Raw genomic sequence first — 55,649 nt, 5'->3', positions numbered from 1 at the left:
TCCGGCGACCACGCACTGGACCAGCGCCGACCACTTCCAGCGGCTCTTCCCGCAGGTCAGGGTCGACCCCGACGTGCTGTACGTGGACGACGGGGACGTGCTGACCTCGGCGGGGGTGGCCGCGGGTATCGACCTGTGCCTGCACATCGTGCGCCGGGACTGCGGGACGGCGGTCGCGAACTCGGTGTCCCGCCGCACCGTGGTGCCGCCGCACCGCGAGGGCGGTCAGGCGCAGTACATCCGCCGGCCGCTCCCCGAGCCGCAGCTGGCCAGCACCGAGCGGGCCAGGGCATGGGCGCTCGACCGGCTGGACCAGCCGCTCACACTGCGGCAGTTGGCCGAGCGGGAGTCGATGAGCGTACGCACCTTCACCCGGCGCTTCCGGGAGGAGGTCGGGATGAGCGCGGGCCGCTGGCTGACGCAGCAGCGGGTCGAACTGGCCAGGCAGCTGCTGGAGTCGACCGACCTGAGCGTGGACCGGGTCGCCAGGAAGGCCGGTTTCGGCACCGGAGCCTCGATGCGGCAGCATCTCCAGGTGACACTCGGGGTGTCACCGACCGCCTACCGGCGGACCTTCCAGCCGTCCGGGCGCGAGTAAAGGCGCACGCATCGACCAGGTGGTCAGGCCGGACTCCGGTCGCGGGCGATCGAGGTCAGCGCAGGGCGGCGGCGCGGTCGACCTCGCACCAGATCTGCTTCCCCGCGCCCTCGGGCTGCCATCCCCAACGGTCGGCGAGGCCGTCGACGAGTTCGAGCCCGCGCCCGCCGGTCTCGTCGCGCTGGGCGTGCCGCGGGGCCGGCGGGTTCATGCTGGTGTCGGCGACCTCGACGCGTACCGGTGCGGCGGGAGCGGCGGGGAAGAGCATCCGCAGCACCGCCGGGCAGCCGGTGTGCACCACCGCGTTGGTGACCAGTTCCGAGATGAGCAGGATCAGAGTCTCGGCGACCGGCTCGTCGGCACCTATTCCGGATCCGACCAGCCGGGACCTCGCCCAGCGGCGCGCCCGCCCCACTTCCGCGGGGTCCACGCCGACCTCCAGTTGCACCTGCAGCATCTGCACTGATCACACCATCCGAACCGGCGGACACAAGGCCTCACGCCTGCCCGGGATCACCGAGCGTGATCCCGACTTCACACAGCATGATCGACCGGCGGTCACCGGAACAAGCGCTTCCGTCATATTCCAGCGCGATCGACAGCGGGTGCTGCATACTGTGCGGCGCGTCGGGCGGGACACGGAACGCCCAGGCCTGGGTACCACCCGGCTGTACCGGGCGGTGCTTCCGAGCGGCCTTGAACGTACGCGCACCCGATGGAGCGTACCCGAGGTGGACTCCGACTCCGCCGCGCGACAAGTCACGCATCGGACACAACTCCGTGTGGACGCTCCGTAATCGGACGACGCCGACGGGCCGCTGCGGCCGGTCAGGCGCTCAACGGCTGGGCGGTCTCGTCGGTGGCCGCGGTCAGGTCGGGGAAGACCTCGAACAGCCGGCGTACCCCGAGCGCGGCGAGCACCCGGTTGACGTGTGCGGCGTCGCCGGCGGCCGCGCCCTCCTCGGGCAGCACGATCCGCAGCCGTCCGGCGCAGGACCGCATCAGCCGGCGGGCGCCGATCAGCACGCCCACCCCGCTGGAGTCGCAGAAGCGCACATCTGCCAGGTCGAGCACGAGGCTGCGCCGCCCGTCAGCGACCGCGTCATGGACCTTCTGCCGTACCGCGGGCGATGAGATCAGGTCCATCTCGCCCGCGACCGTCACCACCGCCCAGCCGTCTCGCTCGGCCCGGGTCACCAGCACGGGACCGCACCTCGCCTCGCTGTCGGGTTCAGGTTCGTCATCACGACGAGCCTATGCCCGTTCTCAGCCGTAACTCTGCAATCTCCCGGTCACACCCGGATAACAGACCGACAGAAGCGTTCACATGAGGGGCCAGGTTGGTGCAAAGGGGCGCACGCCCCGGCGGGCGGCGGGTACGGTCGAAGGGCAGCGGCCGGCTGGCCGGTGAGGCGGCCGACGGACAAAGGGGCGGCAGATGGCGACACCCGCACCGCCGCGCTGGGACCGCAAGATGCAGCAGCGGCTCGCACGCGGCGAGGAGGCCGCACTCGGCGAGCTGTACGACCGCTACGCCTCACTCGTGCACAACCTGGCCCACCGGGTGCTCGATGACGACGAGGCGGCCGACCTGATCACCCGCGAGGTCTTCGGCTACATCTGGGAGAATCCGGACGACTACGACCCCAAGCGCGGTTCGCTGCGGTCCTGGATCGCCGCCCTCACCCAGAGCCAGGCCGTGCACCGGCTGCGGCAGTACGAGAGCCGCGGGCACTCCACCCCCAGCCAGGTCGAGGCCAGAGTCCGCGAGGCCAACACCGCTGCCCGCGCCGACTTCATCGTCACCTCGATGCCCGCGCCGCTGCGCGACGCGCTCGAACTGGCCTACCGCGAGCGCCTCGACTACCGCGACGCCGCCGCCGGCCTCGGGGTGAGCGCCGACGAGTCGCGGCGCCGGCTGCGGCTCGGCCTGCAACTGCTGTCCACGGCGATGGACCCCGCCGGCAGCCGGGAGATCCGCCCGCTGGAGCGCGGCGACGCGGCCGATCCGTTCGAGGCCCGCGGCCAGGGCCGCCGGGGCCGGCCGTGAGCGGCCCCGCCTACCGCAACGGTGGCCCGCTGGGCGACGGCGACGGCTTCCCCCGGGTGCCCAGCCAGCGCGACCAGTCCGGCAGTCCCCGCCCGCTGCCCGCGCCGGACGCGCCGGCCGTGACGCCGCCGGCTGCGCCCGTTCCGGTGCCGGAGGCGACGCGGCCCCGGTTGCCGCAGTACGACCACGCCACCTTGAAGTCGCTGCTCGGCGCCTGGGCGCTGGCGGTGTGCTCGCGCGACGAGTCGCTGGCCGTCGAGGTGCACCTCACCGACTGCGCCGCCTGCGCCGACGAGGCGCTGCGACTGCGCGACGCGGTGGGCCTGCTGCACCGCGAGGAGAGCCTCGACCTCGACCCGCTGCTGCGGGCCCGGGTGCTCGAAGGATGCCTGGGACGCCGCCCGGCCCGCATCCCCGTGCCGGAGTGGGCGGGGCCCTACGACGCGGAGGCCGCCAGGCTGGACGCGCTGCTGCGCGACCTCGGCGACGGCTACTGGCAGGAGCAGGTCGAACTGCGGTGGTACGACGGGGCCCTGGTGGCGAGGAAGGTCACCATCGGCCAGGTCATCGCCCATCTCACCACGGTGGACGGCCTGGTCGCGGTGGCCCTGGACATGCCGGACGCGGAAGGCAGGCCCGGCCTGGACCTGCCGCTCGACCCCGTGCGGCGAACCGAGGCGATGTGGGCGGCGCAGCGTACTGGCGACGGCAAGGACGAGGGCTCGGGTTCGGGCTTGGGCTCGGGCTCGGGCTCGGCAATTGGCGCGGGATTCCGCGACGTCTGGCGCGGGCAGAGCCACAACCTGCTGCGTACGGTGTCCTTCGCGGGCGCAGGTGCCGCCGGAATCGGCGTCGACTACGGGTCGTTCAGGCTGCCGCTACGGGACGCCTTCGTGGATCGCGCCTTCGAGTGCTGGATCCACGCGTGGGACATTGCCGAGGCCGTGGCCTATCCCTACGGGCCGCCGGCGCCGCGCAATTTGAACCGGATGATCGACCTGGCGGCCAGGATGCTGCCCGCCGCGCTCGCCGACCGGCGCCGGGACGGTCTCGCCGACTCCGCGGGGCGGCTCGCGGACGCGGGGGCGCCGGGGCGTTCGCTGTTGCTGGAGATCGAGGGAGCGGGCGGCGGCAAGTGGTACCTGCCGCTCGACTCACCGGGTGCGGTCGCCTCGAAGGAGCACGCGGTGGCCCATGTGGTGCTGGACGGCGTGGAATTCTGCCAGCTCGCCGCGGGCCATCTGGAGCCGGAGCGGATCGCCTTCGGCCAGCAGGGCGACCGCGACGTCATCAGGGACGTGCTCTATGCCACCGCGTCGCTGTCCCGCCTCTGAGACCGAGCGCGACGCGGTCCCCGCCCCTGAGGGCGGCATAGGCGGGCCTGCGGGACCGTGGAGGGACGTGAGGCGGCCCTGCCTGGCTCAGGCGAAGACGACCGTACGGCGGCCGTTGAGCAGCACCCGGTGCTCGCTGTGCCACTTCACCGCGCGGGCCAGTGCCTGGCACTCCACGTCGCGCCCGATGGCGACCAGGTGCTCGGGGGTGACCTCGTGGCCGACCCGCTCGACCTCCTGCTCGATGATCGGCCCCTCGTCGAGGTCCGCCGTCACATAGTGCGCGGTCGCGCCGATCAGCTTCACGCCCCTGTCGTGCGCCTGGTGGTACGGCTTGGCGCCCTTGAAGCTCGGCAGGAAGGAGTGGTGGATGTTGATGATCTTCCCCGACAGTTCCCGGCACAGGTTGTCGGACAGCACCTGCATATAGCGGGCGAGCACCACCAATTCCACGCCTTCGGCGCGCACCAGGTCGAGCAGCTGCGCCTCGGCCTCGGCCTTGGTGTCGCGGGTGACCGGGATGTGGTGGAAGGGGACGCCGTAGGACCCGACCAGCTCGCGGAAGTCGGTGTGGTTGGACACCACCGCGGCGATCTCCACCGGCAGCGCACCGATGCTGGTGCGGAAGAGCAGGTCGTTGAGGCAGTGCCCGAACTTGCTGACCATGAGGACGATGCGCATGCGCTCGGCGGACGGGTGGATCCGCCAGTCCATGTGGTAGGCGTCGGCGACCGCGGCGAAGCTGGCGCGCAGCTTGTCCACGTCGACGGGGGGTTCGGCGGCGAAGTGCACCCGCATGAAGAACAGCCCGGTGTCGCGGTCGCCGAACTGCTGGCTGTCCACGATGTTGCAGCCGGTCATGAACAGGTAACTCGACACCGCGTGCACGATGCCCTGCTTGTCGGGGCAGGACAGGGTCAGGACGTACTGCGGCTCGACGGGCGGCTGCGACGGCTGTTCGTTCACCCCGCCAGCGTCGCACACACAGCCGCGCGCGTGCCGGGGTGTCCGTCAAGCGGAACGCGTGTAGATCGCCAGTACCTCCAGCGAGCGCGGCGGGCTGTCCGGGTCCTCGCCGTCCGCGCCGGCCATCAGGACGTGCGCCTCGCGCGCGGCGCTGACCGCGTCCGGCCAGCCGGGGTGCTCCAGATACGCCGAGGCGGGCGCGTCGGCACCCACCTGGTGCAGGATCTTCAGCACCCGCAGCACCGCGACGTCGACGAGCGCCGCCTCCTGCGCGTCCCGGAATATGGTGCCGACGTATTTGTCCGCCGACCAGTTGTCGAGCCAGGTGTCCTCGACGAGGCGGTAGACGGCGTCCGTGACGTCGCCGTAGCCCGCGCGCCCGGTCTGCCAGACCTCGCGCTGGAAGACCGGGTCGCTGATCATGTGGAGCGCCGAGCGCACATTGCTGCGCCAGCGCCACCACGGCATGTCGTTGAGGGGCATGCCCCCCATCGTGGAGGAGACACGGCCGCGACGGGAAGACTTCTCCGAACCTTGCACGACGGGCAATCGTACGCATTCGAACGTCGACACCTGTAATTCACCTGAAAGTGACCGCTCGTTCCCGTCAGGTCACCCCCGCGTTGGGCCCGGACCGGAATCTTCCGTAGCTATGACTGAACGGCGCATGTGCAGGGCTCGCCAGGCTGTCGTCCCACTGCTGGCCGCAGGTGCGCTACTCAGTGGCTGTGGCGTGCTCCCGGGCAGTGCGGGGGGCTCCCCGGGACCCATCGTGGTGATGACCTGGGCGCCCGAGAACACCAGGTCGACCAATATGCCGGGAATGCTCGCCATGGCGCAGGCCTTCGAGCACTACGTCAACGACACCGGCGGGCTGAACGGCCGCAAGCTCAAGGTGCTGACCTGCAACGAGCGCAACGACTCGGTCGCGGTGTCGGGGTGCGCCCAGCAGGCCGCCGACGCGCACGCCGTCGCCGTCGTGGGCTCGTACAGCCAGCAGGGCGGTTCCTTCACCACGGCGCTCGAATCAAACAACATCGCCTATGTCGGCGGTTACGGCATCACGCAGGACGAATTCCAGAGCCCGCTGTCGTACCCGGTCAACGGCGGGCTGCCGGCGCTTCTCGCGGGCAGCGGCACCCAGTTGTCGCGGCTGTGCAAGAAGGTGGCGCTGGTGCGGCCGGACACCATCACCGGCGACCAGTTCCCGATCTTCCTCGACCAGGGCCTCACGGCGGGCGGCCGCTCCTCCGCACGCGACCTGCCCGCCCAGGACGACGCCTCGGACTACACCGACGTGGCACAGCGCGCGGTCGGCGACAACAAGTCGACCAGCTGCGTGTCCGCGGTGCTCGGCGACCACACCAGCACCTTCTTCGACTCGCTGCGCAGGCTCGGCGACAAGGCGCCGAAGGTCAGGCTCTCCTCGGTGATAGGCAGCGTCCAGCAGTCGCTGGTGGACGCCACCGGCGGCCCGAACAGCCCGCTGGAGAACGCCGTGGTCACCGGCTGGTACCCGCCGGCGTCCGACCCCAAATGGGACAGGATGAAGGCGGTCGTCAGCAAATACGCCTTCTCCGACGACCGTATCGACGTCGCCGACCCCGGGGTGCAGACGACCTGGATCGCCTACACCGTCTTCGCCGAGGTGATCAAGGCCATGAAGCCGGGCGCGGAGATCGACGCCGACTCGGTGCAGAAGGCGCTCGACCACACCACGAAGCTGTCCACCGGCGGGCTCACCCCCGACCTGGGCTGGGCCGACACCGACCTGCTCGACATCCCCGACCACGCCAGGCTCGTCGACTCCAAGGTCACCTACCAGGTGGTCAGGGGCGGCAAGCTGGAGCAGGAGGGATCGGGCTTCGTGGACGTGGCGGCGACGCTCAAGAGGGCTACGAGCGCCGGCTGACGCGGCGGCTCACAGCTGGCTGTACTGCCGCTGGGTGAGGCCGTACTTGGAGGCGATGGCATTCCACAGCTTCACCGCGGCCTTCTTCTGGCTGGTCGCCGTGGCGCTCTCGCTGTTGCCGGCCTGCGACTCCTGAGTGCCGCGGGCATGGCCGCCCTTGCAGACCTTGCCCCCGTGCGCGGCCTGGTCGGCCCACGCCGCGTAGTGGCCGTCGGCGGCGGAGGACGCCTGCCAGGCCTTGGTGAGCGCCGTGGTCAATTCCCCGTGGTTGGGCAGCTTGTCGACGGCCAGGCCGCTGAGCTGGGTGACCAGGCCGGTCCGCTGCGTCGAGGCCGCCCGCAGGTCGGAGGCGGCACCCGGCAGGTTCTTGCAGTCCCTGATGGACTCGACCGCGTTGACCACCGAACTGCGGCTCGCCCCGCTGGTCTTGAGCAGCGAGTCCAGCGCCTTGGCCTGCGCCTCGGCCTCGCCGCCCGCCGCGGCCTCGGGGCTGTCCGAGGCGGAACCGGTCGTCTTGCCCGAGGCGGTCGCGCTCGGCTTGCCCCCGTCGGCCTTGGACTTGCCACCGCTGTTCATCAGTCCGCCGACCACCAGGCCGGCCACCACGCAGCCGGCCACCACGATCCCGATCAGCACCTTGGGCGACATCCGGCGGCGGTCGTCGCCGTCGTCGTAGCCGTCCTGGTCGTAGCCGTTCTGCTCGTAACCGGGCTCCCACGGCGGCCTGCCGTACGCCTGCTGCGGTGCCTGCTGCTGGGCGGAGGGCGGCTGGATGATGCGCTGGCGCAGCGGCTCGGGGCCGGGGACGTCGGACCTGAACAGGTGGTCGTAGTCGCTGTCGTGCTGCGGGCCGGGCTGCTGCCCTTGCTGCTGGTAGCCATTCTGCGGCGGGAACTGCTGCCCGCCGCCGTACGACTGCGGGTCGGCGTACTGCTGCGGGTCGGCGTACTGCTGCGGCTCGGCGTACTGCTGCTGGCCTGCATATTGCTGCGGCTCGGCATATTGCTGGGCGCCGGGGAAATCCTGCCCGGCGTAACCTTGCGGCGGCTGTTGCTGCTGCCCGTAGGCGTCGTAAGGCTGCTGGTCCTGCTCGTGGAAGATCGACAGCGGCAGCGCCTGGGTGGCGTCGGCGGGAGCGGGCTCCGGCGGGACGTTGCCCGGGTAGGGGGGCAGCATCTGCGTGGCGTCGGCGACCGGTGCGGCGGGCTGCGGCGGCGCCGCGGGTATGGGCGCCTGCGCGGGTGCGGGACCGCCGGCGGGATACGGCGGCAGCATCTGGGTGGCGTCCGCGGGCTCGGCAGCCTGCGGCGGGTACGGCGGCGGCGCCTGCGGCGGTACGGGCGGCTGGCCGGGGTGCTGTGCCTGCTCGCCCCAGGGGGTGCCGCCGGCCGGCTGGACGTGGTCGCCGTGGGCCGGGGGCTGCTGCCCGGCCGGGAGGACGACGCCCCGGTACGGTTCGGGTGTTTCCTCGCCGCGTCCGTTGCTGTGCATCGCCGTTGACTCCCGCCTTCACCCAGTGTCGGACGTCTGCACACGCTACCGGGTGAACGGGGAGAGGGGCCACGAACCCTGAGGGGTGAGCGTCCGGACACCTGGTTGACGTGCGGCCCGCGGCGCCGCGGGAGGCGGCGCCGCGGGGTTTCGCCAGCAATTTGCGGCGCTCCGCTCGAACGGTGTCGGTAAGGTAACGATTCGGTCTGTACTTGCCCGTTGGGCGGTTACGCGGCGTCCTGCGCCTCAAGGCGTGCGCCGAACTCCCTTACCGACGGCTCGGCCGAGAACGGGTCGAGCCGGCGGCGGAAGTCCTCCAGATATTCCGCGCCGCGGTCCGAGCGCAGCCCCGACAGCAGCGCGACGGCCTGGGTGCCGGTGTGGCAGGCCTGTTCGATCTCGCGCTGCTGCACCTGGGCGTCGGCGAGCAGCAGCATGTCGATCGCCCGGCGCCTGGCACGGGTGGCGGGGTGCGCGGCGAGCGCCTCCTCCGCGCGCCGGGCGGCCGGAACCGCCTGACCCAGGTCGCGGTGACAGTGCGCCAGTTCGTCGGCGAGATAGGCGTGGTCGAAGTGCGCGATCCAGGGTGGGTCCTGATCGGGCTCGGAGCGCTCCATGGCGCCGACGGCGAGCCCGGCGACGGTGGCGAACGTGCGGGCGTCACCGAGCAGTGCGTGGCCGCGCGCCTCTGCCGCGAAGAACATCGCCTCGGCCGTATGCCCGACCTGGCCCCTGGCGCCTTCCTGTGCCGCGCGGGCGAGTTGGGCGATCTCCCGCGGATTGCCGAGGGCGGCCGCCAGATGGCTCATGCTCGCGGCCAGGATGTAGCCGCCGTAACCGCGGTCGCCCGCCGCCTGGGCGAGCCGCAGGGCCTGGATGTAGTAGCGCTGCGCCAGGCCCGGCTGGCCGGTGTCCACCGCCATATACCCCGCCAGTTCGGTCAGCCGGGCCACGGCGGAGAACAACTCGCGCCCCACCGACTCGCGGTAACTGCCCGCCAGCAGGCCCGACACCACGCTGTTCAGGTAGTGCACGACGACCGGTCTGACATGGCCGCTGCCGAACCGGTGGTCCAGGTCGGTCAGCGCCTGGGTGGTGGCCTTGACCGCCTCGACGTCGGAAGCGCCCACCCGGGCACCGCCGTTGCGCGCCACCCCCTGGTCGGGACGGGTGATCAGCCAGTCCCTGCTCGGCTCGACAAGGGCCGAGGCCGCGACGGTTGAACCGGTCAGGAAGTCGCGCCTGCCGACGTCGCTGCGCCACAGCTCGCAGACCTGCTCGATCGCGCCCAGCACGGTCGGTGCGAAATGCAGGCCGATGCCGGTGGCCAGGTTCTTGCCGTCGGCCATGCCGATCTCGTCTATGGACACCGCGCGGCCGAGCTTGCGCCCCAACGCCTCGGCCACGATGCCGGGCGCCCGGCCCCGCGGCTGCTGGCCGCGCAGCCAGCGGGCCACCGACGTCTTGTCGTAGCGCAGGTCGAGGCCGTGCTCCGCCCCGCACATGTTGACCCTGCGGGCGAGCCCGGCATTGGAGCAGCCGGCCTCCTGGATCAGCGACTGGAGCCGCTCGTTCGGCTGCCGCGCCACAAGTGGTCGTGCGGCCATGGTGTCCCCCTCGTCCTCGTCAACCCCGTCCTGGTGACTGACGTCGTTACGGCCCTGCGTTCATAGCGTTCGTACGGCTCTTCGGCGGCTGCGGCTGCGGCTGCGGCTGGGCGGCCCTGCAGCCGTATCGGTGGTGCGGCTCTCCCTGCGCGGATGCTTCCCATCCTCCGGGCGGAAAATGCCCCGCTTTGCCGTGTTCCAACGGAGCCGCCCGGTGGGCCGCCCTCCACTGACTACCCGCCCGGGACACCGGTTGCCCGTACGCGCCCCCGGCAGTGCATCCGTGCGCCCGCCATGAGCCGCGGCATCGCCCCGTAACCCGCGATCACGGGGGCAGTTGTGCAGCGCGTGGAAGACAGCATCGGAGTCCCGCGCCAGTTCACCGGTCGACTCCTCGACGCGGCGGTCCGCTACGCGGAGGAACGGCACTGGGACGTGCTGCCGGGCACCTGGCTGGAGATCGATGCCTCCGGTGCGCCCCGCTGCTCCTGCGGCTCCGCCGGCTGCACCGCGCTCGGCGCACACCCCGCCCGGCCGGACTGGACGGCCAGGGGCAGCGGCAGCGCGCCCGCGGTGCGCCGGATGTGGCAGAAGCAGCCGGAAGCGTCGGTCCTGCTGCCCACTGGCCGCACTTTCGACGTCGTCGACGTCTCCGAGGACGCCGGCTGCCTGGCGCTGGCCCGGATGGAGCGGATGAACCTGCCGCTCGGCCCGGTGCTCGGCACCCCGGGCCGCCGCCTGCGCTTCCTCGTCCTGCCGGGCGCGGGCTCGAAAATCCCCGAACTGCTGCGCGGCTTCGGCTGGCTGCCCGAGTCGCTGGACCTGGCGGTGCTCGGCGAGGGCGGCTGGGTCGTCGCGCCGCCGACCAGGACGGTGCCGGGCGGCTGCGCCCAGTGGGCCCGCCGGCCGACCCCCGCCAACCGCTGGCTGCCCGATGCGGAGGAGCTGCTGAGCCCGCTGGCGTACGCGTGCGGCCGGGAGGCGGCCACGGCCCGCGCCCGCTGAGCCGCCGGCCGTCACCGACCGCACTCGCTGCCACGGATCAGTCACTGTCAGTGGTCCCCCGTAGGGTGGTGGCACGCGTGGGACCAGCGCGAGTACGGGCACGGGGAGGGGTCACGACATGGCGCAGGAGTCGGAAAGCACACCGGCACGGGCGGATCGAGGGGCGCCCCTGCCGTATTACGGGGCGGCCGGTGGCACCGGGCAGGCGCAGGGGGGCGCGACAGCCGCGGGTCCCGTTCCCGCGGTGCGGATTCGCGGACTGTGGAAGCGCTTCGGCGAGCAGGCGGCCGTCGCGGGCATCGAGCTGGACCTGCCCGCGGGCCGTTTCATCGGCTTGGTGGGGCCGAACGGCGCGGGGAAGACCACCACACTGTCCATGGTCACCGGTCTGCTGCGGCCCGACGACGGGTTGGTGCAGGTCAACGGCCATGACGTGTGGTCCGACCCGGTCGCGGTGAAGTCCAGGATCGGCGTGCTCCCCGAGGGCCTGCGGCTCTTCGAGCGGCTCTCCGGGCGCGAGTTGCTCGCCTACACCGGCCGGCTGCGCGGCCTGCCCGGCGACGAGGTCGACAAGCGCACCGCCCAGCTTCTCGACGTGCTCGACCTGACGGCCGCCCAGCACAAGCTGGTGGTCGACTACTCGACCGGCATGCGCAAGAAGATCGGCCTGGCCGCCGCGTTGCTGCACAATCCCGAAGTGCTCTTCCTCGACGAGCCATTCGAGGGCGTCGATCCGGTGTCCGCGCAGGTCATCCGCGGTGTGCTGGAGCGCTATACGGCCGCCGGCGGCACCGTCGTCTTCTCCTCGCACGTGATGGAGCTGGTGGAGAGCCTGTGCGACTGGGTCGCCGTGATGGCCGCGGGGCGCATCGTGGCACACGGCCCGCTGGCCGAAGTACGCGGCGCCGCGCCGACCTTGCAGGACGCCTTCCTGTCCCTGGTCGGCGCCGACCGGCGCACCGGCCAGGACCTGGACTGGCTGGGCGGCGGTTCCCGATGACCGTTGCCGCGCCGCGGGCCGAGACCGCACCCACCGCCGCGTCCCCGTCCATCATCGGCGTCTTCGTCCGGCTCAAGCTGTCGCTGATGCGGGGCGGGCTGCGCCGGTCCCGCGGGCGCACCGTCGGCTGGTGCGTCGGCGTCGCCCTGGCGATGCTCTACGCGCTGGCGAACGGCGCGGGCATGATCGCACTGCGCCACAACCACTACGCGCCCGCGGTCTCCGTCACCGTCGCGGTGGTGCTCGGCATCGGCTGGGCGGTGATGCCGCTGTTCTTCTTCGGCGGCGACGACACCCTCGACCCGACCCGGCTGGCGATGCTGCCGTTGCGCCCGCGTCCGCTGCTCACCGCGCTGCTCATCTCGTCGCTGATCGGCGTGGGCCCGCTCTTCACCCTGCTGCTCGGGGCCGGCGCGGTCACCTCGGTGGCGAACGGCCCGGCGGCCGTGGTCGTCGCGATTTTCGCCAACGCCCTGCTCCTGGTGTTCTGCGTCGCCCTCTCCCGCGCCGTAGCTGCGGCCAACACCCGGCTGCTGACCAGCCGCAAGGGCCGCGACCTGGCCCTGCTCAGCGGCGTGTTCGTCGCGATCGGCGCCCAGCTGGTCAACCTCGGGCTCAGCTCCCTGTCCGGCACCGACGGGCTGCGCAGGGCCACCTCCGCGGCATCCGTGGTGCGCTGGATCCCGCCTGCGACCGCCGTCGACGCGGTCCGCTCCACCGGCCGGGGCGCGTACGGCCTCGCGGCGGTGCAGCTCGCGGTGACCGCCACCGCGCTGGTCCTGCTGCTGCACTGGTGGCACCGCAGCCTCCACCGGCTGATGGTGTCGCCCGACGCGTCCACGATCGCGGCCTCGCCCGAGGAGTCCACGGCGCGCGGCACCGCCGAGGGCCGCTCCCGGCTGCCCCTGAGGCTGCCCTCGGGCCGTACCGGCACGGTGATGCAGCGGCAGTTCCGCTACATGTGGCGCGACCCGCGCGCCAAGGCCGCGCTCGCCACCGGGCTCGCGGTCGGCCTGCTGCTGCCGCTGGTCGCGGTGGTCCAGCACGGCAGCGTCTACCAGTGCCTGTGGGCCGCCGGGCTGCTCGGCATACAGATGTACAACCAGTTCGGCCTCGACGGCTCCGCCTTCTGGACCGTCATGACCGCGATCGCCGACCGCCGGGACGCCGAACTCGAACTGCGCGGCCGCGCGATGGCGATCGCCCTGATCGCCGTCCCGTACGTCACCGTGGTGACTACGGGCGCCGCCCTCCTCCTCGGCCGGGCCGACGCCTTGGCCGAGACGCTCGGCCTGTCCTTCGCCTTCGTCGGCGCCCTCGTCGCCACCGGCGGCTTCGCCAGCGTGCGCTTCCCGTACGCGGTGCCGCACGACAATCCCTTCGCCAATGCCGCGCCCGGCCAGAGCGGCCTGGTGATGCTCAACGTCTTCGGCGGCACGGTCGCCGGGACGGCACTGTGCCTCCCGGTGCTCGGCCCGGTCATCGCCCTCCACCTCACCGGCCACCACGCCTTCCTCTGGCTCGCCCTCCCCGTCGGCGCCCTGTACGGCGCCGCCCTCGCCGCCCTGTCCCTCCGCCTCACCGCGCCGCGCCTCCTGGACCGGCTGCCGGAGATCCTGGCCACTGTCCGGGGCTAGGTGTTCTTCTCGCCCGGAGTCGCACGCGGGGTGTATCCATGCGCCCCGGAGGTGCCCTCTCGCCAGCAGCCCCTCGCCGGGGAGGTTCCCCGGCGAGGGCGCGCCCCGGAGGGTGCAGCGGACCGCGAACGGACGATCAGCGGCGGTGGAAGAAGGACGTGGCGAGGGCCAGGAGCGGAAGGGCGGCGCCCAAGGCCGACGCGAGAGGCCAACCGCCGAGGTGGTAAGCGGCGGACCCCGCCTGGGAGCCCACCGCCCCGCCGACGAAGAAGGTGGCCATGAAGGCGCTGTTCAGCCGCGCCCTGGCTCCCCCGTCGAGCTGGTAGACCACGTGCTGCCCGAGGATCAACGTGGTCTGGACAGCCATGTCCAGCAGCACGGCGGCCGCCCCGAGGGCCAGCACATTGTGCCGCCCCACCACCGCCATGCCGAAGGCGACCGCGGCGGCGACAAAAGCGGCGGCCGTCATCGGCCGGACCAGACCGCGGTCCGCCCACCGGCCGGCCAGCGGTGCGATCAGCGCACCGCCCGCACCCGCGAGGGCGAAGAGCCCGACCTGCCACTGCGCGTAGTGGAAAGGCGCCGCGGTGAGGACGAAGGAGATGGTCGTCCAGAAGACGCTGAAGGTGCCGAACATCGCCGCCTGGTAGAGCGCCCGGTGGCGCAGCGCCGGATGGACCTTGAGCAGCCGGACCGTGGACCGCAGCAGCGCCCCGTACCGCAGCGCGGCGGCGGGCGGCCGCGGCGGCAGGGCCCGGCGCAGCACCAGCGTCAGTACGGTCATCAGCGCGGCCGAGCCGAGGTAGACCACCCGCCAGCTCGTCGCTCCCGCGACCACGCTGCCGACGGTGCGGGACAGCAGGATGCCGGTGAGCAGCCCGCTCATCACCTGCCCGACAACCCGCCCGCGGCTCGCGTCGGGCGCGAGGTCCGCGGCGAACGGCACGAGTATCTGCGCGACGGTGAGCGTGCACCCGACGATCAGCGAGGCGACCAGCAGCACGGCGAAGTCCGGCGCCACCCCGGCGAGGACGAGCGCGCCGACGGTGAGGGAGAGCAGCAGCGTGGCGAGCCGCCGCTTCTCGGTGACGTCGCCGAGCGGCACGAGCAGCAGCAGACCGAGCGCGTAGCCCAGCTGAGTGGCCGTGACCAGGCTGCCCGCGACGACCGCGCCGATGTGGAAGGACTGCCGCAGTTCGCTGAGCAGCGGCTGGGCGTAATAGAGGTTGGCGACGGTCAGGCCGCAGGAGACGGCGAGCAGTATCACGAGCCGCCGCGGCGGCCCTTCCTCCCGCGACGGCTGCTGCTTCGGCGGTACGGCCACGCCGGCCGCGGGGCCGTGGGGCTGGGACATCGACACACCTCATCGCGCGAGCGCCTGCTGAGTAGGAACCGGTTAAACCGGTGCGATGACCGTACCAGTCAAACCGGTTCCGGCGTTAGGCTGGGCCGCATGAGGGACGACACCGCTGCGCCGCGGTTCCGGCAGGGCTCGGGGCGGCTGTGCCTGGACTACCTGCGGACCCTGCGCTACCGCGGAACTCCCGCCGTCACCGAGGAGTTGGCCGACAGCACGGCGCTCGTGGCGTGGGTACGGCAGTGCGGGCCCGCGGTCGACGGCCCGCTCCAGGTCCCCGACGTCCCCGACGTCCTCGCCGCGCGGGCGCTGCGCGAGGCCGCGTATGAGCTGATCACCGCGGCCGTCGCTGCCGGCGGCCCCGCCCTGCCCGCCACCGCCGTCAGGAACCGGCTCAACCGGGCCGCCGCCGCGGACGTGCCCGTGCCGTACCTCACCGCCCAGGGGGAATTGCGGTGGCGGGCGGACGACCCCGTACGAGCCGTGCTCGCGCTCGTCGCGCGCGACACCCTCGAACTGGCGGCCTCCCCCGCCCTCCTCCCCCGCCTGCACGCCTGCGCCTCACCCGACTGCGGTGCCCTCTTCCTCGACCACTCCCGTCCCGGGACGCGGCGCTGGTGCTCGATGGACATCTGCGGCAACCGGGCCAAGAAGTCCGCACTGCGCGCGCGGCCTTGAGAGGGCTCCCCTGCGGGGGTGCTGATTGCGGACTCCGCACCTGCGTTGTGAGGCCGGCTTGTCGCGCGGTTCCCCGCGCCCCGGGGTGATTGCCCCCTGTGGTGGCGTTGCTTACTTTCCCGCCCTCTCGGCGGGGCGCGCAGTTCCCCGCGCCCCTGTGGGCCCTGCGTCCTGCGCCGTGAGGCGGCGGCACCCTGGCGAGAGCTTGCCCTTCGGCCGCGGAGGGAGCAGCTCCCCGGTGGCGCCCTGCAGGGCGGTGGTGCCGCTACAACATCGCAAACGTGGGTACGGCGCGCCCGGCCGCCACGGGGTGGGCGCCGTACGGCCGTTGTCACCGGCCGGACGGTCAGCTGCTGGGCAGGCCGGTGCGTGCGAAGACATCGGTCGGGCCGTCGGTCCACTGCACGGTGAGCGTCTTGCCGTCGGCCGCGAGCACGCCGTGGCCGGTGGTGCGCTCGGTATCGCCGTCCATGCAGGTCAGCGTCAGCGCGATGCCGTCCGTGTCGACATAACCGCCGCCACACAGATGCGTACTCGTCAGGGCCGCCTTGCCCTTGCCGAGGACGAGCTGGACCTTCGCCGTGCCCTGCGTCGCGAGCCACACGCCTTCCACGGTCTGCGTGCCGTCACCGCTGGCCGCCGTCTCCACCGGCGCCGTCATGGTGGCCGTCGGCTCCGGCGCGGCGGTCGCGGACTGCCGCTCCGCCGCGCTCGCGGTGGTGCTCGCCGTCAGCTGCTTCTTCCCGTCGTTGTCGCTGCTGCCACAACTGCTGAGCGCCAGCACGGCGGCGACCGCCACGGCGGCGATGCCCGCTCTGGTGAACGTAAGACGCACGGTGCTCCCCCATGACGCGATAAGAATCCAGCGACGGCAAGCTACCAGCAGGCCACGGCAGCGTGCGCAGGTCGGCCGGGCCGACCTGCGGCCGGCCGCCGCGAACCGCCCGCGCAGCCCGCGGGCCCGCGCCGCAGGAGGCGGACCCCCAGCGCCTCGCCACCCCACCGCCCACCAGCACCGCCATTTATCACCGATCCCTCACAGCACCCTCACGCCAGTCCCGCACTCCCGCACACCGCCCTTCGCCCCGCAGCCGTGCGACAGCAGCCCCCCGCCTACGCCACTCCCGCCGCCTGCGGCCGCACGTCCTACCGCACCGCCGCCCCCGCCACCGTCTTCTCCCCCGCCGCCCGCAGGCCCGGCCACCGTCAGGCCGGTGTGGCGCGCTGCGGCTCCCGCACCACCTCCCGGAGGAACCGCTCCACCGTGTCGCACCACGCCTCGGGCTGGTCCCACGGGACGAGGTGGCCGGCGTCGGGGATCTCGGCGTAGCGGCCGCGGGGCAGCACCCGGACCATCTCCTGGGCCTCCGCCCGTCCCAGCTCCCCGCCGAGCCCGCGCACGACCAGCGCGGGGCAGCCGACTCCGGCCAGCTCGTCCCAGTGCGCGTCACGTATCCACGGGTCGCGGGAGCGCAGCAGATGGCGTGGGGCGTACTGCGGGCGCCACCCGTCGTCGCCTTCCACCATGACCTCGGCGAAGAAGTCGCCGCGCACCGGATTCGGCGGATTCGCCCACGGGTCCAGCTCCCCGAACCAGCGGCGGGCGTCCCCGAGGGTGGCGAAGGGCAGCGGCCAGGACCGCGTCCAGTCTTCCCATTCCCGCTGACCCGCCTCGCCAAGCGCGGCGGCCCGCATGTCGCAGATGACGACCGCGGCGACGAGGTCGGGGCGGTGGGCCGCCAGCTGCCATGCGGTGAGCGCACCCATGGAGTGCCCGATCACGGTGACCGGGGCGAGGCCGAGCTGCTCGACGGCGGCGACGGCGTCGGCGAGATAGGCCTCCGTCCCGTAAGGCCCCTCCGGCCGTTCGCTGCGGCCATGCCCGCGCTGGTCGAGGGCGAGCGCCCGATAGCGGGGCGCGAGCCTGCGCGCGGTCGCCGCCCAGTGCGAGGCGCGGCCGAGCAAGCCGTGCAGCAGCAGCACACCGGGGCGGGCGTCGGCCCCCGGCTCTGCCGCGGCGCCCGCGACAGCCGTCGCCGCCGCGTAGTCCCAAGCCGCGAGGCGTATCCCGCCCGCTCCCGTGACCTCGAAACGCCGGGTCGTGTGGTGGTCCACGTACTGCTTCATGTGCCGCACCCCCTTCCTATTGGTCGTCGTTTGTCCTGGTGGTGTCTCCTCATGTCTTCCCGATCCACGCTATCGAACTTTTATTCGAACAAGCGCCTCACGCGCCCAACACCGCTCGTTCGAGTGACAACGCTCGGGGATTGACCGCCGGGGCCGAGGGGAGATCTTCAGCGGGGCGCGACGCGAAGGGGAAGCGGGTCGCGCGGGGAGGCACCGGGAAGCTCGGGGTCCCGGCTCCTCCGTGGGGGTCTCCATGGGGAGGGACGAGGGAGGGAAAAGGCCGCCCCGGCACCGTCATCACGGTGCCGGGGCGACCCCTCGTCCAAGTGGCCGGCCGAGCGCCGGCCGGTGTGCTACCGCCTGGCGACGAAAACGTGCGAGGCGACTTCCGCGTCCAGCTCGGCGGCCTCGCCACCGCTGCCGACCAGCACACCCCCGGGAGAGGAGGTCACGCTCACCACGGCGCCCGGCTGCACGCCGGCCCGCCGCAGCGTGTACATCACCTGGGCGTCGGTCTGGATCGGCTCGCCGATCCTGCGGACGACCACACTGGTCGAGCCCGCACCGGGCTTGAGGTCGTTCAAACTGACCATGCCGACCTCAAGGAAGGGGTCGGCCTCGCCCTTCTCGCCCAGCTCCTCCAGGCCCGGGATCGGGTTGCCGTACGGCGACTCCGTGGGGTGCTGCAGGAGCTCGAGCACCCGCCGCTCCACGGCCTCGCTCATCACGTGCTCCCATCGGCAGGCCTCGGCGTGCACGTGCTCCCACTCCAGGCCGATCACGTCGACCAGCAGACACTCGGCGATGCGGTGCTTGCGCATCACGCGGGTGGCGGTGCGACGGCCCTCCTCGGTCAACTCCAGATGGCGGTCGCCGGCCACGTGCAGCAGCCCGTCCCGCTCCATCCGCGCCACCGTCTGGGAGACTGTCGGGCCGCTCTGGTCGAGCCGCTCGGCGATTCGGGCGCGCATGGGGACCACACCCTCCTCCTCCAGCTCCAGGATGGTGCGGAGATACATCTCCGTCGTGTCGATCAGTCCGGACATGCGCGCCCCTCGTTCATTCGTGCGTGGCCCTGGGAACAAGTCTGACGCATCGCACCGACAACCGGCCCCGCCGCGAGCAGCCCCCCTCCTCCCGCCCCGCCGCCACGGGCCCCCACGCGGACGGGAAAGACCGGACACGGGCCCCCGCCGCGACGCTGAGCGGCCACGGAGCCCTCCCGCCTGCCGCGGTGAGCACCCGGTGACCGCCGTCAACCGCCGCTTCCCTGGCGTCCACATCGTGGACGATCGCGTGGGCCGGGGCGGGACGCGGGACGAATACGCGTTCCTCACCCGCTGATTTCTTGACACCGGCCGCGCCCTGGCCCCACGGTGATCCGCATGACTGAGCCCCGCGAGGACCTGGCCGACCGGTATTTCGACGCCGCTATCGGCCTGCTGCGCCGGGTGCGCGACGAAGAGGCGGCCGGTATCAAGGCCGCCGCGACCGCGGTCGCGGACGCCGTCGCCTCCGGCGGCCGGGTCTTCGTCTTCGGCGCGGGGCACTCCTCGCTGCCCGCCCAGGACGTCGTCTACCGGGCCGGCGGTCTCGCCCTGATCAACCTGCTGGCCGTGCCCGGTGTCGTCGGCGTGGACGTCATGCCCGCGACGCTCGGCAGCGCCCTGGAGCGGGTCGACGGCCTGGCCGGGGTGGTCCTGGACACCAGTCCCGTCCAGCGCGGCGACGTGCTGTTCGTGATCTCGCTGTCCGGCCGCAATTCCCTGCCGGTGGAGATGGCGCAGAATGCCCGCGCGCTCGGCCTGACCGTCATCGGCGTCACCTCGGTCGCCTACGCCGAGCAGACCAGCTCACGGCACGTGTCGGGCACCTTCCTCAGGGACCACTGCACCATCGTGCTCGACTCCAAGATCGCGGTGGGCGACGCCGAACTGTCGGACGACGCCATTCCCGCGCCGTTCGGCCCGGCCTCCACCGTCGTCACCAGCGCCCTGATGCAGGCCGTCGTCGCCACCGCGGCCACCGAACTCGCCGAACGCGGCGTCACTCCGCCCATGCTGCGCTCGGGCAATGTGGACGGCGGTCACGACTGGAACGGCCGGATCTTCGAGCAGTACCGCGACCGGATCTTCTTCCGCCACTGAACGGCGGCGCATCACCGCGCCTCGCATGACCCGCGGCACATTGCCGCGCCACACCCCGCCCGCGGCACATTGCACCGGTCATCACTCCCCGGCGGGGTCACCGCTCGCCGGCGAGCCCGGCCAGGTCCAGTGCCATCGCGACCCGCGCGGCCACGTCCTCGGCATAGGCCGCGTCGGCGCGGTCGAACAGGCGGCGCCCCGAGCCGCGCAGGAAGGTCAGCGCCCCGATCGTGCGGCCGCGGCTGCGCAGCACGGTGACCAGCCCGTGCACGGTCCCCGGCGGCCATCGCCTGGCCGCGGCCCATTCGTCGATCCGGGCGCCGGCGGCCTCCTCCGCCGCGAGAGGCGGTCCGAAACTGGTCCGTACGGTGCCGATCCGCTCCAGTGCCTGCAGCGCCGGGTGGGCGAGCGGGTAACCCACCGGTATGCCGCTCTCCGCCGCGCCCGGCGTCAGCTCGCACGGGCCCGGCTCGCCCGAGGGGGTGGCCGCGATCCGTATCAGGCGCTCGGCGTCGTCGGCGAGGTCGAGCAGCGCGTGGTCGGCGAAGCCCGCCAGTGCGAAGTCCAGGTGCAGCGCGGCCGCGTCCAGCGCGGTGCCGCACTCGGCGGCCGCCCGGTCGGCGCGGTGCAGCTGCTGATAGCGGAACCTGACCTGGGCGCCGTCGGTTTCCGCTGCCTTCTGCCGGGTGATGTCGATGAACAGCCAGCCGACGCCGAGCGGCACCGGCTCCTCGCCGAGCGGCGAGCCGAGCCGGACGAATCCGCTGCGCCAGCAGCGCCGCTGATTCTCCTGGTCCGCGCGCAGGGCCAGCCACAGGTCGGTGGTAGCCGGTGGCGCGCCTTCGGCGAGTACGTGCTGCAGCGCGTTCTCCAGCTCTTCCACGCCCCGGGTGAGCAGATCCCCCAGCGGACGCCCGAGCACCTCCTCCCTGCCGGTCTGGAGCATGCGGGCGGCCTTCGCGTTGACCACCGCGGGGCGCAGATCGGCGTCTATGAGCACCACGCCCCAAGACGCGTCGGTGAACAGCGCCTCGCTGAGCGCGATGGAACGCTCCAGGTCGATCTGCACATGCACCTCGGAGAAGGCGCAGTAGATCCCCGCGGGCCGCCCGTCCGCGCCCTGCACCGCCGCGGACTGGGTGCGCACCAGCACCCGGCGGCCGTCCTTGGTCAGCAGGGCGAACTCGTGCACCTGGCGGCCGGCGGAGTCCATCGCCCCCAGCAGCCTTTCCTCGGCCTCCACCGCGTCCGAGGAGCGGGCCGCCCAGCCGGCGAAGCCGCGCCGCCCGACGGCGTCGTCCGCGGTCCAGCCGAGGATCCTGGCCGCCTCGGCATTCCAGTGCGTGATCACCCCTGTGCGGTCGAAGGCACACAGACCCGCCTCCATGCCGTCGAGCAGCGCCGCGAGCAGCCGCTCATCACCCTCGTGCCCCTCAGCTCGCGTCGGAGCCGGAGGCCCCGCCGTGCCGTCGGTGTCGTCGTCGCTGCTGCCGTCGCCCAGCGGTTTCGGTTGCGCATCGAAAGGCTGCACGTCACAACATTCAACCCTCGTGTGGGCTGCGTCACACGCTTTTTACATAAATCGGTTGTGCGGCTCGCATCGGTTTCTTACTGTTGCGGCACACACGAAGGGAGGTGGTTCGAAGCATGAGTTGCAGTCGGACACGTGAGGTGGCTGCGGGCTAGCACCGCGCACTGGGCGTGCGCGATGCGCGCCAATCCCACGCAGTACACCCGACCCGCGGGCTCGTCGGACTTGTCCGGCCGGTGCTCGGAGCCGTCAAAGGCTCCGGGGAGCAGCCCGCGGGTCGTTCGCGTTCACGGACGGCAAACCCGCGGCAATGTGCCGTCGGCAGGGTGCCGTCGGCAGGGTGGCGTCGGCCATGAGGCGTAGCAAAGCCGCGCAATGTGCCGCGCCCTCGGCAGTACGCCCGCCCCGCCGCGCTACGGCTCCAGCCGCTCCACGGACCAGCCGCCCGCCACGCGGACGTAGCGCAACCGGTCGTGCAGCCGGTTCTCCCGGCCCTGCCAGAATTCGACGGTGGCCGGATCGACGCGGAAGCCGCCCCAGAAGGGCGGCACCGGCACTGCGGTGCCCTCCGGCCAGCGTGCGGCCATTTCCGCGTAGCGCTTCTCGAGCACCGCCCGGGAGGCGACGACGCTGGACTGCTCGCTCGCCCACGCGCCGATCTGCGAGCCGTACGGACGGCTGCGGAAATAGGCGGCGGTCTCCTCGGGCGACACCCGGGTGACGTCGCCGCCGACGATGACCTGGCGGGCGATCGGATGCCAGGGGAAGAGCAGTGAAGCCCGCGGATTGGCGGCCAGCGCTCGGCCCTTTCGCGACTCGTAGTTGCTGAAGAAGACGAAACCGCGCCGGTCGTAGCCCTTGAGCAGGACCGTGCGGGAGCTGGGCAGGCCGTCGGCGTCCGCGGTGGACAGCACTATGGCGTTGGGCTCCGCGATGACACCGCCTTCGGCCGCGGCGACCGCGTCCGCGAACCAGCGCGTGAACTGCGCGTACGGCTCGGCCGCCAGATCGTCCTCGGTCATTCCCGCCGTCCGGTAGCGCCTGCGCATGGCGGCCGGGTCGGGCCGGGCCGGCTGGTCGTCATGTGGTTCTCGCACCCGCACATCCTCGCAGTGGCCGAGAAGGTACGTGCCGGTCGCCTCTCGCCGGTGTGTGCGGCATCTCACGCTCTCTGACATGCCCACATGCCGGGAGAATGACTGGTCCGAATGAAGCAGGGTGCGCACTCCTGTGACGGGGCATGACCGGAGTGCAGTATCGCCACGAGCATCGACAGGATCAAGAGGAGCCGCCGCATGTCCGACTTCGTACCCGGACTCGAAGGAGTCGTCGCGTTCGAGACGGAGATCGCCGAACCGGACCGGGAAGGCGGATCACTGCGCTATCGCGGTGTCGACATCGAGGAGTTGGTCGGGCATGTGAGCTTCGGCAATGTATGGGGCCTGCTGGTCGACGGCCGGTTCGATCCCGGGCTGCCGCCCGCCGAGCCGTTCCCCATCCCCGTGCACTCCGGCGACATCCGGGTGGACGTGCAGTCCGCGCTGGCCATGCTCGCGCCCGTGTGGGGGCTGCGCCCGCTGCTCGACATCGACGCCGAGGAGGCCCGCGACGACCTCGCGCGGGCCGCGGTCATGGCGCTGTCGTACGTCGCCCAGTCCGCCCGGGGCCAGGGACGGCCCATGGTCCCGCAGAAGGAGATCGACAAGGCGCGGTCCATTACCGAGCGCTTCATGATCCGCTGGCGCGGCGAGCCGGACCCGCGGCACGTCGCCGCGGTGGACGCGTATTGGACGTCGGCGGCCGAGCACGGCATGAACGCCTCCACCTTCACCGCCCGCGTCATCGCCTCCACCGGCGCCGACGTGGCCGCCGCCCTGTCCGGCGCGGTCGGCGCCATGTCGGGTCCGCTGCACGGCGGTGCGCCATCCCGCGTCCTCGGCATGATCGAGGAGATCGAGCGCACAGGTGACGCCGAGGCCTATGTGAAGGCCGCGCTCGACAAGGGCGAGCGTCTGATGGGCTTCGGGCACCGCGTCTACCGCGCCGAGGACCCGCGGGCGCGCGTCCTGCGCCGTACGGCCCGCGAGCTGGGCGCACCGCGATTCGAGGTGGCGGAGGCCCTGGAGAAGGCGGCGCTCGCCGAGCTGCACGAGCGGCGCCCCGACCGCGTCCTGGCCACCAACGTGGAATTCTGGGCGGCGATCATGCTCGACTTCGCCGAGGTGCCCGCGCACATGTTCACGTCGATGTTCACCTGTGCCCGTACGGCCGGCTGGTCGGCCCACATCCTGGAGCAGAAGCGCACCGGCCGCCTGGTCCGCCCGTCGGCCCGCTACATCGGCCCCAGCACCCGTAGCCTCCACACGATCGAGGGCGACCCGACCACCATTTCCTGATCCGCCGCCCGGCCCGTTGCCCGGCAGACTCTGCCGGGCAACGGGCAACGGGCAACGGGCAACGGGCAACGGGCAACGGGCAACGGGCAACGGGCCGCGCGCGCGAGGTGACGGGCCGCGCACTGCGGATCTCCGTATGCACGCGGTGCGGCGCTAGCCGGTCGGCCGGGCGTGGCCGGCACCCGGCGTGTCGTCGGGCAGCGCTTCCGCGAGGACTTCCGCGAGGTGGCGGGCGCGTGGGCCGCCGGCCAGCTGGGCGATCTGCGTGCGGCAGGAGAAGCCGTCGGCCAGCACGGCCGCGTCGGGCCCGGCCGCCCGCAGTGCCGGCAGCAGCGCCTCCTCGGCGCAGGCCGCCGACACCTCGTAATGCCCGTCCTCGAAGCCGAAGTTGCCGGCGAGACCGCAGCAGCCGCCGGTCAGCTCGCCGGTCAGGCCGGCGCGCTCGCGCAGCCGGCGGTCGGCGGCGTCGCCGAGCACCGCGTGCTGGTGGCAGTGCGTCTGGCCGACCGCCGTACGGTCCAGGCGCGGCGGGTCCCAGCCGGGCGCGTACTCCTCCAGCGCCTCGGCGAGCGTCCGCACCGACGCGGCGAGCCTGGCGGCCCGCGGGTCACGGGGGCCGAGGAGCTCCGGTAGGTCGGCGCGCAGGGCGGCGGCGCAGCTCGGTTCGAGCACGACGAGCGGCAGGCCCGCTTCGAGGACCGGTGCGAGCCGGTCGAGGGTGCGCCGCATCACGAGCTTCGCGCGGTCGAGCTGCCCGGTGGACACCCAGGTCAGGCCGCAACAGACCGCCGCGGGCGGGGTGGTGACGTGCAGTCCGGCCGCGCGCAGCACCCGCACCGCGGCCCGGCCGACCTCGGGCGAGAGGTGGTCGGTGAAGGTGTCGGGCAACAGGACGACCGTGCGGGCGCCGTTCTGCGAGCCGCCGACCGGCCTCCGCTGTCCCTCGTTCGTGTCGTTGGTGTCCCACCATCGAGTGAATGTCTCGGGCGCCAGTTCGGGCATGTCGCGCGCGTTCGCGATTCCGGCGATACGTTTCGCCACCCAGGCGGTTGATCGGGTCCTGCCAAGGAAATTGAGCGGTCGGGCGAATTTCCGGGCGATTTTCAGCCACACCGGGAGCCAACCCATCGAGTAGTGCGCGCGGGGCCTGAGCCTCCCCCGATAGTGCTGATGGAGGAATTCGGCCTTGTAGGTCGCCATGTCCACCCCCACCGGGCAGTCCGACCGGCAGCCCTTGCAGGACAGGCAAAGATCCAGTGCTCCCTTGACCTCCGCGGACCTCCAGCCGTCCGTGACGACCTCGCCGGCCAGCATCTCGTGCAGCAGCCGCGCCCGGCCGCGGGTGGAGTGACGCTCCTCCCCGGTGACCCGGAAGGACGGGCACATGACAGCCGAACCCCCCTCACCAGCGGCCGTTGAGGTACGACATTTGGCCACTCCGACACAGCGCCGGACGGCGGCAACGAAATCACCGCCATCACCCGGATAAGTGAATTCGACGTCGACCGGTCCCGACGCGGTGGACGGCAGCGCCGCGAAGCGAAGGTTGCTATCAATGAGATCGGGACGAACAAGCGTTCCCGGGTTCAGTCCGCCGTCCGGATCCCAGAGATCCTTGAAATCTGAAAAGAGTGCGATCACATCCGGGCCGTACATCTTCGGCAGCAGTTCGGCGCGCGCCCGGCCGTCGCCGTGCTCGCCGGAGAGCGAGCCGCCGTGCGACACCACCAGGTCGGCGGCGGCCTCGGAGAAGCGGCGGAAGCGTGCGACGCCCGCCGGATCGATGAGGTCGAAGTCGATCCGGACATGCACGCAGCCGTCGCCGAAGTGGCCGTAGGGCGCCCCGCGCAGCCCGTGATCGGCCAGCAGGGCCCGGAAATCCCGCAGGTAGGCGCCCAGCCGGACGGGGGGAACGGCGCAGTCCTCCCAGCCCGGCCATGCCTCGGTGCCGTCGGGCATACGGGTGGCGGTGCCGGCCGCGTCCTCCCGGATCCGCCACAGGGCGCGCTGCCGCGCGGGGTCGGCGACGACGGCGTGACCGGTCACGCCGTCGGCCGTCCGGCAGATCTCCCGCGCGCGTGCCCGGGCCTGCGCCGGAGAGTCGCCGCCGGTCTCGACGAACAGCCAGGCACCGCCGCGCGGCAGATCCGCCGCCGCGGCCTCCCCCACCAGGTCGGCGGCCATCCCCTCGACTGTCAACGGCTGCCAAGCCAGCAGCAGGTGGGCGGCCTGCGCCGCCGCGCTCTCGTCGGCATAACCGAGCACCGCGAGCGCCCGCGCGGCGGGCGCGGGCACCAGCGCGACGGTCGCCTCCGTCAGCAGGCCCAGGGTCCCCTCGCTGCCGCTGAAGGCTCGCACCACGTCCCTGCCGTGCTCGGGCAGCAGCAGGTCCAGGGCGTATCCGGAGATGCGGCGCGGGAGTTGCGGGAAAGCGGTACGCAGCAGCGCCAGGTGGCCGTCCGTCAGCCGGGCGATCCCTTCGCGCAGCCGGTCGGGCATGGCGGCTCCGCCGGCGGGGCCGCGGAGCCCGACCGGTTCACCTCGGTAAGTGAGCACGTCAAGCGCACGAACATTGTCGGCGGTGGTGCCCCAGGCCACCGAATGCGAGCCGCAGGCGTTGTTGCCGATCATGCCGCCGAGGGTGCAGCGGCTGTGGGTCGAGGGGTCGGGCCCGAAAGTCAGGCCGTGCGGAGCGGCGGCCCGCCGCAGGTCGTCGAGCACCAGGCCGGGCTGGACGCGGGCGGTCAGCGCGGCCGGGTCGATCTCCAGCAGCCGGTTCATGTGCCGGGTGAAGTCCATGACGACACCGGTGCCGATGGCCTGCCCGGCGATCGACGTCCCGCCGCCGCGCGCGGTGACGGGCACCCCGTGTTCGCGGCACACCGCCAACGCCGCCGCCACGTCCTCCGCGTCCATCGGCGCCACCACCCCCAGCGGCACCTTGCGGTAGTTGGACGCGTCCATCGTCATCAGCGCCCGCGCCCCCGCGCCCCACTCCACCTCACCGCGCAGGACCCCGCGCAGCGCCTGCTCCACCTCGCCGATCCGGCCACCCGTCATGTCCCCCACCTTGCCCGACCGTCCGTGCCCCGGCCCACCGGGAAACCGCCGAAAGCACCCGCCACCTGCATGAGGACCGCGCGCGCCGGCACGCCGCCGCCGCGCCTTGTACGGCGCTCCGACCGCGCGGTCGGAGGCTTCGCGGGCAGGTCGTCTCACCCGATGGAACGCCCGCGGAAACCGCCCTGTAACGGGCTACGCTGCGCTCGTGGCCGATATCCAGATTCCCGCTGACATCAAGCCCGCCGACGGTCGATTCGGGTCGGGCCCCTCCAAGGTGCGGACGCAGGCGCTCGACGCGCTGGCCGCCACCGGGACGTCCCTGCTCGGCACCTCCCACCGCCAGGCGCCGGTGAAGAACCTGGTGGGGCAGGTCCGCGACGGCGTCAAGCAGTTGTTCTCCCTGCCGGACGGCTACGAGGTGGTGCTCGGCAACGGCGGGTCCACCGCCTTCTGGGACGTCGCCACCCACGGGCTGATCGGCACCAAGTCCCAGCACCTGTCCTTCGGCGAGTTCTCGTCGAAGTTCGCGAAGGCGGCCCAGCAGGCGCCGTGGCTGGACGAGCCGACGATCGTCAAGTCCGAGCCGGGCACCCACCCCGTGCCCGTCGCCGAGCCGGGCGTGGACGTCTACGCCCTGACGCACAACGAGACCTCGACCGGTGTCGCCGCACCGATCCGCCGGGTCGACGGCGCGGACGACGGCGCGCTGGTCCTGGTGGACGCCACCTCGGGCGCGGGCGGCCTGCCGGTCGACATCGCCGAGACCGATGTCTACTACTTCGCGCCGCAGAAGTCCTTCGCGGCCGACGGCGGGCTGTGGATCGCGGTGTTCTCGCCGGCGGCCCTGGAGCGCGCCGCCTCGATCGCCGCGTCCGGGCGGCACATCCCGGCGTTCTTCGACCTGCCGACGGCGATCGACAACTCGCAGAAGAACCAGACGTACAACACCCCCGCGCTGGCCACTCTCTTCCTGCTCAAGGAGCAGCTGGAGTGGATCAACGGGCAGGGCGGCCTGAGCTGGGCCACCGAGCGCACCGCCGACTCGTCGTCGCGGCTGTACGGCTGGGCGGAGAAGGCGTCCTACGCGACGCCGTTCGTGGCGGACCCGGCGCAGCGTTCCCAGGTCGTCGGCACCATCGACTTCGAGGACGGGATCGACGCCGCGGCCGTGGCCAAGGTATTGCGGGCGAACGGCATCGTGGACACCGAGCCGTACCGCAAGCTGGGCCGCAACCAGCTGCGGGTGGCGATGTTCCCGGCCGTCGAGCCGTCCGACGTCGAGGCGCTGACCGCCAGCATCGACTACGTCATCGGCCGGCTCTGATCGGCTGCCCTCAGCACGGCACCGCCGCCGGGGTCAGGCCCGGCGGCGGCGCACTATCCGGCGCAGCGCGAGGCCGAGCGCGCCGACGAGGACCAGCGCCCCAAAGCCCAGCGTCTTGTCACTGCTGCTGACCCCGCTGCCTGACGACGAGTGCTGAGCGGCCGCACCCGGGCCGCCCTGGTCCTTTCCGCCGCCTTGCGAGCCGTCGGCGCCCTTCGTGGCGGCAGGAGAGGCGGTCACGCTGTCGGGCAGCTCACTGCCTGACAGCGGCGCGCGCCACACCTGGCTGTCCTTGCCCTCGCTGCTGTACATGAGCGCCTTGCCGTCCGGTGTGAAGGTCACCCCCTCGCCCTGGGGCTGCATGGGGACGTCGAGGTCGGTGAGTTTGTGCGGGGCGCCGCCGGTCCAGCGGTATTCAGCCGCCCAGAAGTAGCCGCGCAGCACCAGGCGGCTGCCGTCGGGCGAGAAGGCCCCGTCGGTCACCCACGGCACATCGGCGATCTTGCGGAAGACGTTGATGCCGTGGGAGCTGAGCTCGGCGGGCCCGCGGTAGAGGCCGCCGCCGTCCTCGTTCTTGCTGGCGATGTAGACCCGGCCGGTCCGCGGCTGCACCATCAGCGCCTCGGCGTCGCGCGGTCCGGCGTCGTAGCGGACGGTGTAGCGGGTGACGTCCACGGTCTGGTCGCTCAGCTTCGCGGGTTCGTGGAAGCGGTAGATCCATACCTCCCGCCAGGCGCCGCCGAGGTTGTCGCCGATGTCCCCGAGGTAGAGGTCGCCGTTCGGACCGATCGAGACGGCCTCCACGTCCCGGGGGTGGATGCCGCGCATCGTGACCCTCGCGACGGTCTTGCCGGTGGCCGAGTCGACCGCGTAGACGTAGGGGCCGTCGCCGCTGTCGTTGTGCGTCCAGTAGATCCCGGGGTGCAGCCGGCTCGCGGCCAGGCCGCTGGACTCGGTGATACGGGGGTCGGTGATCGTGAAGGCGGTGGACGGTCCGGAGTCCGCGACGGCGGGCACCGCGCAGTCCCAGGCCAGGGCGAGGGCGGCACAGGCGGCGGCCGTCGGGATGTACGCGCGCATGCACCCCAGTGTCCCCGGTCTGTGGCGCGTCGGGGATGATGCCCGGCATGCGTTACCTCTTCGTCGGCGACTCGATGACCGTTGGCGCCGCCGGCGACTACACCTGGCGGTACCGCATGTGGCGGCACCTGTGCGGGCTGGGTGAGCCGTTCGCCGTGGTGGGGCCGCGCGACGGTCTTTACGACCGGGCGGCGGACGCCGCGGTATCCGCCGACTACGCCGATCCGTCGTTCCCGGCGCGCGCCAGGCGCCATCTGGCCGGCTGGGGCGAGGGCTGGCTGCACCTGGCGCCGGTGATAGGTGAGGTCGTCCGTGAGCACCGGCCCGACGTGCTGCTGGTGTCGCTCGGCCTGATCGACCTGGGCTTCTACACCGACGCCGGGCAGACCGCTGACAATGTGGAGCGTTTCATCACCGAGGCGCGGGCCGCGGCGCCGCGGGTGCGGATGGTGCTGCTGCCGGTCATCCCCAACACCCGCGCGGACCTGGACCCCGGCTTCGCCGACCAGTGCGCGGAGTTGAACGCGCTGCTGGCCAAGGCGGTCGCCGACCATGACACCCCGGCCTCACCCCTGCTGCTCGCCTCCCGGCCCGAGGGGTACGACATCCTGCTCGACACCTACGACGGCACCCATCCCAACGCGGCGGGCGAGCACAAGCTGGCGGCGGCCTTCGCCGACGCCATGTACCAGGCCTGGGGCGTCGGGGCGCCGTACGCCGGGCACTGAAGCCGGCGGCGGCGGGAGCACCCGGCGGGCACTGGGCGAACGCGTGGGGAATTCGCCGCGGACGTCGCAATGGCCGCTTGATTCGAGCGCACTCGAAGAGCTTGGCTGGCAGCCATGGAGTACACACAGCTCGGACGCACGGGTCTCAAGGTCAGCCGCCTGGTGCTCGGCACCATGAACTTCGGTCCGCAGACCGATGAGGCGGACAGCCACGCGATCATGGACGCGGCGCTCGGCGCCGGCGTCAACTTCTTCGACACCGCCAACGTCTACGGCTGGGGCGAGAACAAGGGCCGTACCGAGGAGATCGTCGGCAGCTGGTTCGCGAAGGGTGGCGGCCGCCGCGACAAGACGGTGCTGGCGACCAAGGTCTACGGCAACATGGCCGCCGAGGGCGACACCTGGCCGAACAACGACAAGCTGTCGGCGCTGAACATCCGCCGGGCGGTGGACGCCAGCCTCAAGCGGCTCGGCACCGACTACATCGACCTGTACCAGTTCCACCACGTGGACCGGGCCACCCCGTGGGATGAGATCTGGCAGGCCATCGACGTCCTGGTCGCCCAGGGCAAGATCCTGTACGCCGGGTCGAGCAACTTCGCCGGCTGGCACATCGCCCAGGCCAACGAGGCGGCGCGCAGGCGCGGTTCGCTCGGGCTGACGTCCGAGCAGTGCCTGTACAACCTGGTGGAGCGGCGCGCGGAGATGGAGGTGATCCCGGCGGCGCAGGGATACGGCCTCGGCGTCATCCCCTGGTCGCCGCTGCACGGCGGGCTGCTGGGCGGAGTGCTGCGCAAGCAGCGCGAGGGCGGCGCGTCCCGCTCGGCCGGCGGGCGGGCCGCGGACTCGCTGGCGGACCAGGGGCTGCGCGACAAGATCCAGGCGTACGAGGACCTGTGCGACAAGCATGGTCTGGAGCCGGGCGACGTGGGCCTGGCGTGGCTGCTCACCCGCCCCGGGGTGACCGGGCCGATCGTGGGGCCGCGCACAGCGGGGCAGCTCGAGTCCGCGCTGCGGGCGGTGGAGCTGGAGCTGTCCGCGGAGTTCCTGGCTGCGCTGGACGACATCTTCCCCGGTCCCGGCACCTCCCCCGAGGCCTTCGCCTGGTAAAGGCGGCCGTACGGGTGTTGCCGCCGCGGTCAGTGCACCGCGGCGGCGACGACCACCACCACGAGCATCAGGACGAAGGCGGCGGTCATCACGCGGGTACGGGTCTTGGGGTCCACCCTGCGAGGTTAACCGGCCGTGCCCGGTGCCCCGCGCTCGGGCCGGTCCGCTGGGCCGCCCAGCGGCCAGGCGGCGACGACGGTGTAGGCGGGCTGCTCGCCGGGGACGCCGGAGCTGGGCAATGTACTGGCGACGAGGCTGAGGGTGTCCGCCCGCCACCAGGTACCGCGGTGATCGGTGAGGGCGGCGGCGAAGGGGCGCAGGTCGACGGGCGCGTTCTTCGAGGTGCGGGCCAGCGTCAGGTGCGCACGGAAGCCGTGCTCCTCGTCGCAGGGCGCCCCGGCCCTGCGCGCGGCCGCCCGCACGGTGTCGGCGAGGGCCGACAGTGCCCGCAGGTCGCCCTCCGCGCCGGTCCACAGCGCCCGGTCGCCGAAGCGCCCGCCGCCGGCCGTGCGCACCTCGCAGGGCTGGTGTCGGTGGGCGGCGCGGGCGAGCCGTTCGTCGAGGCCGGGGCGTACGCCGTCGGGCACCTCGCCCAGGAAGCCCAGCGTGTAGTGCCAGCCCTGGGGCGCCGTCCAGCGCAGTGCGCGGGCGCCCGGCAAGGCGTGCAGCGGATCCAGCGCCGCCGCCAGCGCGGTGACCGCGGCGGGCGGCGGCAGCACCGCGGCGAAGAGCCTCATACGGCCGGGGTCAGCTGCGGGGCAGCCCCAGCCCCTCCCGTACCGGACTCGGAACCGGATGCGGGGCTCGTGTCCTCGCGCTCGTCGCCGGGCACGCTGTCGTCGCCCTCCGGGGTGTCGTCGCTGTCGGCCGGCGGCGCCTGGCGGGCGCCGTCGCGGGGGACGAAGGAGACCAGGGGCCGGCCGCTGCCGCGCCGGAGGTCCACGCGGGGCCGCAGGCCCGCCGCCCTGGCCAGGACCAGGCCGACCGCGACGGCTGCGGCGGCGGAGATCAGGCCGCCGGACAGGAAGCCGACCCGGGCGCCGTAGGTGTCCGTGACCCAGCCCATGACGGGGCCGCCGATGGGGGTGCCACCGACAAAGACCATCATGTAGAGGCTCATCACCCGGCCGCGCATGACGGGCTCGGTGGCGAGCTGCACGGTGGCGTTCGCCGTGGTGTTGAAGGTCAGGCCGAAGATGCCGATCGGCACCAGCAGCGCGGCGAAGAGCCAGAAGACCGGCGCGAGGGCCGCGGCGCCCTCCAGCAGGCCGAAGACCGCGGCGGCCGCCACGAGCATCCGCAGCCGGGTGCGGCTGCGCCGGGCGGCGAGCAGGGCGCCCAGCAGGGAGCCCGCGGCCATCAGGGTGTTCAGCAGGCCGTAGGTGCCGGCGCCGCTGTCGAAGACCTTGTTGGCGAAGGCGGACAGCCAGATCGGGAAGTTGAAGCCGAAGGTGCCGATGAAGCCGACCAGCACGATCGGCCAGATCAGCTCGGGCTTGCCTGCGACGTAGTGCAGGCCCTCGCGGAGCTGGCCCTTGCCGCCGCGCGGGGCCCGCTCGACCTTGTGCAGGTCCGCGGTGCGCATGAGCAGCAGGCCGGTCAGCGGGGCGATGAAGGACAGGCCGTTGATCAGGAAGGCCCAGCCGCTGCCCACCGCGGTGATCAGCACACCGGCGACGGCGGGGCCGACCAGCCGGGCGGCCTGGAAGTTGGCGGCGTTCAGCGAGACGGCGTTGCGCATGACCGACGGGCCGACCATCTCGACCACGAAGGTCTGCCGGGTGGGGTTGTCCACGACGGTGACCACGCCGAGCAGGAAGGCGATCGTGTAGACGTGCCAGACCTGGACGACACCCCCCAGGGTGAGTCCGGCCAGCAGCAGCCCGAGCACGCCGAGCGCGGCCTGGGTGCACAGCAGGATCTGCCGCTTGGGGTAGCGGTCGGCGATCACTCCGCCGTAGAGGCCGAAGAGCAGCATCGGCAGGAACTGCAGCGCGGTGGTGATGCCCACCGCGAAGGAGGACCCGGTGATGCTGAGCACCAGCCAGTCCTGGGCGATCCGCGACATCCAGGTGCCGGTGTTGGAGACCACGGCGCCGGTCGCGAAGAGCCGGTAGTTGCGGATCTTCAGGGCGCTGAAGGTGCCCGTTCTGGTGTCCGCGGGACGGTCAGGTTCGGTTGCGGTGTCTGGTCCGGCTGCCGAACTCAATCGGTACTCGCCTCCCCCTCGTCGGGTGCTTCGGTCGGGTCACAGGTGCGCGAGCTTCTCGAGGACGGGAGCCGCCTGGCGCATCACGGCCAGTTCGTCCGCCGTGAGGCCCTCGGCGAGCGAGGCCAGCCAGGCGTTCCGCTTGGAGCGGCTCTCGGCGAGCATCGCCGCGGCCTGCTCCGTACGGGACACCACGACCTGGCGCCGGTCGTCGGGGTGCGGTTCCCTGCGGACCAGCCCCTTGGCCTCCAGCATCGCCACGATGCGGGTCATCGACGGGGGCTGCACGTGCTCCTTGCGGGCCAGCTCCCCCGGCGTGGCGGAGCCGCAGCGGGCAAGGGTGCCGAGCACCGACATCTCGGTCGGGCTCAGCGTCTCGTCGACACGCTGGTGGCGCAGCCGGCGGGAGAGCCGCATCACTGCGCCCCGCAGTTCGTTGACTGCGGCGCGGTCGTCCTCGGACAGTTCGGTCACGTTGCTTAGTTTAGCTCATTAGGCAATCTAAGTACACTCTGCACGCAACACCCTCGACCCACGGGACCACACCCGCCCCGCCCGCGCACCCGCGGCCGGCCCACACTCGGCTAGGCCTCCCGCCCGGCCACCGGGACGCCCCACCGCCGCCGGCCCGCATGGGCCCTCAACCGCCGCCGGCCCGCATCCCACCCGAACGGGTGAGATGACGGGCGAAAGCGACGCACATTGCCACTCCCGCCCGCGACCGTGGGCACATGGCATCGAGAGTGCTCAGCCTGCGCATAGACGCAGACCTGTGGGACCGCATCCGCGAGCATGCCGCCAAGCGCGGGATGACCGCCCAGGACTACGTCGTCACGGCGCTGGTCCGTGACGACTTCGACGAGCGCTTCAAGGCGGCGGTCGCGGAGACCGAGCGCTTCTACGGACACCGCCAGGAGCGGCACCGGAACCATGACCGGGACCAGACCCCGGTCCCGGTTCCGGTGCCGCCCTACAGCAGCCCGAGCGCCGGCATCAGGTAGTAGAAGGCGAAGACGGCGGCGACCGCGTACAGCGCGACCGGCACCTCCTTGCCGCGTCCCGCGGCCAGTCGCAGCACGCAGAAGCTGAGGAAGCCGATGCCGATGCCGTTGGTGATCGAGTACGTGAACGGCATCAGCACCATCGTCAGGAACGCCGGGATGGCGATGGTGAAGTCGCTCCAGTCGATCTCCCGGATCGACCCGGCCAGGATCAGGAAGCCCACCGCGACCAGCGCGGGCGTGGCGGCCTGCGCCGGCACCATGGTGGCCAGCGGCGTGAGGAACAGCGCGAAGACGAACATCAGCCCGGTGACGACGCTGGCGAGCCCGGTCCGCGCGCCCTCGCCGACACCCGCGGTGGACTCCACGAAGCAGGTGTTCGCGGACGACGAGCCGGCGCCGCCGACCGCGGTGGCGATGCCGTCGATCATCAGGACCTTGTTGATGCCCGGCAGGTCGCCCTTGTCGTTGAGCAGCCCGGCCTCGTCGCTGACGCCGAGGATGGTGCCCATCGCGTCGAAGAAGCACGACAGCAGCACGGTGAAGACGAACAGCACCCCGGTGAGGATGCCGACCTCGTGGAAGCCCCCGAAGAGGCTGACCTTGCCGATCAGGCCGAAGTCCGGGGTGGCGACCGGGTTGCCCGGCCACTTGGGCACCGTCAGGCCCCACTTGGCGGCCGGGACGTCGGCGACCGCGTTGACGACCAGCGCGAGCACGGTCATGGCGACGATGGAGATCAGGATGGCGCCGGCGACCTTGCGGATGATCAGCGACAGGGTCAGCAGCGCGCCGAGGATGAAGATCAGCACCGGCCATCCGGTGAGGTGGCCGTCGGCGCCGAGCTGCAGCGGCACGGTGGTGTGCGCGGCGTCCGGGATGCGGGAGACGAAGCCGGAGTCGACCAGGCCGATCAGCAGGATGAACAGGCCGATGCCGATCGCGATGCCCTTGCGCAGGCCGAGCGGCACGGCGCTCATGACCCGCTCGCGCAGCCCGGTGGCGACCATGAGCATGATCGCGATACCGGCGAGGACGACCATGCCCATCGCGTCCGGCCAGCTCATCCTCGGGGCGAGCTGGAGCGCTACGACGGTGTTCACGCCGAGGCCGGCGGCCAGCGCGATCGGCACGTTGCCGATGACGCCCATCAGCAGCGTGGTGAAGGCCGCGGTGATCACGGTCGCGGTGACCAGCTGACCGCCGTCGAGGTGGTGGCCGAACTTGTCCACTGCCGAGCCCAGGATGATCGGGTTCAGCACGATGATGTACGCCATCGCGAAGAAGGTGGCCAGGCCGCCGCGGATCTCCCGCGGGATGGAGGAGCCGCGCTCCGAGATGCGGAAGAAGCGGTCCAGCGGGTTGGTGGGCGGGCGGTCCGATGACCGACCCATGTCGACCTGAGCGGGGGTCGAGGTGGGCATGTGAATCCTCAAAGGGGTGCGATCTCACCCACTTGGGCGATCGTACGAATGTTTCCAGTCAACGGTGACCGGTTTCAGTATGAATAACCAACTGCACAAATACCATCTCCGCGCGTAGACCCCAACGCCCGCAGGGGTCCCCCACCCGTGGTCCGCCGGATTCCGCCGCATACGATGGGCGCCATGAGCAAGCAGCAGGCGCCACTGCGCGAGGCCCCCGCGCCGATGGAGGCGAACGACGTCGCCACCGTCACGGTCGGCACGATCGTCTGGTTCGCGCTCTTCGTGGTGCAGCTGCCCTTCTACGGCTGGTACGACGACCACGGCCACACCTGGTTCATCTGGACCTGCGCGGCCGGCGGGGTGCTCGGCCTGATCGGCCTGACGTACGTACGGGCCCGCCGTGACGCCCTCGCGCGGGCCGCGGCCGCCGGCGAGGGCCGGACACCCGGGGACGCCTAGGCAAGAGCCCGGGACGGCCGCCAGGGGTCCGCGGAACGCCCCGCCGGGTGCGGCGTCAGTCGAACCAGCGGTCGCGGGCCAGTTCCTCGGTACGGGACGGGTCCTCGAGCAGCGCCGCCAGCTCGAAGCGGCGCTCCCAGTGGCCGGCGGCCCAGGCCAGGCCCGCCGCGACGCCCTCGACCGTGGCGGCGTGCAGCGTGCCGTCCGCGTACCGCCAGTCGACCTCGACGCCACCGGTGAGCAGCAGCTCCTCGTGCTCGACGTAGGAGCCGGGGGCGCCCGGGAGCAGGTCGTGGACGGCGGGCGGCACGTCGTGCGGCTCGCCCTGCGAGGTCACGGCCGCGTCCACCGCCTCGCTGAGCCGGCGGACCTGGAAGAGCTCGGCCAGGTCGGCGGCCAGCCGCGGCGGCACCGGCAGCAGCGCCAGCCCACCGGACAGCGGCAGCAGGTCAGGGGCGTCGGCGACCAGGGCGTCGGCGGCGTCCACGACGACCGTCTCCCCGTCGACCACCGCCCGCAGCTCGTCGGGCAGGGTGACCTGGTCGGGGTCCAGCTCGGCCAGGGCCGCGTAGAGGGCGTGCAGCTGGGCCGGGGTGACCGTGCGCTCCGGCTCGGCGAGGCGGCCGAGCAGTTCGGCGGCGCCGCCCGGTTCGGCCAGCAGCGCGGCCACCGTGGTACGTACGCCGAGTGCCCGCAGCACCTGCTCGTCCACGGCGGTGTCGGTCTCGGCCTCGTCGTAGAGCCCGGCGAGCAGCCGGTCGCCGCCGGCCGCGCGCAGGCCGACCGGGCGGCGGCCGTCGAGGACCGGGTGGTCGCGCAGCCACCAGGCGGCGTAGGGGCGTACGGACTCGGTGGTGCCGTCGGGGAGCAGCACCCGGACGGGGGCGGTCACGGCGTCCCGCAGCGGCGGCCGGGACAGCAGCGCGAGGGCCTGCGGCCAGGCGTCGTCGTCGACCAGGTCCAGGTCGCGGACCCCGATGACCTCGGTGGCGACCGGCGGCACCTCGGTCTCGGGCAGCTGGTCGAGGACGTCCTCGCACCAGACGTCCACAGCGTCCAGCAGGCCCACGTCGTCGGGCTCGGCCCAGTCGCTGTCGCGCGGTTCGAGGTCGTCGGGGTCGAGGACGACGTCCTCGGCGCGGACCAGGGCGAAGGTGGCGAGCACCCCGACGGCGGTCAGCGGCTGCTCGCCCCAGCGCTCGGCGAGGTCGGCGTCCAGGGTGCCCAGTTCGCCCTCGCGCAGGACGGACTCCAGCGGGCTGCCAGGAAGCACGAGTTCGCCGGCCGGGGCCAGTTCGCCCTCGTCGTCGGGCAGTGCGAGCGCGGCCAGCCACGGTTCGTCGCCGGGGGCGAGGCCGGCGGCGCGGGCCAGCGACAGCACGGTGTCGGCGAGTTCGTCGGCGTCCAGGCCCGCCTCGTCCTGGTCCCAGGCGGTGTCCTCGTCCAGGGACGCGGCGACCGCGGCCCGTACCTGCGGGCTGGTCAGCACCGCCCGGGGCGTGGCGGGGGCGGCGCCCAGCTTCTCCAGCAGCGGGTGGGCGGCGTCCGGGTGGGCGACCCGCAGGCCGAGCCTGGCCAGCAGCGCCGGGTCCACGGCGGCGGAGTCCTCGCCCGGCACCGGCAGCAGCACCTGCCGCGGGCCGACCACCGTACGGCCGTCGGCGAGCGGTACGGGCAGGCCGCTGAGGAAGTCGGCGTCGGTGCCGGCGAGGGCGTCGTAGAGCCGCCACCACCAGCCGGCGGGCCGCTCGGCGCCGGACAGCCGGTCGACGGCGTCGGCCAGCGAGAGCCGGGCGACGCCCAACTGGCGCAGGGCGGGCCGGCGTTCGAGGGCGGAGGGGACGAGGGTGGGCAGCACTTCGGCGAGGACGCGGACGGCCTGTGCGGTGGCGCCCTCGACGACCTCTGCCTCGACGGGGCGCAACGCGTGGCTCTCCCCGGCGAGCGGGCCGCCGCCGTCCCAGCCGTCGACGTCGGCCGAGGGCGCCTCGGCGATGTCCGGCGGGACCTCGGCGGCGCGCGGCAGGAACGGGGTGCGCGGCAGCTGCGCCAGGATGCGGCGGCGCAGTTCGGCGTCGAGCTCGCCCTTGCCGAGCGGTCCCGGCACCAGGTCGACCACGCCCGCACCGGTGGGCCGCCAGCCGGCGAGCAGCCGCACGTAGGCGTCGGCGGCGCGCTCGACCAGGAAGTCGGTGAGCGGCCCGGGGGCGGCGTGCCTGCGGGTCGGGTCGAGCGGCAGCGAGGCCAGCAGCAGGGCGGGCAGGCCGAGCGGTTCGTCGGTCGGCGTCGGGGCGTGCACGACGTCGGCGGTGCGGGGCGCGGCGGGGGCGCCGTCGTCGGCGACCGGCACGGCCCAGGTCACCGACCAGACCGGGCGCAGGCGTTCCTCGACGGGGCGGTCGGCGAGGAGTTCGGGGGTGAGGGCGCCGCCGTCGCCGACGACCCGCCAGCGGGTGGGTGCGGGCGCGGCGGAGTCCTCGACCAGGACGTCGCCGTCCTCGGTCCGGCGGCGGCTCAGGGTCCGTACGCCGTCGGGCGTGTCGATGACGACCTCGGCCAGTCCCGGCAGGGCCAGCAGCAGGGCGTCGTCAACGGCGGCCAGCAGCCGCCCGGCCAGATCCTCGGCGGCGCCGTCCCGCAGCGGCAGGACGACGACGGTGTCGTACGTGTCGGGTGCGCTGCCCTCCGCGGGCAACGGCAGCCGCAGCAGCGGCACATGGCCGTCCCTGCGGCGCAGTTCCTCGGCGAGGCCCGGGACTTGCGCGGCCAGGGCGCGCGCCTCGGTCAGCGACCAGCGCACACCGCCGCTGCGGCCGACCACGGCGGGCTCGTCGCTGACGGCGAGGACGGCGGCGAAGCCGACGCCGAAGCGGCCGATGGCGGCCGGTCCCTCGTCGCGTTTGGCGGAGGCGCGCAGCGTGGACAGCGACTCCACGGCCGGGGCGTCCAGCGGGGCGCCGGTGTTGGCGGCGGCGAGCAGCGCGGGGGCGTCGCCGGTGGCCTCGTGGTAGGTCAGCCGCAGGCGGCCCTCGACGCCGGCGCGGGTGGCGGCGTCCGCGGCGTTCTGCGCCAGCTCGATGATCAGCCGGTCACGGTGGCCGCCGAGGGCGAGGTCCTCCTCGGCGTTGGCGTCCTCGCGAAAGCGGGCGGACGACGCGGACCAGGCGGTGAGGACCGCCTGGCGCAGGTCCGCGGTGCGGAAGGGGTCGGGGTGGCCTTCCGGGAGCGTCCGGATTACGCCTGCGCGGGTCACGTGCGGTCCTTCGCTCGCCGGGTACGCCCCTCGCGGGGCTGTGCACGGTGACCGTACCGCCATTCGGCGTGCCCTTCATCCCGCGGCCGGGGCCGTGGGCCGCCGCCCCGCCCGCGGGTGCCGGCCCGCCCGGGAGCCGTCAGGGGCGCCCGTTGTCCTCCCCGCCACCGCCGTCCGGATCGGCGCTGTCCATTGCCGAGCCGTCGTCCATTGCCGAGCGGTCGCTCACTGCCGAGGCCCCGTCCGCCGCCGCGGCGGCGTGCAGCGCCATCGGGTCGGTGTCGTGCAGCTCGTCGAGGACCATCGGCGCGGGCTGCGGCGGGCGCGGCATGACCGCGGCCTCGGAGTGGCCGCCGCAGCCGTAGCCCAGCGAGACCAGGTGGCCGTCGGCGGGCGAGAACTCGTTGGCGCAGATCCCGAAGGCCTGGCTGAGCGAGCCGGCGATCGGCACCAGGAAGCCGCAGCTGACGCAGTTGGCGGGCGCGGCCTGCGCCATCGGCGACTTGGGCCCGAACTGCTCGTCCCAGCGGTCGGCGGCGGCGTGCAGGCCGTAGCGGGACAGCACCCGGGGACGGCCCAGGCCGAGCTGTCCGGCGATCGAGCCGATCATCGCCACGGACGGCACGACGATGTCGACGGCCTCGTCCTCGACCTCGGCGCCCGGCTCGCCGGCCGGCGGCTCGTCGTCACCGGTCCAGCCCGGCTCCAGGCGCAGGTCGTCCGCCTCGGTCGGCAGCAGGTCGCCGGGACCCATGTCGCCGGGCCGCAGCCGGTCGCTCCACGGCACCCATTCGGGCGCGAGGATCGCCTCCGCGCCGGGCAGCAGCACCGTCTCGTCGATGGTGACGGCCTTGGCGCGGGACGCCCTGGCCAGCGTGGTGGCCCAGCGCCAGCCGCGGTAGGCGGGCTCGGTGCACGCGAAGTAGTGGGTGACGACCCGGTCGCCCTCCGCGGCAACCCCCAGGTGCTCGCCGACCGACTCCGGTCCCGCCGCCTCCACGGTGGCCGCCCTGGCTACATCGACGGCCTCGGCGCACAGGCGGTCAGGGGTACGGCTTCGCATCGCTGCACTCACAGAAATCGTTTCTCTCTCTACGCCGTCTCACGTGTGCGCTCGTGGGCGGAAGGACCCGAGGGGCGGAGAGCTGCAGCGGAGCGGACCTGCGGACCGCTTCGACGCTTACGTTCCCTGCCTCATCCGGTCCTGCCCGAGCGTCCTCGGGCGCACCTGTTGACACCCATTCTGCGTGATCGCACGGTACCTGTGCGCACCACGCCCGCAAAGGAGGGGGTGAGCTCTCTTCCGTTTGGGGCAGGATTGCGTCATGGCAAGAACCGCGACCACCGCCCGAGGGCCCGTGCGCAGAGCCGGCCGCGCCCTCGCACACGGCGTGGGCGCCCCGGCCGGCGCGCTGGGTCGGCGTATCCGGCGTACGACACATGCCGGAGGCGCGGGCGAGTCCGGTCTGGCGAAGCTGATCGAGCTGCACGCGGTGAATTCCGCCGGCGACATGATGATCACGGTCGCGCTCGCCAGCACGGTCTTCTTCTCGGTGCCCAGCGGGGAGGCCCGCGGCCGGGTGGCGCTGTATCTGCTGGTGACGATGGCGCCCTTCGCGCTGCTCGCCCCGGTGATCGGCCCGCTGCTCGACCGGATGCAGCACGGCCGCAGGGCCGCCATGGCGATGGCGATGGTGGCCAGGGCGGTGCTGGCCTGGACGATGGCCGGGGTGATCTCGACCGCCGGCCTGGGCCTGTATCCGGCGGCGCTCGGCGTGCTGGTGGCGTCCAAGGCGTACGGCGTCGTGCGCAGTGCGGTGGTGCCACGGCTCTTGCCGGGGCGTACGACGCTGGTGAAGGCGAATTCCCGGGTCACCCTGTCGGGCCTGCTGGCCACCGCGGTGGCGGCACCGGTCGCCGCGGGTCTGAACGTGATCGGGCCGCAGTGGCCGCTCTACGGCGCTTTCGTGGTCTTCATCGGCGGCGCCCTGCTGTCGCTGTCGCTGCCGGGCAAGGTCGACTCGGCCCGCGGTGAGCAGCGGGTGCGGCTGTCGGCGGACGAGGAGGCACCGCCGGAGCCGACCGGCCTTCCGGGTCGCAAGCCCGGCCTGCTGGGCGTCGGCTCCTCGGTGCTGCACGCTCTGCAGGGCAACGGCGGGCTGCGGGCGCTGTCGGGCTTCCTGACGATGTTCCTGGCGTTCATGCTGCGCGAGCATCCGCTGGGCGGTCTGACGCCGGCCATGTCGCTGGGCGTGGTCGGTGTGGCGGCGGGTGTCGGGAACGCTTTCGGCACCGCGCTCGGCGCCTGGCTCAAGGCCCGCGGGCCCGAGGTGATCATCGCGACGGTGCTGATCTGCGCGCTGGGCGCGGCGACGATGGCGGCGGGCTGGTACAGCCTGATCACGGTCGCCACGCTGACCGCGGTGGCCGGTATCTCGCAGGCGCTGGCGAAGCTGTCGCTCGACGCGCTGATCCAGCGCGACGTGCCGGAGCTGGTGCGGACCTCTGCCTTCGCCCGCTCCGAGACCGCGCTCCAGCTGTCCTGGGTGGTCGGCGGCGGCCTCGGCATACTGCTGCCGCTGAACGGCCCGCTGGGCATGGCGTGCGCGGCCGGACTGGTCCTGGTGGCCTTCCTGCTGTCAGCACGCGGCCTGGTCGGCGCCGCCCGCCGCGGCAGTACGGCCCGCGCGCGCGTGGCGTGATCCTGGCTCGGCAACGTACGGCGGCTTCCCGGCTCGGCAACGTACGGCGGCTTCCACACGCGGCGGCGGCGTGATCCCGGCGCGGCAATGTACGGCGGGGCGAGCGGCGGCGTAACCCGTACGGGTCTGCCACCGCAGGCCGCCACGGGCCCCACCTGGGGACACGCGCACCCCCGCGCGGACTGGGGGCGACCGCCCGGTAGCCTCCTGCCATGAGCATTCGCCGCGCTGCCACCACCATCGGTGCCCTCTCCCTCGGGCTTGTCGTCCTGACCGCATGCGACAAGCCGACCGCTATGGCGACCGTGACCGTGGGCAGCAAGACCGTGCAGGCGGAGGCCGCGGACAAGTGCTACAGCGGCGGCAAGAAGCTGCCGCAGGCAGCCTTCCTCGCCTGCCTGCAGGGCACCCCGAAGCACCACATCACCGTGCCGGTGGGTGACCAGGTGCGGATCGGCGTCGACCCGTCGATCGCGAAGAAGGGCTGGCTCATCGCGTCCGGCACGACCCTGGTCACGCCGGAGCCGCTCAAGGACAAGACGTACTGGTCGGTGGACAGCGAGCAGCTGTTCAACACCCAGGACCAGCAGACCGGCGGCACCACCACCGCCAAGCAGGTGACGCTCAACATCGTGGAGTCGGCCGACACCAGCGGCGAGTCGTCCTTCCGCGTCATCCAGATCAACCTGATCCGGGGGCAGTAGGACCGTGCCTGACCGCCGCAGGCGCGTACTGGTGCTGACCGCGGTCGACGCCGAGCGCGCGGCCGTCACGGCGGGCCTGTCCGCAGCGGGCGAGGCCGCCGGCGGGACCGAGGTGCACACGGTGGGCGTCGGCCTCGCGGCCGCGGCGGCCCGGACGACGTACGTGCTGATGTCGCGGCTCGCGGTCGAGCAGGCGCGTCCCGACCTGGTCGTCTGCGCGGGCATCGGCGGCGGCTTCGCCCCCCTCGCGCCGGTCGGCTCGCTCGCCGTCGCGGAGACGATCGTGGCCGCCGACCTCGGCGTGCAGACCGCGGAGGGCTTCACCCCGGTCGCCGAGCTGGGCTTCGGCCGCTCCGAGCACCGCCCGCCCGCACGGCTGAGCCGGGCCGTGGCAGCCGCGCTGGGCGCCGCCCACGGGCCCGTCCTGACGGTCAGCACGGTCACCGGGACCGCGGCCCGCGCCGCCGAGCTGGCCGGCCGGCACCCGGGAGCGGTGGCGGAGGCGATGGAGGGCTTCGGGGTGGCGGAGGCGGTGGCCCTCTTCGACATACCCGTACTGGAGATCCGCGCGGTGTCCAACGCGGTCGGCCCGCGGGACCGGGCGGCCTGGCGGATCGGCGAGGCACTGGCGGCGCTGACGTCGGCGTTCGGGAAGCTCCCGGGCGTCCTGGAGGTTGAGGCGGCACATGACGACACCTGACAGCACCCGAGGCACCGGCGGCACGGACGCCTTGCGCATCGCGTACTCCCCCTGCCCGAACGACACCTTCGTCTTCCACGCGTGGGCCCACGGCCTGGTGCCCGACGCGCCGCCGCTCGACGTGACCTTCGCCGACATCGACATCACCAACCAGATGGCCGAGCGCGGTCAGCTGGACGTGCTCAAGGTGTCCTACGCGGTGCTGCCGTGGGTGCTGGAGGACTGGGCGCTGCTGCCCTGCGGCGGGGCGCTGGGGCGCGGCTGCGGCCCGCTGGTGCTGACCCGGGAGCCGGGCACCGACCTGACGGGGAGGACGGTCGCGGTGCCGAGTGAGCGCTCGACGGCGTATCTGCTCTTCCGGCTGTGGGCGGCGACCGAGGTGGCCGGCGGTGTCGGGGAGATCGTGGTGATGCCCTTCTCCGAGATCATGCCCGCGGTGCGGGACGGCCGGGTGGACGCGGGCCTGGTCATCCACGAGGCGCGCTTCACCTACCAGAACTACGGGCTGCACAAGCTCGCGGACATGGGCGAGCACTGGGAGGCCACCACCGGCCTGCCCATCCCGCTGGGCGCGATCATCGCCCGGCGCTCGCTGGGCAAGGAGCGGCTGCACGCGCTCGCCGACGCGGCCCGCGCCTCGGTCCGAATGGCGTGGGACGACCCGGCCGCCTCCCGCGACTATGTGCTGGCGCATTCCCAGGAGATGGATCCGGTGGTCGCCGACCAGCACATCGGCCTGTACGTCAACGAATTCACCGCGGACCTCGGCACGGACGGATACGCGGCCGTACGGGGACTGCTCACTCGGGCGGCGGCCGAAGGCCTCGTGCCCGCGCTCCGCCTGGACGCGCTGGCTTTCTGAAAAATTGCCCCGCCCCCCATTCGCGGGGGCGCGCGAAGAATCGCGGGGCACCGGAAAACGCGCTGCGGCGCTTTACCGGAGGTGCGTCCTCCGGTAAAGCGCCGCCTTCCGCGTCGGTTCCCCGTGCCGTTAGTCGGCCGCCGCGAGTCGTTATACGTCGAGCTGGTCGGCGACCACCCGCAGCACGGAGGCGATCTTGTGGCCGTGGGCCTTGTCCGGATACCGGCCGCGCTGCAGCGACCTGGCGACGTCTTCGAGCAGGGTGGTCAGGTCCTGGACGATCGGCAGCAGCTCATCGGGCTTGCGGCGCTGGGCCGCGGCGACCGAGGGTGCGGGATCCAGCAACGTCACGGAGAGCGCCTGATCACCGCGCTGCCCCGCGACGACACCGAATTCCACGCGCTGGCCGGGCTTGAGCGCGGCGACCCCGTCGGGCAGCACCGAGGAGTGCACGAAGACATCGCCGCCGTCGTCGCGGGAGAGAAAGCCGAAGCCCTTCTCGCTGTTGAACCACTTGACCTTGCCGGTAGGCACGTCCGACCTCGTCCTCATTGCTCGAAACCGCTCTGAATAAGACAGCAGCGGGTCCACCGGAGACCCGCTGACACCAAGGCTAATGGCCAGGTGCTGTGTGACAAGACGGCGAGGTCCCGTACTCCCGCGCCCACAGCACGGACCTACCCTTGTCCGGTGAGCAAACAAACCATGGGCGCCGGTGACCTGCTCGTCAGGATCGGCGCGATCGTCTTCATCGTCGGCGCGGTCGGCACGCTGGCCACGGTGGCGCCGCTGCTGCTCGGCACCAGCCGGCTGCCGACGCCGGCCTATTTCGTGTCGATGCTGATGGGGGTCGGACTGGCCCTGGCGCTGCTGGGCCTGCTGCGGTCGGCACTCGCGCAGCGTCACCCACAGGCGTGAATTCGAAGGTCAGGCGGCTGCCGACGTGTGAGTGGCCAGCCAGCCGGGAAAATCCCTGAGGTCGGCAAGTACGACATCGGCCCCCGCCGCCCGCAGCTCCGCCGCGCTGCACGGCCCGGTGGCCACCGCCACGGAAAGGGCGCCCGCCTTGCGGGCGCCGCGCACGTCCCCGGTGTGGTCGCCCACGTAGACGGTCGCACCCCACTCGATCAGCGCCTCGGCCTTGGCTTCCGCCCAGAGCCAGCCGCGCAGCTCTGCCTCGATGCCGACATGGGCGAGGTGCAGCTCGGCGTTGGGACCGTATTTCGCGGTGACGACCACCGGACGCCCGCCGGCCGCCCGGACGGCCGCCACGGCTTCGGTGGCGCCCGGCATCGCGGGCGTCGGGGTGATGGCGTGATCCGGGTAGAGGGTGCGGTAGCGATCGGCGATCTCGGGGATCCGCTCCGGCGGGAACCAGTTCGCCAGCTCGTCGTCCAGGGGCGGGCCGAGCCGGGTGACGGCGAGGTCGGAGTCGATGAAGACGCCGGTCTCCGCCGCGAGCCGGTCGTACACGGCCTTGATCCCGGGCCGGGAGTCGATCAGGGTCATGTCGAGGTCGAAGCCGACCGTGAGGGCCGGCGGTACGGAGGAGAAGTCGTTGGTCACGGCACCCATTGTCACCTGTCCGGTCAACCTCCCCCCAGCGCTACAGAAGGGGCACCGTATAGTTAGCGCAGCCTAAGCTAAGCCGCATCCGGCGCCCCACCATCGCCGCCCCCCGGAGGACAGCCCGACATGCATCTGCGCCGCCGCACCGGCTGGATGGTGGCGGCGACGGCGGCACTGCTGCTCGCGGTCCTGCTCAGCCTGGCCGTCGGGAGCCGCGAGATCCCTCCGTCCCAGGTGCTCGACGCGCTGCTGCACGGCGGCACCAGCCAGAATGCCGAGGTCGTCCGCAGCCTGCGGGTGCCGCGGACGGTGATCGGCGTCATGGTCGGCGCCGCGCTGGCGGTCGCCGGGGTCGTGATGCAGGGCGTCACCCGCAACCCGATCGCGGAGCCCGGCATCCTCGGGGTCAGCCAGGGAGCGTCGCTCGGTGTGGTGTGCGCCATCGCCTACGCCGGGGTGGGCACGCTGAGCGGCTACGTCTGGTTCGCCTTCGCGGGCGCCGGAGCGGCCGCCGTCGCGGTCTACGCGGTCGCCGCCCGGGGCAGGAGCGGTGCGTCACCGGTGAAGCTCGCGCTGGCGGGCGCGGCCATGAACGCGTTCCTGACGTCGATCGTGTCCGGGGTGCTGACCACCGACGCGCAGACGCTGGACACCTACCGCTTCTGGCAGGTCGGTTCGCTCTCGGGCCGGGACACCCACATCATCGGCATGATCTGGCCCTTCCTGGTGGCCGGCCTGCTGCTGGTGCTGGCGATGGCCCGCGGCCTGGACGCGCTCGCGCTCGGCGAGGACGTCGCCAAGGGCCTCGGGCAGAACGTGGCCCTGCTGCGGCTGACCGGTGCGCTCGGCGCCACCGTGCTGACCGGTGCCGCGGTCGCCGCCGCGGGTCCGATCGCCTTCGTCGGCCTGGCCGTGCCGCACCTGGCCCGCGGCCTGGTCGGCACCGCCCACCGCTGGGTGCTGCCGATGGCGGCGCTGCTCGGCCCGGTGATGATCCTGGTCTCGGACGTCGTCGGCCGGATCGTCTTCCCGCCCTCGGAGGTCCCGGTGGCGGTGATGACCGCGCTGATCGGGGTGCCGTTCCTGGTGGCGCTGGTCCGGCGCAGGTCGGTGGTGGCGGCGTGAGCGCGGCACGTACGGCGGCGGCCGGTGCAAAGGCGGAGGCGGGGGTGCGGCCCGCGGGCTACGCCGTCGTACGCCCCGGCGGGCGCGCGTCCTTCCTGGTGCACCGGCGGGCGTTCGCCGTCACCTGCGTGCTGGCCGCGCTGCTGGCGGCGGCCTGTGTGGCGTATCTGTGCGTCGGGGAATCCTTCGTGGCGCCCGGCGAGGTCGTGAAGGTGGTCTTCGGGCGGCCCAGCCCCGACGAGCTGGTGGTCGGCGAGCTGCGCGAGCCGCGGCTCGCGCTCGGGCTGCTGGTCGGCGCGGCCTTCGGGGTGTCCGGTGCGCTGATCCAGACCGTCGCGCGCAACCCGCTGGCCAGCCCGGATGTCATCGGGGTGACCCATGGCGCGGGCGCGGTGACGGTGGCGGCGATGACGTACGGCGTGACCTCGTACACGGCACTGCCGTACCTCTCGATCGCCGGCGGGTTGGCCGCGGCTGCCCTGGTGTACGTCTTCGCGTGGCGGCGCGGGCTGCACGCGGCGCGCTTCGTGCTCATCGGCATCGGCTGCTCGGTGGCGCTCTCGTCGGTGACGCAGCTCTTCTTGACCAAGGGCGACTACCTGGTCGCCCAGCAGGCCAAGGTGTGGCTGACCGGTTCGCTCAACGGCCGCGGCTACGCCGAGGCGCGGCCGCTCGCGCTCGTGCTGCTGCTCGCGGTGCCTTGCGCGCTGTGGGCGGCGCGGGCGCAGCGCACGGTGTCCTTCGACGACGACACCGCGACCGCGCTTGGCGTGCGGCTGGGCAGGGTCAGGTTCGGCCTGGTCGCGCTCGGCGTCGTGCTGGCCTCGGTCGCCACCGGGGCGGCCGGCCCGGTCGACTTCGTGGCGCTGCTCGCCCCGCAGATCGCCCGCCGGCTGACCAGGACCGCGCAGATCCCGCTGCCGGCGGCCGCGCTGACCGGCGCGCTGGTCGTGGTGGTCGCCGACCTGCTGGCCCGCAAGCTGTTCTCGCCGACCGAGCTGCCGGTCGGCGTGATGACCGCCGCCGTCGGCGCGCCCTATCTGATGTGGCTGATCGTCCGCGGCCGCAGCCGTTCAGGAGAGCCGTCATGACGACCCCGCAGCCCGTGCCCGCGCAGCCCACGCCTCCGCGGCGCGAGGCGTCGCAGCCCGTACCCGCGCGGGAGGCCGCGCCCGCGAACCGGCTCGCCGCCCGCGGGCTCACCCTCGCCTACGAGGACCGGGTCGTGGTCGACGGGCTCGACCTGGAGATCCCCGACGGCCGGGTCACGGTCATCGTCGGCCCCAACGCCTGCGGCAAGTCCACCCTGCTGCGCGCCCTGGGACGGCTGCTCAAGCCCAGGAACGGCTCGGTGCTGCTTGACGGCGCCGAGCTGGCCTGCGTCCCGACCCGGCAGATCGCCCGCACCCTGGGCCTGCTGCCGCAGTCGCCGGTGCCGCCCGAGGGCATCACCGTCGCCGACCTGGTCTCCCGCGGCCGCCAGCCGCACCAGAAGTGGTGGCAGCAGTGGTCGGAGTCCGACGAGCGGCTGGTCGCCGAGGCCATGGAGCGTACGGCGACGAGCGACCTGGCCGGCCGGCTGGTGGACGAGCTGTCGGGCGGGCAGCGCCAGCGGGCCTGGATCGCGATGGCGCTGGCCCAGGACACCGACCTGCTGCTGCTCGACGAGCCGACGACCTTCCTGGACATCGCCCACCAGGTCGAGGTACTCGACCTGGTACGCCGGCTCAACCGCGAGCGCGGCCGGACCGTCGTCGCCGTGCTGCACGACCTCAACCAGGCCGCCCGCTACGCCGACCACCTGATCGCCATGAAGGCCGGCCTGATCGTCGCCGAGGGCCCGCCCGGCGAGGTCGTCACGGCGGAGCTGGTGCGCGAGGTCTTCGGCCTCGCGTCGGTCGTCGTGCCCGACCCGGTGACCGGCAGCCCGCTGGTGGTCCCTGGCGCCCCCTGGCAGCCGTCCGGACCCGCCGCGCGGGAGGCGCAGGACGCACAGGACGCCACCGCAACTCCGCATCCCTGAACGGAGATCCGCCATGTCCCGTATCAGCAAGGCCCGTTCGTCCCGCTTATCTGCCGTCGCCGCCGTACTGCTCTGCACGGCGCTGGCGGTCGCCTCCTGTTCTTCCTCGTCCGACGGGGGCGGCGGGTCCGACGGGTCCGGCGCGGGCGGTGCGTCCGGCGGCAAGGGGGCGGCCGGGGCGGGCGGCACGCACAGCGTCGAGACGGCCATGGGCCCGGTGACGGTGCCTGACCACCCCCGGCGGGTCGTCGTCCTCGACACCGCGGAGCTGGACTCGGCGATCACCCTCGGCGTCAAGCCGGTCGGCGCGACCAGCGCGGGCTCCGGCTCCGGCTCCGGCTCCGGCTTCCTGGACTACCTGCCGCGGGAGGAGGTCGCCGGGATCAAGAACGTCGGCGAGATCGCCGACCCCAACCTGGAGGCCGTCGCCGCCCTCGAGCCCGACCTGATCCTCAGCAGCAAGGTGCGGGACGGCGCCCGCTACGACGCCCTGTCGAAGATCGCGCCGACCGTGCTCACCGAGACCACCGGGGCGCCCTGGAAGGCGAACTTCCTGCTGCACGCCGCCGCGTTGGGCCGTACCGCGCAGGCCGGGCAGGCGGTCGCCGCCTACCGAACCCACGTCAAGGAGGTCACCGCGGCGCTCGGCGGTGCCGCGAAGGCGGCGGCGACGAAGGTGAGCATGGTGCGCTTCGTGGAGGGCGCGGACATCCGGCTGTACGGCAACGCCAGTTACGTCGGCTCGATCCTCAAGGACGTGGGCCTGTCGCGGCCCTCTGCGCAGGACGTCGACCGGCTCAGCGTCGACGTCAGCCCCGAGCAGATCGACAGGGCGGACGGCGACGACATCTTCTACGCCGCCTACGGCGACCCGAAGGCCGCCAAGGAGACGCAGGTGCTGGGGAGTTCGCTGTGGAAGCAGCTCACCGCGGTACGCGCGGGCCGCGCCCACCAGGTGGACGACCAGCTCTGGTACCAGGGCATCGGCTACACGGCCGCCGGCAAGCTCCTCGACCTGCTGCGGCAGGGCCTGACCGCTCCTTAGCGTCCCTCGGCGTCCCTCGGCGTCCCCGGAGCGGGACGTCAGGCCGACCGTCGGTTCCGCCACAGCAGATACAGCGCGGTGGCGACGGCGGCCAGCCGCACGGTCGGCGGGTAGGTGTCCAGGAAGGCCTGGCCCATCTGGCCGTGCGTGATCGGGTCGCCCCACCTGCGCACGTCCCGGCCCCAGATCCACACCAGCATCCCGGCGGCGGCGGCGCCCGGGATGAACAGCACCGCGAACTTCGCCTGCGGCCTGCTGAGCCGGCGGGACAGGTAGGCGGTCAGCCAGCCCAGGCCCAGCGGGATCAGCGAGCCGATCGCCGCCCCGGCGAGCAGCAGCGCGGCGGCCAGCAGCAGGACGGGGCTGCCCCAGTTGCGGGGGCGGCGCTCCTCGCGCGGCCGCCGGCGCAGGAGGCGCCGGGCCGGCGGCGCGACCGGCTCGACGGCCTCGACCTCCTCCTCGACGGCCTCGTCCTTGCGCGGGTGCCGGTCCTCGGCGTCCAGTTCCTCGTCGTCGAAGGAGATGAAGACGCCGCCGGTCATCCCCGGCAGCCCGGCCAGCTCGTCCCCGGCCCGGGGCCGCCCGCCCCGCCCGTCGCCCTGCCACCACTCCGGCTCGGCGTCGTCCCCGTCGTCCCCGGCCCGCCCCGGCCTCGGGACCCGCGCCGCCCGCGGCACCTGAGGCCCCGGCGCCTTCGCGTACGGCCCGTACGACCCGGGCGGCGGCTCCTCCGGCGGCGGCGCGGCCGCCCGCTGGGAACCGCCCGAGCCCGCGGCGGCCTCCACCACCTCGTCCGGGCTGCCGATCCGCCCCAGGATGCGCCGCACCGCGGCCTCGGAGTCGGCCCCGCGCCGCTCCCGGTCGATGTCGTGGCGCAGCTGCGTGACCAGTTCCCTGCGCTGGGCGGCGGGCATCGCGGTCTGAGCCAGGTCCCCGACCCGGCTCAGATAGTCGAACACCAGCCGATCGCTCTCGACCCCCACCGCCCGAACCCCCTCGCCCCGACCCGACGTCACCTGCGCCGACCGTACCTGCCAACCGACGCGCCTGTCGCCGCGTCACGCCCCGAATCCACCCGTCAGGTTGCGGGAAGACCACCCCTCGGCCGCGGTTTGCCTACGGCCGGCTTCGCGCGGCCCGCGGGCGAGCAGCATCCCGCCATGGACATCGCGAAGGGGCTCGAATACCTGGCCTTCTGGTTCGCGCTGATCGTGCTGGGCTCGATCGTCGCGACGATGTGCCTGGTCGCGCTGGCGCTCGCGCTGATCGCTGCCGCGAGCCGCGCGGTCCGGTGGGGGCGGGCGCGGTCGCCCGGCGCGGGCGACGGCTGAACATGGTGCGAGGGGGCCGCCCGTCTGCCCACCCGCACCACCGCGGTGGGTGCGGACTCTCCCCGCGGGTCTGAGGGGCTGCCCCTCGCCGCGAGCTGTCGGCTTTCCCCGCGTTGTGGTTGCGCGCGCAGTTCCCCGCGCCCCCCAGGGGCAGCTGCTCTTTGCCGTGAGCCGTCGACTTTCCCCGCGTTGTGGTTGCGCGCGCAGTTCCCCGCGCCCCCCAGGGGCAGCTGTCCCGCGCCGTGGGCTGTCCCGCGCACCCCCGCAGTGCGGGGTCGGGCGGATCAGGGGGATGGGCTCCGCATGAGGGGGCGGGCAGGGCCTAATGTGGGACGGATGACGACCGGAGGCCACAGTGGTGCCCCGCGCACCCTCGCGGAGGACCTGCGCGCCCGTGATGACGACGCGCTGGCGGTGCTGCTGCGTGCGCGGCCCGATCTGCTGGCCCCGGTGCCCACCGACCTCACGCAGCTCGCGACCCGGGCCGCGACGCGTACGTCGGTGCTGCGGGCGCTCGACCACCTGGACGCCTTCACCCAGCAGACCGCGGAGGCGCTGGCGCTGACCGCGGACGGGTGCGCGTACGACACGTTGCGCGAGCTGATGACCGGGCGGCCGGGCGGTGCGCCCGTCGGTGAGCCGCTGGACCCGGAGGTCGCGGACGCCGTGGCCGAGGCCTTGCCGCGGGCCGTCGCCGCGCTGCGGGAGCGCGGCCTGGTGTGGGGCGAGGACGACCGGCTGCGGCTGGTGCGTACCGCGCGGGACGTGCTCGCGCCGTCCGCCGCGACCCCGTCGGCGACCGGGCTCGGCCCCTCCGTGGCCGAGGCGACGGCAGGGATGTCGCCTGCCCGGCTCCAGGAAGTGCTCGCGGACGCCGGGCTCGCCGCGACGCACGACCCGCAGAGCGCGATCGCCGCGCTGGCCGGGCTCTTCGCCGACCCGGAGCGTTTCGTGGCGCTGCTCGACGGGGCGCCGGAGGGGGCGCGGGCGGTGCTCGACCGGCTGGCGTGGGGTCCGCCGTACGGCGAGGTCAGGGACGCGACGGCGGCCGTACGGGCGGCCGGCGCGGCCACCCCCGTGCAGTGGCTGCTGGCCCGCGGCCTGCTGCTGCCGGCCGGCCAGCACAACGTCGTGCTGCCCAGGGAGGCGGCGCTCGCCCTGCGGGCCGGCCGCGCCCACCGCACCCCGCAGCCGCTGCCGCCGCGGCTCGAACCGGTGCCGCGTACCGCGAAGACGGTGAACGCCACCGCCGCCGGCCAGGCCTTCACCGCCGTCCGCACGGTCACCGACCTGCTCAAGGAGTGGCAGACCGGCGGTCCCGCGGTGCTGCGGGCCGGCGGCATCAGCGTCCGCGACCTGCGGCGTACGGCGAGCGCGCTGGACCTCACCGAGCCGCAGACCGCCTTCTGGCTGGAACTGGCCTACGCGGCCGGCCTCGTCGCCACCGACGGAGAGCTCGACGAGGCCTATGCGCCCACCCCCGCCGCCGACGAGTGGCTGCTGCTGCCCGCCGAGCGGCAGTGGGCGGTGCTGGCCGCCGCCTGGCTGGCCGCGACCCGCACGCCGGGCCTGGTCGGCACGCGCGACCCGAAGGGCAGGGCGCTGGCGGCGCTCGGGCCCGACCTGGACCGTTCGCTCGCACCTCAGGTACGCCGCGGAGCGCTGCGGCTGCTGGCCGCGCTGCCGGTCGGCTCGGCGGCGTCCCGGCCCGACCTGCTGGCCCGGCTGCGCTGGGAGCGCCCGTTGCGGGCCGGGGCCGACGCGCTGCGCGAGGATCTGCTCGGCTGGACGCTGCACGACGCGGAGGCGCTCGGCGTCACCGGCCGCGGCGCGCTCGCCGCGCACACCCGCCCGCTGCTCGAAGCCGACCCCGACGCCGACCGGGCCGCCGCCCTGCTCGCCCCGCTGCTGCCGGAGCCCCTCGACCACGTCCTGCTCCAGGCCGACCTCACCGCGGTCGCGCCCGGCCCGCTGATCGCCTCGCTCGCCGAGACGCTCGGCGTCCTGGCCGACATCGAGTCCAAGGGCGGCGCGACCGTCTACCGCTTCACCCCCGAGTCCGTACGCCGCGCCCTGGACGCCGGGCGCACGGCGGCGGAGCTGCAGGCCTTCCTGACGGAGCACTCCCGTACGCCGGTGCCGCAGCCGCTCAGCTACCTCATCGACGACGTGGCCCGCCGGCACGGCACGCTACGGGTCGGCGCCGCGGCCGCGTATCTGCGTTGCGACGACGACGCCCTGCTCGCCGAGCTGCTCGCGGACCGCCGCGCCTCCGGGCTCGGCCTGCGCCGGCTCGCCCCGACCGTGCTGGCCGCCCAGACCGATCCGTCGACCCTGCTCGAACGGCTGCGGGCCATGGGCCTGGCCCCCGCCGCGGAGTCAGCCGAGGGCGACGTGCTCATCACCCGGCCCGACGCCCGCCGCACCCCGCCCCGTACCGCGCCCGTCCCCGTGCCCGACGGGCCGCCCGTCCCCGACGCCGCGCTCCTCGGCCTCGCGGTCAAGGCCATCCGCGCCGGCGACCGCGCGGCCACCGCCGTCCACCGCCCCGCGACCGCGCCGCCCTCCGGCCTCCCCCGCACCCCCGCGGCCGACACGCTGGCCACCGTCCAGTCCGCCGTCCTGACCGGCGAGTCCCTCTGGATCGGCTACGTCAACGCGGAGGGCAATGCCACGCAGCGTGTCATCGCCCCGGTCCGCGTCGAGGGCGGTTACGTCACCGCCTACGACCACACCGCGGACGAGGTCCGCACCTTCGCGATCCACCGGATCACCGGCGTGGCCGAACTGGCTGAGGACCCGTCCTGACCTGAGGCCGTCCCGGGCCTCCCGGGGGCCCACCGGCCGTCGAGGGGCGAGCGCGCCGGGTCTCCCCCACGCGCCCCTGCAGGGGGGCACCCTCCGCGGTCAGGCCTTCTCGGTCGGGGAGCGGAAGCGGTGCCACCAGTGGGTGCGGTGGGGGTGGAGGGCGGAGCCGAGGCGGCGGCCCAGGAGGAGGTAGCCGAGGAGGGCTCCCAGGGTGTTGAGGATGACGTCGTCGATGTCGAAGGCGCGACCCTCCACGAGGATCCCTTGCGTGGCCTCGATGAGGACCATCACCAGGGCGGTGAGGACGCCGACCCGGAGCAGGCCGCGGGCCCGCGGGAAGAGCATCGGGAGCAGGATGCCGAAGGGCACGCCGAGCAGGACGTTGCCGCCGATCTGCTTGACCGAGTCCCGCAGGGCAGGCTGGTCGAGGTAGGCGCGAATGGACGCGCCGGGCCGCAGATTGGTGTGGATGAGCGCGTCCGACGACGGCGACGGCACCAGCGTGACCTTGGCCAGCGCCACCGCGAAAGCGACCATGCAGACGATGGCGACGGCCATGACCGCGGCTCGCGCGAGCGTCGGGCCGAGGGTGCGTCGTTGCAGCACCGGCGGCGGGGTCTTACGCACGCGCTGCCGCGGTCGTGACCGTTCCCGTGACGTCGGCGTCCCCTTGGGGCCGTCCTCAGCCTTGGGCTGGGCTTTGGGCCGCGCCTTCGCGGCCGGCTTCGGCTTCGGTTTCCCGGCCGTTTCCGCCGGAGGCACCGGCTCAGGCTTCGGCCTGCGCACCCGGTCGAACAGTTCGCCGCGGATAACCATCGGCCGTACCCCCCTCAGTGGACGCCTTCTTGGCGCCGCTTACCCCCAACCGGCCGCCGTACGCCGGGTGACGGCGTACGGCGGCCGGAATTCCTCTTCTCGCCGCTGGGGTGAGCGCGGCGGTCAGGGGGTGTTACCTCTGGGACGACCTCATCCGTGCTGTCCGTGTCGACGTCGCGCCATGAAGAGCAGCGTTCCGCCGGTTCCGAGCACGGCGACCGCGGAGGCGGCGATCCACTCCACCCCGTCGGCACCGGTGTGCGGCAACCCCGGGGGCGTGGTGGGCGGGTGGGACGGGTGGTGCGAGGGGTGCCCCGGCGGCGTGCTGGTGGTCGTCGGCGGCGTGGTGGGCGGCGTCGTCGTCGGGGGCGTCGTCGGCGGCGTGGTGGGCGGCGTGGTGGGCGGCTTCGTCGTCGGCGGCGTCGTCGGCGGCGTCGTCCTGGTGCCACCGCACGCGACACCGTTCAGGGTGAA

At 73.2% G+C, this 55,649-nt stretch carries 50 protein-coding genes and 1 pseudogene (1 of these 51 running past the window's edge); 26 read left to right on the top strand and 25 right to left on the bottom strand.

All coding sequences use genetic code 11. The annotated features are described in order from the left end of the window. On the top strand, window positions 1-598 hold the 3' portion of the coding sequence (locus tag BUE44_RS13320; RefSeq protein ID WP_079189704.1) for a GlxA family transcriptional regulator. The gene continues 473 nt to the left of window position 1, outside the view; 598 of the gene's 1,071 nt are visible here — the last part of the coding sequence; the start codon falls outside the window, past its left edge; its stop codon occupies window positions 596-598. A gap of 55 nt (window positions 599-653) precedes the next feature. Here BUE44_RS13320 and BUE44_RS13315 read toward each other — a convergent pair whose 3' ends face one another. Beyond that, window positions 654-1,061, bottom strand: coding sequence for an ATP-binding protein (locus BUE44_RS13315; RefSeq protein ID WP_073497664.1), 408 nt, complete (start codon window positions 1,059-1,061; stop codon window positions 654-656). A gap of 365 nt (window positions 1,062-1,426) precedes the next feature. Further along, window positions 1,427-1,795, bottom strand: coding sequence for an STAS domain-containing protein (locus tag BUE44_RS13310; protein WP_079189720.1), 369 nt, complete (start codon window positions 1,793-1,795; stop codon window positions 1,427-1,429). A 241-nt stretch (window positions 1,796-2,036) separates the two neighbouring features. On the opposite strand from BUE44_RS13310, the gene BUE44_RS13305 reads away from it, so the two are divergent. After that, complete coding sequence (locus BUE44_RS13305) at window positions 2,037-2,648, top strand: sigma-70 family RNA polymerase sigma factor (RefSeq protein ID WP_079189703.1); 612 nt, start codon at window positions 2,037-2,039, stop codon at window positions 2,646-2,648. Then, window positions 2,645-3,982, top strand: coding sequence for an MDMPI N domain containing protein (locus tag BUE44_RS13300; RefSeq protein WP_073497660.1), 1,338 nt, complete (start codon window positions 2,645-2,647; stop codon window positions 3,980-3,982). The genes BUE44_RS13305 and BUE44_RS13300 overlap by 4 nt, the downstream gene beginning before the upstream one ends. Before the next feature lie 87 nt (window positions 3,983-4,069). Here BUE44_RS13300 and purU read toward each other — a convergent pair whose 3' ends face one another. Then, the gene (gene purU, locus BUE44_RS13295) at window positions 4,070-4,948 is read right to left on the bottom strand and encodes a formyltetrahydrofolate deformylase (protein ID WP_073497657.1); all 879 of its coding nucleotides are present in this window, start codon (window positions 4,946-4,948) and stop codon (window positions 4,070-4,072) included. A 45-nt stretch (window positions 4,949-4,993) separates the two neighbouring features. Next, a complete protein-coding gene (locus tag BUE44_RS13290; RefSeq protein WP_200804407.1) occupies window positions 4,994-5,440 on the bottom strand; it encodes an SCO4402 family protein in 447 nt (148 codons plus the stop codon). A gap of 286 nt (window positions 5,441-5,726) precedes the next feature. On the opposite strand from BUE44_RS13290, the gene BUE44_RS13285 reads away from it, so the two are divergent. Then, window positions 5,727-6,860 carry an ABC transporter substrate-binding protein gene (locus BUE44_RS13285; RefSeq protein WP_322940074.1) on the top strand — a complete coding sequence of 378 codons (1,134 nt, stop codon included), beginning with the start codon at window positions 5,727-5,729 and terminating at the stop codon, window positions 6,858-6,860. 9 nt (window positions 6,861-6,869) lie between these two features. Here the strand turns inward: BUE44_RS13285 and BUE44_RS13280 are convergent, their stop codons facing one another. Together BUE44_RS13280 and BUE44_RS13275 are read right to left on the bottom strand one after the other, a co-directional pair. Then, window positions 6,870-8,351 carry a hypothetical protein gene (locus tag BUE44_RS13280; RefSeq protein WP_073497650.1) on the bottom strand — a complete coding sequence of 494 codons (1,482 nt, stop codon included), beginning with the start codon at window positions 8,349-8,351 and terminating at the stop codon, window positions 6,870-6,872. A gap of 227 nt (window positions 8,352-8,578) precedes the next feature. Further along, window positions 8,579-9,958 (bottom strand): transcriptional regulator, encoded by a 1,380-nt coding sequence (locus BUE44_RS13275; protein WP_073497647.1) that lies wholly within the window; start codon window positions 9,956-9,958, stop codon window positions 8,579-8,581. A gap of 348 nt (window positions 9,959-10,306) precedes the next feature. Between BUE44_RS13275 and BUE44_RS13270 the strand changes: the two genes are divergently transcribed. The 3 genes from BUE44_RS13270 to BUE44_RS13260 all read left to right on the top strand — a co-directional run bounded on the left by BUE44_RS13270 (window position 10,307) and on the right by BUE44_RS13260 (window position 13,600). Beyond that, window positions 10,307-10,963, top strand: a complete 657-nt coding sequence (locus tag BUE44_RS13270; protein ID WP_073497644.1) for a bifunctional DNA primase/polymerase — start codon at window positions 10,307-10,309, stop codon at window positions 10,961-10,963. Between the two features lie 118 nt (window positions 10,964-11,081). Continuing rightward, complete coding sequence (locus BUE44_RS13265) at window positions 11,082-11,963, top strand: ABC transporter ATP-binding protein (RefSeq protein WP_079189702.1); 882 nt, start codon at window positions 11,082-11,084, stop codon at window positions 11,961-11,963. Next, window positions 11,960-13,600, top strand: a complete 1,641-nt coding sequence (locus BUE44_RS13260; protein WP_073497642.1) for a transporter — start codon at window positions 11,960-11,962, stop codon at window positions 13,598-13,600. Before BUE44_RS13265 ends, BUE44_RS13260 begins: the two co-directional genes overlap by 4 nt. A gap of 136 nt (window positions 13,601-13,736) precedes the next feature. Here the strand turns inward: BUE44_RS13260 and BUE44_RS13255 are convergent, their stop codons facing one another. Next, window positions 13,737-14,954 carry an MFS transporter gene (locus BUE44_RS13255; protein WP_073497640.1) on the bottom strand — a complete coding sequence of 406 codons (1,218 nt, stop codon included), beginning with the start codon at window positions 14,952-14,954 and terminating at the stop codon, window positions 13,737-13,739. A gap of 99 nt (window positions 14,955-15,053) precedes the next feature. Here BUE44_RS13255 and BUE44_RS13250 point away from each other — a divergent pair, with 99 nt between their 5' ends. Then, complete coding sequence (locus BUE44_RS13250) at window positions 15,054-15,635, top strand: CGNR zinc finger domain-containing protein (protein WP_073497633.1); 582 nt, start codon at window positions 15,054-15,056, stop codon at window positions 15,633-15,635. A 346-nt stretch (window positions 15,636-15,981) separates the two neighbouring features. Here the strand turns inward: BUE44_RS13250 and BUE44_RS13245 are convergent, their stop codons facing one another. From BUE44_RS13245 to BUE44_RS13235, 3 genes are all read right to left on the bottom strand, one after another. Further along, on the bottom strand, window positions 15,982-16,470 hold the full coding sequence (locus tag BUE44_RS13245; protein WP_073497630.1) for a hypothetical protein: 489 nt from the start codon (window positions 16,468-16,470) through the stop codon (window positions 15,982-15,984). A 371-nt stretch (window positions 16,471-16,841) separates the two neighbouring features. Then, complete coding sequence (locus BUE44_RS13240) at window positions 16,842-17,762, bottom strand: alpha/beta fold hydrolase (RefSeq protein ID WP_073497628.1); 921 nt, start codon at window positions 17,760-17,762, stop codon at window positions 16,842-16,844. Window positions 17,763-18,115: 353 nt separating this feature from the next. Next, window positions 18,116-18,808 carry a metal-dependent transcriptional regulator gene (locus BUE44_RS13235; protein ID WP_073497626.1) on the bottom strand — a complete coding sequence of 231 codons (693 nt, stop codon included), beginning with the start codon at window positions 18,806-18,808 and terminating at the stop codon, window positions 18,116-18,118. Window positions 18,809-19,147: 339 nt separating this feature from the next. Between BUE44_RS13235 and BUE44_RS13230 the strand changes: the two genes are divergently transcribed. Beyond that, complete coding sequence (locus BUE44_RS13230; protein ID WP_107415699.1) at window positions 19,148-19,909, top strand: SIS domain-containing protein; 762 nt, start codon at window positions 19,148-19,150, stop codon at window positions 19,907-19,909. 97 nt (window positions 19,910-20,006) lie between these two features. On the opposite strand, the gene BUE44_RS13225 is transcribed toward BUE44_RS13230, so the two are convergent. Further along, the gene (locus BUE44_RS13225) at window positions 20,007-21,440 is read right to left on the bottom strand and encodes a PAS domain-containing protein (protein WP_079189701.1); all 1,434 of its coding nucleotides are present in this window, start codon (window positions 21,438-21,440) and stop codon (window positions 20,007-20,009) included. A 413-nt stretch (window positions 21,441-21,853) separates the two neighbouring features. Next, a complete protein-coding gene (gene pdxH / locus BUE44_RS13220) occupies window positions 21,854-22,489 on the bottom strand; it encodes a pyridoxamine 5'-phosphate oxidase (protein WP_073497623.1) in 636 nt (211 codons plus the stop codon). Between the two features lie 246 nt (window positions 22,490-22,735). On the opposite strand from pdxH, the gene BUE44_RS13215 reads away from it, so the two are divergent. Next, complete coding sequence (locus BUE44_RS13215) at window positions 22,736-23,836, top strand: citrate synthase 2 (protein ID WP_073497621.1); 1,101 nt, start codon at window positions 22,736-22,738, stop codon at window positions 23,834-23,836. A 153-nt stretch (window positions 23,837-23,989) separates the two neighbouring features. Here the strand turns inward: BUE44_RS13215 and BUE44_RS13210 are convergent, their stop codons facing one another. Then, on the bottom strand, window positions 23,990-26,896 hold the full coding sequence (locus BUE44_RS13210; RefSeq protein ID WP_073497619.1) for an FAD-binding and (Fe-S)-binding domain-containing protein: 2,907 nt from the start codon (window positions 26,894-26,896) through the stop codon (window positions 23,990-23,992). Between the two features lie 208 nt (window positions 26,897-27,104). On the opposite strand from BUE44_RS13210, the gene serC reads away from it, so the two are divergent. Continuing rightward, a complete protein-coding gene (serC, locus tag BUE44_RS13205; protein WP_073497616.1) occupies window positions 27,105-28,223 on the top strand; it encodes a phosphoserine transaminase in 1,119 nt (372 codons plus the stop codon). Between the two features lie 33 nt (window positions 28,224-28,256). Here serC and BUE44_RS13200 read toward each other — a convergent pair whose 3' ends face one another. Continuing rightward, window positions 28,257-29,303 carry a PD40 domain-containing protein gene (locus BUE44_RS13200; RefSeq protein ID WP_073497614.1) on the bottom strand — a complete coding sequence of 349 codons (1,047 nt, stop codon included), beginning with the start codon at window positions 29,301-29,303 and terminating at the stop codon, window positions 28,257-28,259. A 47-nt stretch (window positions 29,304-29,350) separates the two neighbouring features. Here BUE44_RS13200 and BUE44_RS13195 point away from each other — a divergent pair, with 47 nt between their 5' ends. Beyond that, the gene (locus BUE44_RS13195) at window positions 29,351-30,031 is read left to right on the top strand and encodes an SGNH/GDSL hydrolase family protein (RefSeq protein WP_073497612.1); all 681 of its coding nucleotides are present in this window, start codon (window positions 29,351-29,353) and stop codon (window positions 30,029-30,031) included. Between the two features lie 114 nt (window positions 30,032-30,145). Beyond that, complete coding sequence (locus BUE44_RS13190; protein ID WP_073497610.1) at window positions 30,146-31,141, top strand: aldo/keto reductase; 996 nt, start codon at window positions 30,146-30,148, stop codon at window positions 31,139-31,141. A 125-nt stretch (window positions 31,142-31,266) separates the two neighbouring features. Here the strand turns inward: BUE44_RS13190 and thpR are convergent, their stop codons facing one another. Genes thpR through BUE44_RS13175 form a run of 3 tightly spaced genes read right to left on the bottom strand, consistent with a single transcriptional unit; the run spans window position 31,267 to window position 33,767 of the window. Then, a complete protein-coding gene (gene thpR, locus BUE44_RS13185) occupies window positions 31,267-31,878 on the bottom strand; it encodes an RNA 2',3'-cyclic phosphodiesterase (RefSeq protein ID WP_073497608.1) in 612 nt (203 codons plus the stop codon). Next, window positions 31,875-33,350 (bottom strand): MFS transporter, encoded by a 1,476-nt coding sequence (locus tag BUE44_RS13180; protein WP_079189699.1) that lies wholly within the window; start codon window positions 33,348-33,350, stop codon window positions 31,875-31,877. The genes thpR and BUE44_RS13180 overlap by 4 nt, the downstream gene beginning before the upstream one ends. Before the next feature lie 39 nt (window positions 33,351-33,389). Continuing rightward, window positions 33,390-33,767 (bottom strand): MarR family winged helix-turn-helix transcriptional regulator, encoded by a 378-nt coding sequence (locus tag BUE44_RS13175; protein ID WP_079189719.1) that lies wholly within the window; start codon window positions 33,765-33,767, stop codon window positions 33,390-33,392. 314 nt (window positions 33,768-34,081) lie between these two features. On the opposite strand from BUE44_RS13175, the pseudogene BUE44_RS39520 reads away from it, so the two are divergent. Further along, a pseudogene (locus BUE44_RS39520) lies at window positions 34,082-34,255 on the top strand (ribbon-helix-helix protein, CopG family); the annotation flags it as partial. Between the two features lie 65 nt (window positions 34,256-34,320). Here the strand turns inward: BUE44_RS39520 and BUE44_RS13165 are convergent. Next, on the bottom strand, window positions 34,321-35,775 hold the full coding sequence (locus tag BUE44_RS13165; RefSeq protein WP_073497603.1) for an NCS2 family permease: 1,455 nt from the start codon (window positions 35,773-35,775) through the stop codon (window positions 34,321-34,323). A gap of 183 nt (window positions 35,776-35,958) precedes the next feature. On the opposite strand from BUE44_RS13165, the gene BUE44_RS13160 reads away from it, so the two are divergent. Beyond that, a complete protein-coding gene (locus BUE44_RS13160; protein WP_107415713.1) occupies window positions 35,959-36,237 on the top strand; it encodes a DUF2530 domain-containing protein in 279 nt (92 codons plus the stop codon). A gap of 55 nt (window positions 36,238-36,292) precedes the next feature. Here the strand turns inward: BUE44_RS13160 and BUE44_RS13155 are convergent, their stop codons facing one another. Next, window positions 36,293-39,490: a sacsin N-terminal ATP-binding-like domain-containing protein gene (locus BUE44_RS13155; protein WP_235002109.1), complete on the bottom strand. Its 3,198-nt coding sequence runs from the start codon at window positions 39,488-39,490 to the stop codon at window positions 36,293-36,295. A 139-nt stretch (window positions 39,491-39,629) separates the two neighbouring features. Further along, window positions 39,630-40,553, bottom strand: a complete 924-nt coding sequence (locus tag BUE44_RS13150) for a DUF3027 domain-containing protein (protein ID WP_073497599.1) — start codon at window positions 40,551-40,553, stop codon at window positions 39,630-39,632. 262 nt (window positions 40,554-40,815) lie between these two features. Between BUE44_RS13150 and BUE44_RS13145 the strand changes: the two genes are divergently transcribed. From BUE44_RS13145 to BUE44_RS13130, 4 genes are all read left to right on the top strand, one after another. Then, window positions 40,816-42,192: an MFS transporter gene (locus BUE44_RS13145; RefSeq protein ID WP_073497597.1), complete on the top strand. Its 1,377-nt coding sequence runs from the start codon at window positions 40,816-40,818 to the stop codon at window positions 42,190-42,192. 212 nt (window positions 42,193-42,404) lie between these two features. After that, window positions 42,405-42,896: a hypothetical protein gene (locus tag BUE44_RS13140; protein ID WP_073497595.1), complete on the top strand. Its 492-nt coding sequence runs from the start codon at window positions 42,405-42,407 to the stop codon at window positions 42,894-42,896. 4 nt (window positions 42,897-42,900) lie between these two features. Next, window positions 42,901-43,596, top strand: a complete 696-nt coding sequence (locus tag BUE44_RS13135) for a futalosine hydrolase (RefSeq protein WP_073497592.1) — start codon at window positions 42,901-42,903, stop codon at window positions 43,594-43,596. Then, window positions 43,583-44,458, top strand: a complete 876-nt coding sequence (locus BUE44_RS13130) for a 1,4-dihydroxy-6-naphthoate synthase (RefSeq protein ID WP_073497589.1) — start codon at window positions 43,583-43,585, stop codon at window positions 44,456-44,458. The genes BUE44_RS13135 and BUE44_RS13130 overlap by 14 nt, the downstream gene beginning before the upstream one ends. Before the next feature lie 150 nt (window positions 44,459-44,608). On the opposite strand, the gene BUE44_RS39515 is transcribed toward BUE44_RS13130, so the two are convergent. Beyond that, window positions 44,609-44,992, bottom strand: coding sequence for a cold-shock protein (locus BUE44_RS39515; RefSeq protein WP_033173507.1), 384 nt, complete (start codon window positions 44,990-44,992; stop codon window positions 44,609-44,611). A gap of 171 nt (window positions 44,993-45,163) precedes the next feature. Here BUE44_RS39515 and BUE44_RS13120 point away from each other — a divergent pair, with 171 nt between their 5' ends. After that, window positions 45,164-45,376 carry a hypothetical protein gene (locus BUE44_RS13120; RefSeq protein ID WP_073497587.1) on the top strand — a complete coding sequence of 71 codons (213 nt, stop codon included), beginning with the start codon at window positions 45,164-45,166 and terminating at the stop codon, window positions 45,374-45,376. Window positions 45,377-45,385: 9 nt separating this feature from the next. Here BUE44_RS13120 and BUE44_RS13115 read toward each other — a convergent pair whose 3' ends face one another. Then, window positions 45,386-46,033 (bottom strand): HAD family hydrolase, encoded by a 648-nt coding sequence (locus BUE44_RS13115; RefSeq protein ID WP_073497585.1) that lies wholly within the window; start codon window positions 46,031-46,033, stop codon window positions 45,386-45,388. A 120-nt stretch (window positions 46,034-46,153) separates the two neighbouring features. Between BUE44_RS13115 and BUE44_RS13110 the strand changes: the two genes are divergently transcribed. From BUE44_RS13110 to BUE44_RS13095, 4 genes are read left to right on the top strand one after another with little or no spacing between them, the layout of a single operon-like run. Further along, window positions 46,154-47,152 carry a FecCD family ABC transporter permease gene (locus BUE44_RS13110; RefSeq protein WP_073497582.1) on the top strand — a complete coding sequence of 333 codons (999 nt, stop codon included), beginning with the start codon at window positions 46,154-46,156 and terminating at the stop codon, window positions 47,150-47,152. Next, window positions 47,149-48,243 (top strand): FecCD family ABC transporter permease, encoded by a 1,095-nt coding sequence (locus BUE44_RS13105; RefSeq protein WP_235002108.1) that lies wholly within the window; start codon window positions 47,149-47,151, stop codon window positions 48,241-48,243. Before BUE44_RS13110 ends, BUE44_RS13105 begins: the two co-directional genes overlap by 4 nt. Then, on the top strand, window positions 48,240-49,175 hold the full coding sequence (locus tag BUE44_RS13100) for an ABC transporter ATP-binding protein (RefSeq protein WP_079189698.1): 936 nt from the start codon (window positions 48,240-48,242) through the stop codon (window positions 49,173-49,175). Before BUE44_RS13105 ends, BUE44_RS13100 begins: the two co-directional genes overlap by 4 nt. Window positions 49,176-49,188: 13 nt before the next feature. Then, entirely contained in the window at window positions 49,189-50,220 is a 1,032-nt protein-coding gene (locus BUE44_RS13095; RefSeq protein WP_073497578.1) for an ABC transporter substrate-binding protein, read from the top strand. Between the two features lie 38 nt (window positions 50,221-50,258). On the opposite strand, the gene BUE44_RS13090 is transcribed toward BUE44_RS13095, so the two are convergent. Further along, a complete protein-coding gene (locus tag BUE44_RS13090; RefSeq protein ID WP_322940004.1) occupies window positions 50,259-51,179 on the bottom strand; it encodes a hypothetical protein in 921 nt (306 codons plus the stop codon). 201 nt (window positions 51,180-51,380) lie between these two features. Here BUE44_RS13090 and BUE44_RS37435 point away from each other — a divergent pair, with 201 nt between their 5' ends. Next, complete coding sequence (locus BUE44_RS37435) at window positions 51,381-51,551, top strand: hypothetical protein (protein WP_159450246.1); 171 nt, start codon at window positions 51,381-51,383, stop codon at window positions 51,549-51,551. 336 nt (window positions 51,552-51,887) lie between these two features. Further along, the gene (locus BUE44_RS13080) at window positions 51,888-54,359 is read left to right on the top strand and encodes a helicase C-terminal domain-containing protein (protein WP_079189697.1); all 2,472 of its coding nucleotides are present in this window, start codon (window positions 51,888-51,890) and stop codon (window positions 54,357-54,359) included. 99 nt (window positions 54,360-54,458) lie between these two features. On the opposite strand, the gene BUE44_RS36415 is transcribed toward BUE44_RS13080, so the two are convergent. Next, entirely contained in the window at window positions 54,459-55,175 is a 717-nt protein-coding gene (locus BUE44_RS36415) for a VanZ family protein (RefSeq protein ID WP_107415698.1), read from the bottom strand. A gap of 150 nt (window positions 55,176-55,325) precedes the next feature. Continuing rightward, window positions 55,326-55,418, bottom strand: a complete 93-nt coding sequence (locus BUE44_RS39765) for a hypothetical protein (protein WP_407640026.1) — start codon at window positions 55,416-55,418, stop codon at window positions 55,326-55,328. Window positions 55,419-55,649 lie beyond the last annotated feature (231 nt).

Source organism: Actinacidiphila paucisporea, from assembly GCF_900142575.1.
Classification (GTDB): domain Bacteria; phylum Actinomycetota; class Actinomycetes; order Streptomycetales; family Streptomycetaceae; genus Actinacidiphila; species Actinacidiphila paucisporea.
This window is presented reverse-complemented; position numbering and strand designations above follow the sequence as displayed.

What these genes read in the sequence shown, in the direction of transcription:
- BUE44_RS13115 (WP_073497585.1), bottom strand. Translation starts at nt 46,033, where the DNA reads ATGGGTGCCGTGACCAACGACTTCTCCTCCGTACCGCCGGCCCTCACG.
- BUE44_RS13080 (WP_079189697.1), top strand. Translation starts at nt 51,888, where the DNA reads ATGACGACCGGAGGCCACAGTGGTGCCCCGCGCACCCTCGCGGAGGAC.
- BUE44_RS13275 (WP_073497647.1), bottom strand. Translation starts at nt 9,958, where the DNA reads ATGGCCGCACGACCACTTGTGGCGCGGCAGCCGAACGAGCGGCTCCAG.
- BUE44_RS13260 (WP_073497642.1), top strand. Translation starts at nt 11,960, where the DNA reads ATGACCGTTGCCGCGCCGCGGGCCGAGACCGCACCCACCGCCGCGTCC.
- BUE44_RS13250 (WP_073497633.1), top strand. Translation starts at nt 15,054, where the DNA reads ATGAGGGACGACACCGCTGCGCCGCGGTTCCGGCAGGGCTCGGGGCGG.
- BUE44_RS13130 (WP_073497589.1), top strand. Translation starts at nt 43,583, where the DNA reads ATGACGACACCTGACAGCACCCGAGGCACCGGCGGCACGGACGCCTTG.
- BUE44_RS13255 (WP_073497640.1), bottom strand. Translation starts at nt 14,954, where the DNA reads ATGTCCCAGCCCCACGGCCCCGCGGCCGGCGTGGCCGTACCGCCGAAG.
- BUE44_RS13215 (WP_073497621.1), top strand. Translation starts at nt 22,736, where the DNA reads ATGTCCGACTTCGTACCCGGACTCGAAGGAGTCGTCGCGTTCGAGACG.
- BUE44_RS13165 (WP_073497603.1), bottom strand. Translation starts at nt 35,775, where the DNA reads ATGCCCACCTCGACCCCCGCTCAGGTCGACATGGGTCGGTCATCGGAC.
- BUE44_RS36415 (WP_107415698.1), bottom strand. Translation starts at nt 55,175, where the DNA reads ATGGTTATCCGCGGCGAACTGTTCGACCGGGTGCGCAGGCCGAAGCCT.
- BUE44_RS13095 (WP_073497578.1), top strand. Translation starts at nt 49,189, where the DNA reads ATGTCCCGTATCAGCAAGGCCCGTTCGTCCCGCTTATCTGCCGTCGCC.
- BUE44_RS13305 (WP_079189703.1), top strand. Translation starts at nt 2,037, where the DNA reads ATGGCGACACCCGCACCGCCGCGCTGGGACCGCAAGATGCAGCAGCGG.
- BUE44_RS13120 (WP_073497587.1), top strand. Translation starts at nt 45,164, where the DNA reads ATGGGCGCCGGTGACCTGCTCGTCAGGATCGGCGCGATCGTCTTCATC.
- BUE44_RS13230 (WP_107415699.1), top strand. Translation starts at nt 19,148, where the DNA reads ATGACTGAGCCCCGCGAGGACCTGGCCGACCGGTATTTCGACGCCGCT.
- BUE44_RS13290 (WP_200804407.1), bottom strand. Translation starts at nt 5,440, where the DNA reads ATGGGGGGCATGCCCCTCAACGACATGCCGTGGTGGCGCTGGCGCAGC.
- BUE44_RS13280 (WP_073497650.1), bottom strand. Translation starts at nt 8,351, where the DNA reads ATGCACAGCAACGGACGCGGCGAGGAAACACCCGAACCGTACCGGGGC.
- BUE44_RS13160 (WP_107415713.1), top strand. Translation starts at nt 35,959, where the DNA reads ATGAGCAAGCAGCAGGCGCCACTGCGCGAGGCCCCCGCGCCGATGGAG.
- BUE44_RS13235 (WP_073497626.1), bottom strand. Translation starts at nt 18,808, where the DNA reads ATGTCCGGACTGATCGACACGACGGAGATGTATCTCCGCACCATCCTG.
- BUE44_RS13140 (WP_073497595.1), top strand. Translation starts at nt 42,405, where the DNA reads ATGAGCATTCGCCGCGCTGCCACCACCATCGGTGCCCTCTCCCTCGGG.
- BUE44_RS13190 (WP_073497610.1), top strand. Translation starts at nt 30,146, where the DNA reads ATGGAGTACACACAGCTCGGACGCACGGGTCTCAAGGTCAGCCGCCTG.
- BUE44_RS37435 (WP_159450246.1), top strand. Translation starts at nt 51,381, where the DNA reads ATGGACATCGCGAAGGGGCTCGAATACCTGGCCTTCTGGTTCGCGCTG.
- BUE44_RS13240 (WP_073497628.1), bottom strand. Translation starts at nt 17,762, where the DNA reads ATGAAGCAGTACGTGGACCACCACACGACCCGGCGTTTCGAGGTCACG.
- BUE44_RS13200 (WP_073497614.1), bottom strand. Translation starts at nt 29,303, where the DNA reads ATGCGCGCGTACATCCCGACGGCCGCCGCCTGTGCCGCCCTCGCCCTG.
- BUE44_RS13145 (WP_073497597.1), top strand. Translation starts at nt 40,816, where the DNA reads ATGGCAAGAACCGCGACCACCGCCCGAGGGCCCGTGCGCAGAGCCGGC.
- BUE44_RS13100 (WP_079189698.1), top strand. Translation starts at nt 48,240, where the DNA reads ATGACGACCCCGCAGCCCGTGCCCGCGCAGCCCACGCCTCCGCGGCGC.
- BUE44_RS13285 (WP_322940074.1), top strand. Translation starts at nt 5,727, where the DNA reads ATGACCTGGGCGCCCGAGAACACCAGGTCGACCAATATGCCGGGAATG.
- pdxH (WP_073497623.1), bottom strand. Translation starts at nt 22,489, where the DNA reads ATGCGCAGGCGCTACCGGACGGCGGGAATGACCGAGGACGATCTGGCG.
- BUE44_RS13150 (WP_073497599.1), bottom strand. Translation starts at nt 40,553, where the DNA reads ATGCGAAGCCGTACCCCTGACCGCCTGTGCGCCGAGGCCGTCGATGTA.
- BUE44_RS13210 (WP_073497619.1), bottom strand. Translation starts at nt 26,896, where the DNA reads ATGACGGGTGGCCGGATCGGCGAGGTGGAGCAGGCGCTGCGCGGGGTC.
- BUE44_RS13195 (WP_073497612.1), top strand. Translation starts at nt 29,351, where the DNA reads ATGCGTTACCTCTTCGTCGGCGACTCGATGACCGTTGGCGCCGCCGGC.
- BUE44_RS13265 (WP_079189702.1), top strand. Translation starts at nt 11,082, where the DNA reads ATGGCGCAGGAGTCGGAAAGCACACCGGCACGGGCGGATCGAGGGGCG.
- BUE44_RS13175 (WP_079189719.1), bottom strand. Translation starts at nt 33,767, where the DNA reads ATGCGGCTCTCCCGCCGGCTGCGCCACCAGCGTGTCGACGAGACGCTG.
- BUE44_RS13110 (WP_073497582.1), top strand. Translation starts at nt 46,154, where the DNA reads ATGCATCTGCGCCGCCGCACCGGCTGGATGGTGGCGGCGACGGCGGCA.
- thpR (WP_073497608.1), bottom strand. Translation starts at nt 31,878, where the DNA reads ATGAGGCTCTTCGCCGCGGTGCTGCCGCCGCCCGCCGCGGTCACCGCG.